General features: G+C 71.7%; 35 protein-coding genes, 1 tRNA gene and 1 pseudogene. 9 read left to right on the top strand and 28 right to left on the bottom strand.

Annotated features, from left to right (window positions below; translation table 11 throughout):
- Window positions 1-61 precede the first annotated feature (61 nt).
- Together ACFXGX_RS15615 and ACFXGX_RS15610 are read right to left on the bottom strand one after the other, a co-directional pair.
- Window positions 62-135, bottom strand: a tRNA-Met gene (locus ACFXGX_RS15615).
- A 42-nt stretch (window positions 136-177) separates the two neighbouring features.
- Window positions 178-3153: a UPF0182 family protein gene (locus ACFXGX_RS15610; RefSeq protein ID WP_384790459.1), complete on the bottom strand. Its 2976-nt coding sequence runs from the start codon at window positions 3151-3153 to the stop codon at window positions 178-180.
- 164 nt (window positions 3154-3317) lie between these two features.
- On the opposite strand from ACFXGX_RS15610, the gene ACFXGX_RS15605 reads away from it, so the two are divergent.
- Window positions 3318-3860, top strand: a complete 543-nt coding sequence (locus tag ACFXGX_RS15605; protein ID WP_384790365.1) for a PPA1309 family protein — start codon at window positions 3318-3320, stop codon at window positions 3858-3860.
- A gap of 24 nt (window positions 3861-3884) precedes the next feature.
- On the opposite strand, the gene ACFXGX_RS15600 is transcribed toward ACFXGX_RS15605, so the two are convergent.
- From ACFXGX_RS15600 to ACFXGX_RS15585, 4 genes are all read right to left on the bottom strand, one after another.
- A complete protein-coding gene (locus ACFXGX_RS15600; RefSeq protein ID WP_384790362.1) occupies window positions 3885-4982 on the bottom strand; it encodes a PDZ domain-containing protein in 1098 nt (365 codons plus the stop codon).
- A 240-nt stretch (window positions 4983-5222) separates the two neighbouring features.
- A complete protein-coding gene (locus ACFXGX_RS15595; protein WP_384790359.1) occupies window positions 5223-5408 on the bottom strand; it encodes a hypothetical protein in 186 nt (61 codons plus the stop codon).
- Between the two features lie 161 nt (window positions 5409-5569).
- Window positions 5570-6031, bottom strand: a complete 462-nt coding sequence (locus ACFXGX_RS15590; protein ID WP_384790356.1) for a molybdenum cofactor biosynthesis protein MoaE — start codon at window positions 6029-6031, stop codon at window positions 5570-5572.
- 552 nt (window positions 6032-6583) lie between these two features.
- Window positions 6584-7699, bottom strand: a complete 1116-nt coding sequence (locus ACFXGX_RS15585; RefSeq protein WP_384790353.1) for an SDR family oxidoreductase — start codon at window positions 7697-7699, stop codon at window positions 6584-6586.
- 190 nt (window positions 7700-7889) lie between these two features.
- Between ACFXGX_RS15585 and ACFXGX_RS15580 the strand changes: the two genes are divergently transcribed.
- Both ACFXGX_RS15580 and ACFXGX_RS15575 read left to right on the top strand, forming a co-directional pair.
- Complete coding sequence (locus tag ACFXGX_RS15580; protein WP_384790350.1) at window positions 7890-9356, top strand: zinc-dependent metalloprotease; 1467 nt, start codon at window positions 7890-7892, stop codon at window positions 9354-9356.
- The gene (locus ACFXGX_RS15575) at window positions 9353-9874 is read left to right on the top strand and encodes an NUDIX hydrolase (RefSeq protein ID WP_384790347.1); all 522 of its coding nucleotides are present in this window, start codon (window positions 9353-9355) and stop codon (window positions 9872-9874) included. The genes ACFXGX_RS15580 and ACFXGX_RS15575 overlap by 4 nt, the downstream gene beginning before the upstream one ends.
- 186 nt (window positions 9875-10060) lie before the next feature.
- On the opposite strand, the gene ACFXGX_RS15570 is transcribed toward ACFXGX_RS15575, so the two are convergent.
- The 4 genes from ACFXGX_RS15570 to ACFXGX_RS15555 form a co-directional block, all read right to left on the bottom strand.
- Complete coding sequence (locus tag ACFXGX_RS15570; RefSeq protein WP_384790344.1) at window positions 10061-10816, bottom strand: AIM24 family protein; 756 nt, start codon at window positions 10814-10816, stop codon at window positions 10061-10063.
- A 16-nt stretch (window positions 10817-10832) separates the two neighbouring features.
- Window positions 10833-11513: an AIM24 family protein gene (locus tag ACFXGX_RS15565; protein ID WP_103548048.1), complete on the bottom strand. Its 681-nt coding sequence runs from the start codon at window positions 11511-11513 to the stop codon at window positions 10833-10835.
- An 11-nt stretch (window positions 11514-11524) separates the two neighbouring features.
- Complete coding sequence (locus tag ACFXGX_RS15560) at window positions 11525-13228, bottom strand: TerD family protein (protein ID WP_384790341.1); 1704 nt, start codon at window positions 13226-13228, stop codon at window positions 11525-11527.
- A 126-nt stretch (window positions 13229-13354) separates the two neighbouring features.
- Window positions 13355-13951 carry a M48 family metallopeptidase gene (locus ACFXGX_RS15555; RefSeq protein ID WP_355763887.1) on the bottom strand — a complete coding sequence of 199 codons (597 nt, stop codon included), beginning with the start codon at window positions 13949-13951 and terminating at the stop codon, window positions 13355-13357.
- A 217-nt stretch (window positions 13952-14168) separates the two neighbouring features.
- Between ACFXGX_RS15555 and ACFXGX_RS15550 the strand changes: the two genes are divergently transcribed.
- The gene (locus tag ACFXGX_RS15550) at window positions 14169-15359 is read left to right on the top strand and encodes a ThiF family adenylyltransferase (RefSeq protein ID WP_384790338.1); all 1191 of its coding nucleotides are present in this window, start codon (window positions 14169-14171) and stop codon (window positions 15357-15359) included.
- The gene (locus ACFXGX_RS15545) at window positions 15352-16728 is read left to right on the top strand and encodes an ABC1 kinase family protein (protein WP_384790336.1); all 1377 of its coding nucleotides are present in this window, start codon (window positions 15352-15354) and stop codon (window positions 16726-16728) included. Before ACFXGX_RS15550 ends, ACFXGX_RS15545 begins: the two co-directional genes overlap by 8 nt.
- A gap of 49 nt (window positions 16729-16777) precedes the next feature.
- Here ACFXGX_RS15545 and ACFXGX_RS15540 read toward each other — a convergent pair whose 3' ends face one another.
- From ACFXGX_RS15540 to ACFXGX_RS15520, 5 genes are all read right to left on the bottom strand, one after another.
- Window positions 16778-17002 carry a hypothetical protein gene (locus ACFXGX_RS15540; RefSeq protein WP_384790333.1) on the bottom strand — a complete coding sequence of 75 codons (225 nt, stop codon included), beginning with the start codon at window positions 17000-17002 and terminating at the stop codon, window positions 16778-16780.
- 138 nt (window positions 17003-17140) lie between these two features.
- On the bottom strand, window positions 17141-17464 hold the full coding sequence (locus ACFXGX_RS15535; RefSeq protein ID WP_384790330.1) for a hypothetical protein: 324 nt from the start codon (window positions 17462-17464) through the stop codon (window positions 17141-17143).
- Window positions 17461-17829, bottom strand: coding sequence for a WhiB family transcriptional regulator (locus tag ACFXGX_RS15530; RefSeq protein WP_028802016.1), 369 nt, complete (start codon window positions 17827-17829; stop codon window positions 17461-17463). Before ACFXGX_RS15530 ends, ACFXGX_RS15535 begins: the two co-directional genes overlap by 4 nt.
- Before the next feature lie 176 nt (window positions 17830-18005).
- Window positions 18006-18332 carry a hypothetical protein gene (locus ACFXGX_RS15525; protein WP_384790327.1) on the bottom strand — a complete coding sequence of 109 codons (327 nt, stop codon included), beginning with the start codon at window positions 18330-18332 and terminating at the stop codon, window positions 18006-18008.
- 164 nt (window positions 18333-18496) lie between these two features.
- Window positions 18497-20803 carry an ATP-dependent DNA helicase UvrD2 gene (locus ACFXGX_RS15520; RefSeq protein ID WP_384790324.1) on the bottom strand — a complete coding sequence of 769 codons (2307 nt, stop codon included), beginning with the start codon at window positions 20801-20803 and terminating at the stop codon, window positions 18497-18499.
- Between the two features lie 189 nt (window positions 20804-20992).
- Here ACFXGX_RS15520 and ACFXGX_RS15515 point away from each other — a divergent pair, with 189 nt between their 5' ends.
- Window positions 20993-21247 (top strand): mycoredoxin, encoded by a 255-nt coding sequence (locus tag ACFXGX_RS15515; RefSeq protein ID WP_384790321.1) that lies wholly within the window; start codon window positions 20993-20995, stop codon window positions 21245-21247.
- Window positions 21248-21316: 69 nt separating this feature from the next.
- Here ACFXGX_RS15515 and nudC read toward each other — a convergent pair whose 3' ends face one another.
- The 5 genes from nudC to ACFXGX_RS15490 all read right to left on the bottom strand — a co-directional run bounded on the left by nudC (window position 21317) and on the right by ACFXGX_RS15490 (window position 31740).
- Window positions 21317-22261 (bottom strand): NAD(+) diphosphatase, encoded by a 945-nt coding sequence (nudC, locus tag ACFXGX_RS15510; protein WP_384790318.1) that lies wholly within the window; start codon window positions 22259-22261, stop codon window positions 21317-21319.
- Window positions 22262-22359: 98 nt separating this feature from the next.
- Entirely contained in the window at window positions 22360-23772 is a 1413-nt protein-coding gene (locus ACFXGX_RS15505; protein ID WP_384790315.1) for a dipeptidase, read from the bottom strand.
- A 10-nt stretch (window positions 23773-23782) separates the two neighbouring features.
- Entirely contained in the window at window positions 23783-27439 is a 3657-nt protein-coding gene (locus ACFXGX_RS15500; protein ID WP_384790312.1) for an ATP-dependent helicase, read from the bottom strand.
- A gap of 200 nt (window positions 27440-27639) precedes the next feature.
- On the bottom strand, window positions 27640-31107 hold the full coding sequence (locus ACFXGX_RS15495) for an ATP-dependent helicase (RefSeq protein ID WP_384790309.1): 3468 nt from the start codon (window positions 31105-31107) through the stop codon (window positions 27640-27642).
- Between the two features lie 267 nt (window positions 31108-31374).
- The gene (locus ACFXGX_RS15490) at window positions 31375-31740 is read right to left on the bottom strand and encodes an MGMT family protein (protein ID WP_384790306.1); all 366 of its coding nucleotides are present in this window, start codon (window positions 31738-31740) and stop codon (window positions 31375-31377) included.
- A gap of 161 nt (window positions 31741-31901) precedes the next feature.
- On the opposite strand from ACFXGX_RS15490, the gene ACFXGX_RS15485 reads away from it, so the two are divergent.
- From ACFXGX_RS15485 to ACFXGX_RS15475, 3 genes are all read left to right on the top strand, one after another.
- Window positions 31902-34721, top strand: a complete 2820-nt coding sequence (locus tag ACFXGX_RS15485) for a lysylphosphatidylglycerol synthase domain-containing protein (protein ID WP_384790302.1) — start codon at window positions 31902-31904, stop codon at window positions 34719-34721.
- Between the two features lie 178 nt (window positions 34722-34899).
- On the top strand, window positions 34900-36444 hold the full coding sequence (locus ACFXGX_RS15480; protein WP_384790299.1) for an alpha/beta hydrolase: 1545 nt from the start codon (window positions 34900-34902) through the stop codon (window positions 36442-36444).
- A 115-nt stretch (window positions 36445-36559) separates the two neighbouring features.
- Window positions 36560-38113 carry an alpha/beta hydrolase gene (locus tag ACFXGX_RS15475; RefSeq protein ID WP_384790296.1) on the top strand — a complete coding sequence of 518 codons (1554 nt, stop codon included), beginning with the start codon at window positions 36560-36562 and terminating at the stop codon, window positions 38111-38113.
- A gap of 71 nt (window positions 38114-38184) precedes the next feature.
- Here the strand turns inward: ACFXGX_RS15475 and moeZ are convergent, their stop codons facing one another.
- From moeZ to ACFXGX_RS15435, 8 genes and pseudogenes are all read right to left on the bottom strand, one after another.
- Window positions 38185-39363, bottom strand: coding sequence for an adenylyltransferase/sulfurtransferase MoeZ (gene moeZ / locus ACFXGX_RS15470; RefSeq protein WP_384790293.1), 1179 nt, complete (start codon window positions 39361-39363; stop codon window positions 38185-38187).
- 63 nt (window positions 39364-39426) lie between these two features.
- Entirely contained in the window at window positions 39427-40176 is a 750-nt protein-coding gene (locus ACFXGX_RS15465) for a spherulation-specific family 4 protein (protein ID WP_384790290.1), read from the bottom strand.
- Complete coding sequence (locus ACFXGX_RS15460) at window positions 40164-41126, bottom strand: NAD-dependent epimerase/dehydratase family protein (RefSeq protein ID WP_384790287.1); 963 nt, start codon at window positions 41124-41126, stop codon at window positions 40164-40166. Before ACFXGX_RS15460 ends, ACFXGX_RS15465 begins: the two co-directional genes overlap by 13 nt.
- A gap of 162 nt (window positions 41127-41288) precedes the next feature.
- The gene (locus ACFXGX_RS15455) at window positions 41289-42446 is read right to left on the bottom strand and encodes a hypothetical protein (protein WP_384790284.1); all 1158 of its coding nucleotides are present in this window, start codon (window positions 42444-42446) and stop codon (window positions 41289-41291) included.
- Window positions 42443-44185 (bottom strand): DUF3492 domain-containing protein, encoded by a 1743-nt coding sequence (locus ACFXGX_RS15450; RefSeq protein ID WP_384790281.1) that lies wholly within the window; start codon window positions 44183-44185, stop codon window positions 42443-42445. Before ACFXGX_RS15450 ends, ACFXGX_RS15455 begins: the two co-directional genes overlap by 4 nt.
- 210 nt (window positions 44186-44395) lie before the next feature.
- Window positions 44396-46159 (bottom strand): dipeptide ABC transporter ATP-binding protein, encoded by a 1764-nt coding sequence (locus ACFXGX_RS15445; RefSeq protein WP_384790278.1) that lies wholly within the window; start codon window positions 46157-46159, stop codon window positions 44396-44398.
- Entirely contained in the window at window positions 46156-47154 is a 999-nt protein-coding gene (locus ACFXGX_RS15440) for an ABC transporter permease (protein ID WP_384790275.1), read from the bottom strand. The genes ACFXGX_RS15445 and ACFXGX_RS15440 overlap by 4 nt, the downstream gene beginning before the upstream one ends.
- A gap of 260 nt (window positions 47155-47414) precedes the next feature.
- Window positions 47415-48449: pseudogene (locus tag ACFXGX_RS15435) on the bottom strand (ABC transporter permease); the annotation flags it as partial.
- Window positions 48450-48457 lie beyond the last annotated feature (8 nt).

The following is a 48457-nucleotide window of genomic DNA, read 5'->3' as shown; positions in this document are numbered from 1 at the left end:
GGGGCGCCCCCCCCCCGCGCCCCCCCTCATCTTTAAGCGCCCCGCCCCCATACGACTTGAGTAGCGGGGACAGGATTTGAACCTGCGACCTCTGGGTTATGAGCCCAGCGAGCTACCGAGCTGCTCCACCCCGCGCCGTTGTGACTCAACCGTACCACGGCGCGGGACGGCCTCTGATCAGCCGCTTCCCGAGCTCTTCTCACTGCTCGGGCTGCCGCTCGGACTGGGGCTGGCGCTGGGACTGCCGCCCTTGTCCGTGCTCTTGTCGGCCGACTTGTCCGCACCGGAACCGCCGGCGGTCTTGTCCGCCTTGGCCTGTGCGTCCTCGGCCCGCTTCAGCGCGTCCTCGAGGTCCTTCTGCGCCTCGCCGTACGCCTTCCAGTCGCCCTTCTTGAGGGCTTCCTGGCCCTGGTCGAAGGCCTTCTGGGCGTCGTTGAGCGCGGCCTGGACCGTCGGGTTGCTCGACGTGGGCGGTTTCGTGGTGCTCTCTTCCGGTGGCGCGGTCGAACTCTCCGCCCCGAACACCTTGTTGAGCGCCTGGCCCAGGGTGTTCTCGAAGGCGGTGCTGCCTCCGTAGGTCACCAACACCTTGCGCAGCAGCGGGTACTTGAGGTCGCCGCCACGGACGTAGACCGGTTCCACGTAGAGCAGTCCGCCGTCGAGCGGCACGGTCAGCAGGTTGCCGTACTCGACTTCCGAGTCGCCACCTCTGAGGAGCCTGATGGACTCGGCGATGGACGGTTCGGAGTTGAACTGGCTCTGTACCCGCTTGGGTCCGTCGACCGTTCTGCCGGTCGGCAGTTTCAGAACGCTGATCTTGCCGTAACCGGGTGTCCCCGCCTCGGCGTTGACCGACACGAACGCGCTCAGGTTGTCCCGGCCGTTCGGTGTCATCGTCGTCGTCAGCGAGAACGCCTGGGACGACTGTCCCGGCAGCTTCATGCTCAGGTAGTACGGAGGCACCGCGCTGCCCGACTTGTTGGTCGGGTCGTCCGGGACCTGCCACACCTCGCTGCCGCTCAGGAACGTCTGGGCGTCCTTCACGTGGTAGCGGGTGAGGAGTTCGCGCTGGACCTTGAACAGGTCCTGCGGGTACCGCAGATGGGCCATCAGCTCCGGCGAGATCGACTCCCTCGACTTCACCGTGTCCGGGAACGCCTTCATCCAGGTCTTCAGGACCGGGTCCTCGGTGTCCCACTGGTAGAGCTTGACCGCGCCGGTGTACGCGTCGACGGTCGCCTTCACCGAGTTGCGGATGTAGTTGACCTGGTTCTGCTGGGCCACCACCGCGCGCTGGTCGTTGGCCGCCGTCAGCGAGTCCGCCGTGGTGTCGCCGAGCGTGGTGCGCGAGGCGTACGGATAGCCGTTGGTGGTGGTGTACGCGTCGACGATCCACTGGATCTTCCCGTCGACGACCGCCGGGTAGGCGTCGCCGTCGATGGTCAGCCAGGGGGCGACCGCCTCGACCCGCTCCTTGGGCGTGCGGTTGTAGAGGATCCGCGAACCCTCGCCGATCGCGCCCGAGTACAGGATCTGCGGCTCGCCGAACGCCACCGCGTAGGCGGCCCGGTTGACCGGGCTCGCCAGGCTGACCCCGCTCTTGCCCTTGTAGCTGGTGGTCTTCTCACCGTTGTCGTCGGAGTAGTCGATCTCCTTCTGGGGACCGCCGACGATCGAGTACTGGGTGGTCTTCTCGCCGTAGTAGACCTGCTGCTCGTACGAGCCGAGGTCGCCCTTGGACGGCAGGTTGTACTCGGTGAAGACCGGGCGGCCCTCGCTGTCGGCCGTGGTGCCCTTGGCCGCGACGACGCCGTATCCGTGCGTGTAACGGAAGTGGTCGTTGATCCAGTTGTTCTTCGGGATACCCGCGAGGTTCAGCTCGCGCAGACCGAGGACGGTGTCCTGCTCCTTGCCGTCCGTGCTGTACCGGTCGACGTCCAGGTTCGACGGGAAGGCGTAGTAGTTCCGCACCTGCTGGAGCTGCTGGAAGGTCGGCGACACGATGTTCGGGTCCATCAGGCGGATGCTCGCGACGGTGTCGGCGTCGTCACGGAGTTCGGCCTTGTCCTTGGTGTCGCTCGCCCCGGCGTAGTCCTGCACGTCGGTGCCGGCGATCCCGTACGCGTCGCGGGTCGCCTTGAGGTTCTTCTCGACGTACGGCGCTTCCTTGGCCTGCTCGTTGGGCTCGACCTGGAACTTCTGGACTATCGCGGGGTACAGGCCGCCGATGAGGACGGCGGACAGCACCATGAGGCCGAAGCCGATCACCGGGAGCTGCCAGGTGCGCCGCCACAGCGTCGCGAAGAAGAGCAGCGCGCAGATGACGGCGATGCAGAACAGGATCGTCTTGGCGGGCAGATACGCGTTCGCGTCGACGTATCGCAGACCCGTCCAGTTGCCGGTCGCCTTGAAGTCGCTGGACTTCACGGCGAGCCCGTACCGGTCGAGCCAGTAGGCGACCGCCTTCAGGGCGACGAAGACACCGAGGAGCACCGAGAGGTGTCCGGTGGCCGCGGCCGTGGCACGCGCTCCGGGGCTGGTGATCCGCAGACCGCCGTACAGGTAGTGCGTGAGCGCGGCGGCGATCAGCGAGAGCACGGCGGCGGCGAAGCCGAAACCGAGCAGGAAGCGGTACCAGGGCAGGTCGAAGGCGTAGAACGAGACGTCGAGGTGGAACTGGGGGTCCTTCTGGTGGAAGGGGACTCCGTTCACCCACATCAGCCACGTGCGCCACTGGCCCGAGGCGGACGCGCCGGCGATCAGCCCCACCAGGGACGTGATCGCGAGCAGCAGCCAGCGCTTGTAGGGCGCGATGCCCATGCGGTACCGGTCGAGGCTCTGCTGCTCCATCGACATGGCGCTCAGCGGCGGGCGCAGCCTGTGCGCCAGCCAGATGTTGAACCCCACCGCGGCCGCCATCAGCAGACCGAAGACGAAGAAGAGCCCGATCTTGGTCCACAGTGTGGTGGTGAAGACCGACGAATAGTGGACCGAGCGGTACCACAGCCAGTCGGTCCAGAACCCCGCGAACATGACGAAGGCCATGGCCAGCACAGCCAGCACGCCCAGTGTCATGAGCAGGGTCCGGACACGCCGGGACGGCCGGCCCACTCTGATCCGCGGCCCCGTCGGGCCTCCGCCGCGGTCCGGCATCTGGAAAGCCAAGGTGCGCACCTCGAAGTCGCTGTCGAATCCGTCAGGCCCCCATGTCGGTGGACCGTCAGCAAGGCTCCGTGATCGAGGAGCCTCATCTATGCAACTTACTCACGCTTTACTCGGTTCCCGATTCAGGTCACGAACGAGGCAGGATTGTGACCATGTCCAACACACCCATGGCAGCGAGCCCCCTGACCCGGGCCGTACTCGAGATCGACGAGTACACCTCCGGCCTCGGCTGGGACCAGCCCGCCCGCCTCTTCGCCCTCGTAGACACCGCACGGCTGCGGTCCCAGGAACCCGGCCTCGCCGCTCAGCTCGGCCTGGAGCAGGAGCAGGAGACCACCGGTCTCACCCCCGTCGAGCAGGAGGAGATCCCTGCCGGCAAGCCGCTGGACGAGTTCCTCGGCACCATCGCCTGGCCCGACGCCGTCGTCGGCTGCGCCCTCACCGTCGAGCGGCTGATGCTGCCGCCGTCCGCGGAGGGTTCGGTCCCGGAGGGTCTGAGCGGCAAGAAGCTCACCCAGTGGGTCGCCGCGCACCCGGACCGCCAGGAGGTGCGCATGACGGTCGGTGTCCTGCGCGACGGCACCCGCGACTCGGCACTGCGGCTGCGCGAGAAGGACGCGGCGACCGAGGTGCTCACGGGCGCGGGCCTCGTACCGGGCCTCGCGGAGGCGCTGTCGGCGACGTTCGCGGACTGACCGGCCACGGAGGAGCGGTGTCCCTCAGCCCTTGGTGGAGCACTTGGGCAGGTCGGAGGTCCGGCCCGCGCCGATGTCCTTGAGGGCCTTCATCGCGTCGTCGATGGTGTCGACCTTGACGAGCCTGAGCCCGTCGGGGGTGTCCTTGGCGGCCTCGGCGCAGTTGTCCTTGGGCGTCAGGAAGTACTGGGCACCCTTGTTGCGGGCGCCGACCGTCTTCATGTCGATGCCGCCGATCGGGCCGACCTTGCCGTTGTCGTCGATGGTGCCCGTGCCGGCCACGAACCTGCCTCCGGTGAGGTTCCCCGGGGTGAGCTTGTCCACGATGCCGAGGGAGAACATCAGACCCGCGCTCGGACCGCCGACGTCGGCGAGCTTGATGTCGATCGTGAACGGGAACGTGTGGTCGGTCCCGGCCGAGATCCCGACGACGGCACGGTCGGTGCCGTCGTCGTCGGACTTGACCGTGGTGATCGTCACATTCTTGGTCGCCGTCGCCGTCGTGTGCTCCTTCGTGGCGGCGGCCTGCTCCTTGGCGGGCACGATCGTGAACACGACCTTCTCGCCCGGCTTGTGCTTGGTGACGAGCTTCGCGACGTCGTCCGGCGCCTTCACGGCCGCACCGTCGACGGCCTTGATGACGTCACCGGCGTGGAGCCGTCCCTCGGCCGGAGAGTCCTTGACGACGGTGGAGACGATCACCCAGGACTTCACGGGGATGCCCAGCTCCTTCAGGGCGGACACCTTGGCGCTCTCCTGGGACTGGCTGAACTCCTCGGCGTTCTCCTGCGTCGACTCCTGCTCGGTCTTGCCGTCCGGGTAGAGCGTGTCGTGCGGCACGATCTTGCTGTCGTGCGCCAGCCATCCGTACACGGCCTCGACGAGGTTCATGTTGTAGTCGGCGCTCGTGACCCGGACCGTGGTCATGTTCAGGTTCCCGGTCGTCGGGTACGTCTTGCGGCCGGAGATCTGCAGCACCGGCTCGCCGTCGTGGTCACCCAGTGTGTTCACCGTGGGACCCGGTGACATCTCCGAGTACGGCACTTTGATGAACACTCCCGCGCACAGGAGCGCGATCAGGATCAGAGTGGAGGCGAGCATCGTCGCGGTGCGGCGTGGCATGGAACGACAGTACGGGACGGTGGTGTAAGCGCACCGTCCGGGCCGTCCGTACGTGGTGGCCCCGAAACACGCCCGAACGGCGCGAATACCGTGTTCCGGGCGTTGCCGCGCCATGTTCCGCACGGCTCCGGACCGCCCGGGCGGGCTCCCTACGGACGGGGCCCGCGGCCCGGTGCCTCGAACGGATCCCTCGAACGCCCGGACGTGTCGCCTCCGCGCGCGCGGTACGGACCGTGGACCTCAGACCGCGTCGGAGTGGGACTTCTCCCGTACGCCGGTCCGCTCCATGGCCTCACGGAAGCGCGTGTATCCGGCGAGCTCGACACCGTCTCCCGCGGCTTTGCGATTCCGGCCGGCCCAACTGCCCCACAGACCGGCACCGATCGCGGCCATCAGCGGAATCAGCAACCAGGCAAGCGCCGCCATGTCGACCTCCCAACCCCATGAGCGACCGCAACTGACTGATCAGCAGATTAACCATCCGCAGTGTCAACGCTCACGGCAGGGCCCCGGTTACGCAACCGGACGGCGGTATCGGGTCGACCCCGGCCCCATGGGTGCCGGGTGCCCGGAGAATCCGGCCGGTCTCAGCAGGCGCCGACCCATTCCTGGGTGCCGTCGGAGAACCTCTGGTGCTTCCAGATCGGCACCTCGTGCTTGAGGTCGTCGATGAGCATGCGGCAGGCCTCGAAGGCCTCGCTCCGGTGCGGGCACGACACGGCGACGATCACGGCCAGGTCCCCGACACGCAGGTCGCCCACCCGGTGAACGGCGGCCAACGCCCGCACCGGATGGGCGGCGGCCACCTTCTCCGCCACGCGGCGCATCTCCGCCTCGGCGGTGGGGTGGGACGAGTACCCGAGCTCGTCGACGTCGGCGCCCCCGTCGTGATTCCGCACGGTCCCCACGAACAACGCGGTCCCCCCGGCGGCGTCGTCCCCGACCGCCTTGAAGACCTCGTCCAGGGAGAGCGGTTCGTCGCGGATCGCGAGCAGCCGGATCGGGTCCTGCGCGGCCCGCTCACCGGGGTGGTCATAGGTAGGTGCCATACCCCCATCGTGCCGCACCCCGCCGGCCCCGAGGAATACACCTTTCCCCCGGCACGCACGCGCCCCACTCGGAGCCTCGTCCAGTACGCCTTCGGCCATCCGGGCCCGGGGAACGGCTGTACGGGACGGCGGGACGGGCGGGAACGGGCGAGGCCTGCGCTCCGGCCTCGGGTCACACCAAGGCTTGGCGATGCGCGGCGCGGCCCGGGGCCGCACAGCGCGGCCCGGTTCGGCGCGGCCTCGGTTCGGCACGGCCCGGTTCAACGCGGCGGCGCACGGCGCGGCACGGCACGGTTCGGCACGGCACGGTTCGGCACGGCACGGCGCGGTTCAGCGCGGCGGCGCCCGGCACGGCCCGGTTCGGCGCGGCGCGGCGGCGCACGGCACGGCATGGTTCAGCGCGGCGGCGCACGGCGTGGGTTCAGCGCGGCACGGCCCGGTTCGACAAGGCGGCGGCCGGCCCGGCGCCCGGTCGGCCGGCCCGGTACTCCCCCGCCGGGATCGTCGCCCCGGCGCCGTTCACTCCGTCGGCGCAGTGGTGCGGCGCCGGTGTCAGAACCTGCGCCGGGCCTTCCGGGCCCGGCGGACCACCGCGGCCGCGCCCAGCAGGGCCACCGTCGCGCCCGCCGCGCCCGCCGCGGTCGCGTCCTTGCGGCCGAGCCGCCGGCCGGCCACCGTGTGCCGCCCCGCGACCTCCTCCAGCAGCTCCGCCAGGACCTCCTCGTTGGTCCAGCGCGGCCGCCATCCGGCATCGTGCAAGCGGCTCCCGCTCACCACCCAGGGGTACATCGTGTAGGCGAGGTCCCCGGCGGGCGACGGGGTGAGCCCGATCCGGTGGAGCCGCGCGGCGGCGCCCAGCGCGACCGCGGACGGCAGTTCCATCCGCCGGATCCCACTCAGCTCCTCCACCTCCTCCTGCTCCAGCCACCCGTCGCACCCGACGGCCAGCTCGCCCTCGACCTTCTCGACGACGGCGTACTCCAGCGCGGCGCACAGGTCCTCGACGTGACAGAACTGCCAGGCGGGCCTCGACCCCGCCACCACGAGCAGTCGGGGAGACTCGAAATACCTGGTCAGGGCGGTGTCCGTGCCGCCGCCGACGAGTACCGCGGGCCGCACGACGGTCACGTTCAGCCCGGGGTGCGCCCGCGGCGCGCGGCGCGCGAGCCGCTCGATCTCCAGCAGGTCGCCGACGCCCGTCGCCTCGGCCGTCGCCCGCAGCTCGGCGTCCTCGGACAGGGGCAGCTCGTTGTCGGGCAGCGCCCCGTAGACCATCGCGGACGTGCACAGCACGACCCGGTGGACCCCGGCCGCCGCGGCGGCGGTGAGCACGGTCTGCGTCCCGCGGACGTTGTACGCCGTCCGGGCCGCCGCGTCCGTCTCCAGGTCGAGGTCGAGCGCCAGATGGACCACGACGTCCGCTCCGCGCAGCTTCTCGGCGATCGCCGGGTCCCGGACGTCCAGGATGTGCCACTGGGCGTCGGCGCAGTCGCCGCGCCGCTCGTCGATGGCGACGACCTGCCGGATCTCCTCGCTGGCGGCCAGCCGCTCGGTGAGCAGCGCGCCCACACCGGCCGCCGCGCCGGTGACCGCGACGACGGGGCCGCGCGAAGCTGGGCTGGTTGAGTGGTTTCGCGCTGCGCGAACCTGAGGATCTGGGGAACTCACCGGGCGTCTCCAGCGGTTGTCTTCAGTAATGGACGCGTGTGACGCGTCCCTACCAGGTGGCATCCATCCTGCCGCAGGCGACGAGTCGGCGAAGCACCGAGGCCCGATCGGGTTCAGGTGTCTACGCTGGGTGGTGTTGTGGGCAGCCGCCGTCGGCACGAACCGGCGGCCTTACCAGCCGAGGAATCCCGTGAGTGACACCCCATTCGGATTCGGCCTTCCGCCGGAGGAGCCGGACAACGGCGACGAGGGCAAGAAGAAGGACCAGCAGAGCGGCGGTGGTCAGGGACCGTTCGGTTTCGGGCCGCCCGGAGCCGGCGGCCCCGGAGCCGACAATCCGCTCGCAGCGATGTTCGGTTCGATGAACCCCAACGACCTGGGCGCCGCGTTCCAGCAACTGGGCCAGATGCTCTCGTACGAGGGCGGCCCGGTGAATTGGGACATGGCCAAGCAGATCGCCCGGCAGACGGTCGCCCAGGGCACCTCGGACGGCACCAAGGACGCGAGCGTCGGACAGTCCGAGCGGCTCGCGGTCGAGGAGGCCGTCCGGCTGGCCGATCTGTGGCTCGACGACGCGACGTCCCTGCCGTCCGGTGCCGCCTCCGCGCTGGCCTGGAGCCGGGCGGAGTGGGTCGAGGCGACCCTGCCGGTGTGGAAGGAACTCGTCGACCCGGTCGCCGAGCGGGTCGGCGCGGCCATGGGCGATGTGCTGCCCGAGGAGATGCAGGCCATGGCGGGCCCGCTGATCGGCATGATGCGCTCCATGGGCGGCGCCATGTTCGGTACGCAGATCGGCCAGGCCGTCGGTGTGCTCGCGGGCGAGGTCGTCGGCTCGACCGACATCGGTCTGCCGCTCGGCCCGGTCGGCAAGGCCGCGCTGCTGCCGCTGAACATCGAGTCGTTCGGCAAGGACCTGAGCGTCCCCCAGGAGGAGGTGCGGCTCTACCTCGCGCTGCGCGAGGCCGCCCACCAGCGCCTCTTCGCGCACGTGCCGTGGCTGCGCTCTCACCTGTTCGGCGCTGTCGAGGGATACGCGCGCGGGATCAAGGTCGACACCGCGAAGCTGGAGGACGTGGTCGGCCAGTTCGACCCGCAGAACCCCGAGGAACTGCAGCAGGCGCTCCAGCAGGGCATGTTCCAGCCGGAGGACACGCCGGAGCAGAAGGCGGCGCTGGCCCGCCTGGAGACGGCGCTCGCGCTGGTCGAGGGATGGGTGGACGCGGTCGTCCACTCGGCGGCCAAGCCGCGGCTCTCGTCGGCCGACGCGCTGCGCGAGACGCTGCGCCGCCGCCGCGCCACGGGCGGTCCCGCCGAGCAGACGTTCGCCACGCTGATCGGTCTCCAGCTGCGCCCCCGCCGGCTCCGCGACGCCTCGCGCCTGTGGGCCTCGCTCACCGACGCGCGCGGTGTGGACGGCCGGGACGGCCTGTGGGCCCACCCGGACATGCTGCCGACGGCGTCCGACCTGGACGACCCGGACGGCTTCGTGCACCGCGAGCACATGGACTTCTCGGAGCTCGACAAGATGCTCGGCGAGGCCGCGAGCGGCACCGCCGAGAAGCCGGACCTGAAGAAGCACGACGCCTCTGACGCCTCCGACGACTCCAAGGACTCCAAGGACTCCAGGGACTCCGACAAGGGCGACGGCGCCGAGTGAGCCTGCACGACGACGCGGTCCTCGTGCTGAAGAGCCACGAGGACCAGGACGAGCTGCGCCAGGTCTATCTGGACCATCTGTCCGAGCATGCGGACGGGATGTGGAAGGCTTGCGACGCCGGGCACATCACGGCGAGCGCCCTGGTGATCGATCCGTCGCGCGGCCGCGTCCTGCTGACGCTGCACCGCAAGCTCCGGATGTGGCTGCAGATGGGCGGGCACTGCGAGCCGGGCGACGCGACCCTGGCCGAGGCCGCCCTGCGCGAGGCGGCCGAGGAGTCGGGCATCACGGGCCTGACCCTGCTGCCGGGCGGTCCCGTGATGCTGGACCGGCACGCCATCCCGGCGCCGTGCCACTGGCACCTGGACGTCCAGTACGCGGCCCTCGCCCCGGCCGACGCCGTCGAGGCGATCAGCGACGAGTCCATCGACCTGCGGTGGTTCGCGTACGACGAGGTCGCCGAGGCGGCCGACGAATCGGTCGTACGACTCCTGGAGGCGACCCGCGCCCGGCTGTGACCGGCGCGAGGACCACCGAGGTGAAGAAGGCCGGCGACGTGCGAGAGGCCAGTGACAGGTAAGGGGCGACCGCCAATGGCGACCGCCCCTTACCGCTGCTCACCGAACCGTCGAAGCCCGTAGGGCGAAACGGTCCGCCCCGACGTCGTGGCGGAACGGTCCGCCCCAGATGTCAGGGCGGAAGGGTCAGCTCCAGGCGTTGCCCTGGTTCTGCGCCTGGACGCCCTGCTGCCCCATGCCGTACTGGGCACGCAGCCCCTGGCCGATCACCGCGTTCTGCGGCGGCAGCAGTTCACTGGGCTGCACGAGCGCGTAACCGCTGCCCATGAAACTGAGCTCCCAGCCCTCACCGGTGTTGCCCCGGCGCCGCCACACACCCGAGGAGTGCGTCTGGGCCTGCATCTGCACCCTCAGGCCGGTCGACCACGCGACGATCGCGTCGGCGTCGCAGTTGACGTACTTGTCCGGGGTGACCTGCATCATCAGCGGCACTCCGGAGGTCACCAGCGCGACCTTGCCGCGGCCGGTGATGTTGAGCTGGTACTTGCCGGAACCGGAGATGCCGTACTGGCTGTCCACGGCGATGACCTCGTGGTGCAGCCCGGAGTCCATCGCCAGCACATAGCTGCTGTCGACGGTCAGGCCGTCCTGGTCGACGTCGAGGATGTGCACGTGCTGGCCGAGGTTGGCGAGGTAGACCGTGCCCTGCCCGTGGCAGCGCATCAGGTCGAGGCCCTCACCGGTGTACGCACGCGCGCGGTGCTGGCTGTTGTTCTGGTACTCGGCGTCGAACTCGACGAGACCCTGGTACGCGACCATGGTGCCCTTGCGGGCGAGGATGTCGTCGTGACCCTCCAGGACGATGCGCAGCATCTGCGAGTTCTGCAGGCTGTAGCGGTCCTGGGTCTGCTGCTCGTTGTAGCCGAAAAGCGGGCTCTGCATGATGTCCTGCTCCCCCTCAGCCCCGGACTCGGAGGCGGTCGGTGCTGTCCTCGCTGGGCTGGACGACGACGATGCCCTGCCCGGAGAACGCCATCTGGAACGCCTCGCCGCTGCCGCGTCCGATGAGCGACTGTGCCTTGAAGCTGCGCTTGCCCTTCACCTTGAGGTTCGGGGACCAGGCGACGAGCGCGTCCGGGTCGACGTACGTCTCGTCCTCACCGCCGCCGCAGTCGACGACGATCGGCTTGCCGCGGGAGGTCAGCGCCACCCAGCCCTGGCCGGAGATCTTGGTGTTCCACAGACCCTGTCCGGCGAACTTGGCGAGCCCCTTGACCCGCTCGACCCCCCAGGTGAGGTGGGCGTCGAAGGCGAGCAGATTGGTCGCGTTGACGGAGATCGCGTCACCGTTGAGGTTGATGACGACGACGTTCGCCCCGTAGTCGGCGAGGTAGAGCAGCCCGTCGCCGGAGCACTTCATGAGGGGCGCGCCCTCGCCGGTCATCCAGTCACGGGCGATCTGGCGCACGGCGGGCGGGTTGGGCTCGTACTGGACGAACCCTTCGTAGGCGACCATCGACCCCACGCGCGCGAGGAGGTCGTTTCCGGTCTGCATGGCGACCTTCAGCATGTGATTGCCGTGGTTCTCCATGCGCGCGGTGACGGGTGCAGGGGCGAAGCCCGCGAGTGGCTGGTTCATGACGGGCTCCCTCAGACCTCGTACGGCTGGACGACGACGAAATTGCCGGGCGCGGCACGGAACTGGAGGTTCACGCTCTCGCCCGTGTCACCGGCGTAGGCGTTCCGGCGCATCCTCACCTGGCTGGAGACGATGACCTGCGCGGCGGCGGACCAGGCGACGACGGCGTTGCAGTCGGCGAATGTCGTGGGCGTCACCGGCAGGACGACGGGCGCGCCGTGCGTCTTGACGACGATGGTGCCCGTGCCCTGGAACTGCATCGTGAACAGCGCGCCCCCGGGGATGCCGTGCCCCTCGATGCGACGGACCTCGTACTGGAGGGACTCGTCGAAGGCGAGGACGTTCTCCGCGGAGACGCAGATCGCGTCTCCCTGGAGCTCGATGGGGTGCACATGGGTGGCGTTCTCGGCGAAGAACACCTGGCCCTGGCCGGTGCAGCGCATGAGCTGCATCTCCTGGCCGGTGGCGTTGCCCACGAGCCGGCCGGCGAACCCGGCGCCCTTGTAGCTGAAGTCGACCTTGCCCTGGTACAGCACCATGCTGCCCTGACGGGCCAGTACGGGCTGGCCGCCGATACCGAGGTCGACGCGGATGAGCTTCTTGTTCTGCGGAGTCCACCGCTGGCCGGTGGGCGTCTCCTTGAAGGCACTCAGCGCGGCGGTCACACCAGCCCCGCCCTGCGGAGCGCCCTGGGGTGCGCCGTAGGGGGACGGGGCGCCGGGCTGGCCCGGGTACTGCCCGGGTGCCTGGCCCGGGATCTGGCCGTAGGGCGGCTGCTGGCCGTAGCCGGGGGGCGCCGTCGGGGGCTGCTGACCGTATCCGGGAGGAGCGGTCGGTGCCTGCTGGCCGTAGCCGGGGGGCATCTGGGCCGTCTGGCCGGGCGGCTGCTGGCCGTAGCCGGGCGGCGGACCGGGCGGCTGCCCGTAGGGCGCGGGGCCCGGCGGCGGAACGGTGCCGCCCGGCGGGGTGTGCAGCGGCGCCACGATCGTCGGCGCGCCGTGCATCGAGGGCGCGGGGGCGGGCGTGGGAGGGTGCGGCGCGCCACCGGGGGGCGGCGCGAAGCCCTGCGCGGGCGCCGGAGCAGGAGGCGCGGGAGCGGGCGCCGGCGGCGCGCCGAACGTGGGCGGGGCGAACGACGGAGCCGCGCCGGGCTGCGGCTGCGACTGCGGGGCGGCGGCCGGCTCCTCCTCGGCGACCTCGCCGCCGAAGTTCTTCAGCAGCGCGTCGAGGCCGCCGTCGAAGCCCTGTCCCACCGCCGCGAAGCGCCAGACGTCCTTGAGGTAGAAGTCGCCCAGCATCACGGCGCGTTCGGTGGAGAACTCGGCACCGCTGAACGCGTACCGGGCCACCTCCTCGCCGCCTGCGACGACGCGCACGTATCCGGGTGCGATCTGCGACATCTGTCCGGCGCCGTCGATCGTCGCCGTGAACGACAGCTTCTGGATCTGTGCGGGAATCCGGTCGAGGGTGACCCGGAAGGACTCCGTGTCACCCGACTGCGCGCCGAGGAGCTGAATGGACTCCTCGGGGGACTTCGGCTGGTTGAAGAAGATGAAGTACCGGTCGTCCGACAGCCGCTCGTCGGCGTCCAGGCCGAAGCAGCTGATGTCGAAGGTGAGTCCGGGGCCGGTGATCTGCACACCTACGTACAGATCCGTGCCCGCGGTGAGGTCACTGATCTTGGCCTTGTGGCCGCGTTGGAATTCCCTGGCCATGCGTAACGACCGTCCCCCATCCCGAATACGAGTGCGTCGCGTCAGGCTAACGGCAAAGTCCGGAAGTGGACGAAGCCGGTGCAGACCCGGTACACAATCGCACTCCCGGCGGGACGATTCGCCCCGCTACTCGTCGCGTGCCGCCGGGAGGTGGGGCAGCCGGTCCGCGGCGACGACGCCTTCGAGGTAGCCGCGGGCACGCTCGGTGCGCGGATAGGCCTCCAGAAGCCGCCAGAAACGGGGCCCGTGGCCGGGCACCAGCAGATGGGCGAGCTCGTGGAGGAGGACGTAGTCGACGACGTACTCGGGCATGCCCTGCAGCCGGTGCGACAGACGGATGCTGCCCTCGGCGGGGGTGCAGGAGCCCCAGCGGGTGTTCTGGTTGGTGACCCAGCGCACCGACGACGGCCGCGCCCGACCGTCGAAATAGTGGGCCGACAGCCGCTCGGCGCGTTCGGCCAGCTCGCTGTCGCCGAGCACACGCCTGCTCTCCTGGGCCGCCAGTTTGTCGAGCATGACGGTCACCCAGCGCTTCTCCTCCGCCTCGGACATCCGGGCGGGGATGAGTACGACGGTGCGGTCGCCCTCGCGGTATGCGGAGACCGTTCTGCGCCGTCGGGCACTCCTGCGGACCTCGATCGCGCTCGCCCCCGAACCGCTCGGCGGCGGGCTCGTCGTGCTGCGCTGAGATGTCGCGACGCTGTGCGGTGGGTCGGCGGGCACGCCCCGACGTTACCTGCTGCGCATGGCGAAAGTCCCGCCCCCGGGACGGTTCGATGCCGATCCGCGCCCTGCCCGATTGATTCGTACGACGAACGGTGCCATCTGTGGACAACTTTCGGCGGGGTCCGGCGGGCACGGGCATGCTGGCACTCGGTCCGCGCTGCGGGAGTGCGCCGCGGACATACGGGGACGTACTACAGGTCTACGGGGGTAGGTCATGCATCCGATCGTGAAGCCGGCTCTGCGGCGCGGCTGGCGGGATCTCAACACCGTGCAGTTCGGGATGACACCGGCGCACGCGATGGTGCTGGGCCCGATGGACACGGCGACCGGCAGCTTCCTCGAACTGCTCGACGGGACACGCGGAATGCCGCTGTTGCGTGAGCAGGCACGTGGGATGGGGCTGCCCGACGGCCATGTGGACGGCCTGGTGGACCGGCTGGCCGGGTCCGGTCTCCTGGACGACTCGACCGGAGGCGGCCCGGCCGCGGACGCGCTGCGCGAGAAGAAGGAGGTCATGGACCGGCTGCGGTCGGACCTCGCCTCCCTCTCCCTCCTCGCCCGCGAGCCCGGCGGCGCCGCCGGGCGTCTGGCCGCCCGCCGCCGGCTGCGCGTACGGGTGCTGGGCGCCGGCCGGGTGGGAGTCGTACTGGCCGCGCTGCTCGCGGGCGCCGGCGTGGGCGAGGTCGACGTGCGTGACCTCGGCCGCGTGGAGCCGTGGGACGTGGCGCCGGGCGGGCTTCCCGTCGAGTCCGTCGGCGAGCGCCGGGAGGACGCGGCCCGGCGGGCGGTGCGCCGGGCCGCCCCGGACCGACCGCCCCGCACTGTCACCAGGGAAGGGAAGGGGGAGGAGACGCGCGGACTGTCCCTCGTCATCCTCGCTCCCCGGGACGGTCTCGCCGTCCACGCGCCGGACCCCGCGCAGACCGAGGGTCTGATCGCCTCGGGGACACCCCATCTCTACGCGGGGGTCGTCGAGGCGACCGGAGTAGTGGGTCCTCTGGTCCTGCCCGGCGACACCGGCTGCGCGGGCTGCCTGGACCGGCGGCGCGCCGACATGGATCCGACCTGGCCGCGCCTGGTCGCGCAGTGGCGCTCCGGGCGGCAGCGGCGGGTGGGCGCGTGCGATCTCGCCCTGGCCGCCGCGGTCGCCGGACTCGCGGCGAGCCACGCGCTCGCCTTCCTGGACGGGGATCCGCCCGGCTGCGCGGGGGCCCGCTGGGAGGCGTCACTGCCCGGCTGCGCGTGGCGGGCGACGCCGGTCGCGGCACACGCCGCCTGCTCCTGCGGCACCGTGAGGAAAACAAATGGTGAGCGAACCCCCGAGGACGGCGAAGCACACGAGAGAATGGCGGGGCGACAGCCGAACGCGGCACAGCTTGCTGGGACCTGGAGGGCGCATGTCTGATCTTCCCCGGAAGGCAGTCACCCGGACTGCCAAACTGGCCGCTCTGCCCATCGGCTTCGCCGGGCGGGCGACCTGGGGGCTCGGGAAGCGGATCGGCGGGAAGTCGGCGGAGATCGTGGGCCGCGAGCTCCAGCAGCGCACGGCCGAGCAGCTCTTCAAGGTCCTCGGGGAGCTGAAGGGCGGTGCGATGAAGTTCGGGCAGGCACTGTCCGTGTTCGAGTCGGCACTGCCGGAGGAGATCGCGGGCCCCTATCGGGCGGCGCTGACGAAACTCCAGGACGCGGCGCCTCCCATGCCGACGCGCACGGTCCACTCCGTGCTGGAGAAGCGGCTCGGCGCCGACTGGGCCGACCTGTTCGTGGAGTTCGAGGACAAGCCGTCGGCGGCGGCCTCGATCGGCCAGGTGCACCGGGCGGTGTGGCACGACGGCCGGGAAGTCGCCGTCAAGGTGCAGTATCCGGGGGCGGGCGAGGCTCTGCTGTCCGACCTGACCCAACTCAGCCGCTTCGCCCGGCTTCTGGGGCCCTTGATCCCCGGAATGGACATCAAGCCGCTCATCGCGGAGCTGCGCGACCGGGTCTCCGAGGAGCTCGACTACGGCTTGGAGGCGCAGGCCCAGGCGACGCACGCCGAGGAGTTCGCAGGCGACCCCGACGTGCTGGTGCCGGCTGTGGTCCACCAGTGCGATCAGGTCCTCGTGACGGAATGGATCGACGGGGTGCCTCTGTCGGAGGTGATCAACGACGGCACGCCGGAGCAGCGGGACCGTGCCGGCCAGTTGCTGGCCCGCTTCCTCTTCTCGGGCCCCGCCCGCACCGGTCTGCTGCACGCCGATCCGCACCCCGGCAACTTCCGTCTCCTGCCGGACGAGGACGGCGGCTGGCGCCTGGGTGTCCTGGACTTCGGCACGGTGGACCGGCTTCCCGGCGGTCTGCCCCAGCCGATCGGTGATTCCCTGCGGATGACCCTGGACGGCGACGCCGAGTCGGTCTACGAACTGCTCTGCGAGGAAGGCTTCGTCAAGGAGTCGATAGACCTCGAACCCGACGCGGTCCTGGACTACCTCCTGCCGATCATCGAACCGGCCGAGGCGGACGAGTTCACCTTCACCCGGGGCTGGATGCGCAACCAGGCCGCCCGTATCGCCGACCCGCGCTCCCCCGCCCATCAGTTGGGCCGGCAGTTGAACCTGCCGCCCGCCTATCTCCTCATACACCGGGTGACCCTCAGCACCATAGGGGTCCTGTGCCAGCTCGGCGCGACGGTCCGGCTGCGCGACGAACTGGAGCAGTGGCTGCCGGGGTTCGTGCCCGAGGAGGAGCTGGAGGACGAGGAGTTGGGCGAAGAGGTGTCGGCCGCCGAGGCGTGAGTCCGCGCCCCGGGCCCGGCCGGCGGGGCGGGGCACTCGTCGGGCGTTACTACCACCAGGCCGAGTCGAGGCGGCCCTCGATCGCTCTGAGGTTGCTGCGGGCGCAGGTGTCGCAGAAGTAGTGGCGGGTGCCGTTCTCGACGGAGCAGGTCCACGTCGGCCGGGGGCCCGCAGCCGTGGTGCCGCACTGGGCGCACACGATCTTCTCGGCTGCGTCCGCGTCGGGCTCCGGTGCGGGGCCGGTGCTGTCACTGTCTTCGGGAAGACTCGTCACCCGGGCGACGATATCGCCGTGGCCCGCGGTTCGCGCGGCGTACGCACCGCGGGGGCCGGTCCGTTCGGACCGCCCCCCGCGACTTCCTGCCTGTGTGTGTGCTGCGACTGCAACGGCTGCTACGACGCTGGGCGTCGATTACTGCATGACCGCCATGGCCAGCGCGCGCCGGGCTCGCATCGAAGCGCGCTCGGCCCGGCGCTGCATGCGGCGAGCGGCGGCCAGGCGCACGGCCTGACGTTCCCGCTCGGCCTGGTGCAGTCGCTCGTGCATATGCGCACGAGCCAGGGCTTCTGGGATGAGTTGCATCTCTCGGGTCCTGTTCTGACGCGAGTCGTTCGCGCCGGTGGTGGCGAAGTCTGTGGTGGCGGAGCCTGCGGGCTCGCTCGTGGACGGCTTCATCGGGGCCTGTTTCTTGGGGTCGTGCGTCAGGGGGCGGTCGATCGTTCCTCGGATGCTCATGCGGCAACCGGGTTCTTGCGCGGGCGGCCACGCGGCCGCTTGCGTGCCACGACGACACCCTGGACGAAGAGCTCGCCACCCCAGACGCCCCAGGGCTCACGCCGCTCCTTGGCGCCGGCGAGGCAGGCCTCCATCAGCGGGCAGGTGCGGCAGAGAGACTTGGCGTACTCGACGTCGGCCGGCGACTCGGCGAAGAAGACCTCCGGGTCGTAGGAACGGCAGGGGACGGGTACGCCGAGGTTCTCGATGGCGTCGTCGAGCGCGGTGAGCGCGGTGAGGGGGATCAAGGTGGAGTCCTCCGTGAGGCCGGGCGGGGGGATCGTTTCGGAAGGCGGTACGGACGGGGCGTGCGCTTCGAGTTGCACGGTTCGTCTTCCTCGTCTGGTCGTGCCGGCCGGGGTCGGCCGGTTGGCGGCTGGTACCGGGTTCTTTTCTTGTCCCGAGGCCCCTTCGCTCTGCCGTCCCCGGTCGGGGACAAACAGAAGGGCCGCGGATCCCGGGTGGGGTTCCGCGGCCCTGAAGGCGCCGGCCTGATGGTGAATCAGGCTGGATCACTCCAGGGTTCAGGCCCACGGAAGGCCCACATCGTGTGGTGCTGCTGCGTCTGCTTCAGGGATCCGGCACCGGCTGCCGCAAAGGCATAGGCATGCGCCTCTGTCACTACTGCCGCTTCCAGTGCCTGCGTCGGTCGCTCATTGCGCTCACGAATGGGAAGACCCACGAGAGACACGGAGGACGCCGGCCGGACGGCGCTGATGCCGAACAGACCGGTGCCCAGGTTCGAGACGCCGAGCGAGCACATGGAGACGACGACCGAGGGATCGGTCATTTTCACGGTGTTGATGGAACTGGTGTCGATGCTGATCACTGGAATCGCCTCCTCTCGGCGTCTTGGGGGACCGGTGCGAACCGGTCCGACGGTTATTAAGTACAGCACGGAACCAGGGCCTTCGAGAAGGCCGCTGCTGCCGTGGTTAAGAACCTATGGGGATTGCTGGGGCATGCGCAAACTATTTTCTCGACGAGTTTGAATCAGTTGCCCTCGCCGTGCTCCCCTGCCTCACGACCTGCGCAGATGGCCAGAACGTCGGCTCCGAAGCGGTTGAGTTTGCGGACACCGACCCCGGGGATCCGGGCGAGTTCGCCCTCCTCGTCCGGCGCGGTCTCCGCGATCGCCATCAACGTCCTGTCGGTGAAGACGCAGAACGCGGGCTGCCCGCTGCGCTCCGCCTGCACCGCGCGCCACTCGCGCAGCCGCTCGTAGAGACCCTCGTCCATGTCGGAGGGGCAGTCGTCGCAGCGCATCAGCTTCATCTCACCGGCGTCGGTGAGGGTGCGGCCGCAGACCCGACAGCGCGCCGGGCTGCGGCTCGTACGCCGTTCGGCGGTGACGCCGGATCTCGCGGCACCGCGCTCGATGCCGCCCGGGGCCGCGCCGGCGCGACCGCCCGCGGTGGCGACGGAACCGGGACGCAGCCCGTCGAGGAACCGGCTGGGGCGCCGACCCGCGCGGCCTCCGGGCGAGCGGGCGAGCGCCCAGGAGACGAACAGGCGCTCCCTGGCACGGGTGACACCGACATAGAGCAGGCGACGCTCCTCCTCGATCTGCTCGTCGGTCTTTGCGTAGGTGATCGGCATCATGCCCTCGGCGACCCCCACCAGGAAGACGGCGTCCCACTCCAGTCCCTTGGCGGAGTGCAGGGAGGCGAGGGTGACGCCCTGGACGGTCGGGGCGTGCTGGGCGCTCGCGCGTTCGTCGAGCTCGGCCACCATGTCGCCGAGCGTCGCGCCGGGCTTGGCGGCCGCGAAGTCCTGCGCCAGGTTCACCAGGGCGGCCAGCGACTCCCAGCGCTCTCTGACCGCGCCGGATCCCGCCGGGGGAATACTCGTCCAGCCCTCGCCCGACAGCACCGCCCGGACCTGCGAGGGCAGATCGACGACGTCGTCGAGCAGCGAGTCGTTGCCGCCGAAACGGGCCGCCGCGCGCAACGCCGCACCTGCCTTGCGCACTTCGGGGCGGTCGAAGAACCGCTCGGCGCCACGGAGCTGATAGGGCACACCGGCGTCGGCGAGGGCCTGCTCGTAGGTCTCGGACTGGGAGTTCGTACGGAACAGGATCGCGATCTCGCCGGCGGGGACGCCCGAGGCGATGAGGTCGCGGATGCGGTGGGCGGCACCCTCGGCCTCGGCGGGCTCGTCCGTGTACTCGGCGTAGACGGGCTCGGCGCCCGGGGGCCGCTGGGAGATCAGTTCGAGACGGTGCTCGGCGGCCCTGCCGCGGGCCTGGGACAGCAGTCCGTTGGCCAGGTGGACGACCTGGGGCGAGGAGCGGTAGTCACGGACGAGCTTGACGACGGTGGCTCCGGGATGGCGGGTGCGGAAGTCGAGCAGGTGGTCCGGGGTTGCACCGGTGAACGAGTAGATCGTCTGGCTGGCGTCGCCCACCACGCAGAGACTGTCCCGCTCGCCGAGCCACAGCTCCAGGAGGCGCTGCTGGAGCGGGCTGACGTCCTGGTACTCGTCGACCACGAAGTGCTGGTACTGGGAGCGGACCTGCTCGGCGATGTCGTGCCGGTCCTGCAGGATGGCGACCGTGAGCAGCAGGACGTCCTCGAAGTCGATGACCGCGCGGTCGCGCTTGAGGTCCTCGTACGCCGCGTAGATCTTGGCGGTCTCGGCCGGATCCCGGGGCGCTTCGCGGCCGGCCCGGGCGGCGGCTGCGGCGTAGTCGGCGGGGATGGTCTGGGTGACCTTGCACCATTCGATCTCGCCGGTGACGTCCCGCAGCTCTCCCCGGTCGAGGCGGATATGGCAGGCGGCCGCCGCGTCCACGACGAGCTGGATCTTGCGGTCCACCAGCCGGGGCAGTTGGCCACCGACGGCTTTCGGCCAGAAATACTGGAGCTGGCGCAGCGCGGCGGAGTGGAAGGTGCGGGCCTGGACGCCTCCCGCGCCGAGCTGGCGCAACCGTCCGCGCATCTCTCCCGCGGCCCGGTTGGTGAAGGTCACCGCGAGCACGCTCGAGGGCTGGAGGATCCCCGCCCGTACCCCGTAGGCGATGCGGTGGGTGATCGCCCGCGTCTTGCCCGTGCCGGCTCCCGCCAGCACGCACACCGGACCGTGCAGGGCGGTGGCGACCGCGCGCTGCTCGGGGTCGAGCCCGTCGAGCACCGCGTCGGCCGTGTCCGGAACCTGCGGGAAGAGGGTGGAGTGCGTTGCTGCTGTCACACAGCCATGCTGCCAGGTCGGCGGAGACGGGTGAGCCGGTTGTCCACAGGGAGACGGCTGCGGTCGTACGAATGCGGCGAGTGTCACCTCGGGCGCGTGTGCCGAGGTCATGTTTCGGCCATGCCGCCGGCGTCACATCCGTCCCCCGTCCCAGCCCTCTCACCTGCGGTGCGGCGGGGGTGCGGCGAGCATCACGTCCCGGTGGGCGTCCCCGATACCCCCTACGGGAATGGTGGCCGGGTGACCAGCGTTCCACTTGCAGCGACCACGCACCCTAAGCCGTGAAGGAGCGCATGAGACATGCAGGGCACTGTGACGATGTACAGCACCACGTGGTGCGGCTACTGCCGTCGGCTCAAGAGCCAGATGGACCGTGAGGGCATCGCGTACACCGAGATCAACATCGAGCAGGACCCGCAGTCCGCGGCGTTCGTCGAGAAGGCGAACGGCGGCAACCAGACCGTTCCGACGGTCCTGGTGGTCGCCGCCGGTGGCGCCGAGGCCGTCATGACGAACCCGAGTCTCGCCCAGGTGAAGCAGGCCCTCACCGCCTGACCTCACGCGCGCACGGCAATGCCCCTCCGGCGAGCTCGCCGGAGGGGCAGCGTCATGTCCGGGGCACGCTCAGGGGGCGTTCCGGGTCGGCAGGGGCTTGCCGTACCAGAGCTCGATCAGGCGCGCCGCGATCGAGATCCCGTAGGGAGGCATGACCTCTCCGGACTCGAAGGCGGCCCGCAGGTCGTCCCGGGAGAACCAGCGGGCTTCCTCGATCTCCTCGCCGTCGACGTCGATCTCCGACGAGGTGGCGCGGGCACGGAAGCCCAGCATGAGGCTGGAGGGGAACGGCCAGGGCTGACTGGCCACGTACTCGACCTCGCCGACCGTGACCCCGGCCTCCTCGAAGACCTCGCGGCGCACCGACTGCTCGATCGACTCGCCGGGCTCGACGAAGCCCGCGAGCGTGGAGAAGCGGCCTTCGGGCCAGTGCACCTGCCGGCCGAGCAGGATGCGGTCGTCGTCGTCCGTCACGGCCATGATCACGGCCGGGTCGGTGCGCGGGTAGTGCTCGGCACCGCACGCGGGGCAGCGGCGGATGTGCCCTGCGGCGGCGATGACGGTGCGCTCGCCGCAGCGGGAGCAGAAGCGGTGGGTGCGCTGCCAGTTCTCCAGGCCGACCGCGTGCACCATCAGAGCCGCGTCACGCGGCGACAGCAGCAGTCCCGCCTCACGCAGGCCGGCCGGCCGGGCGGACTGGTCGATCCGGCCGGGAAGCGCGTCCTTCTGGAGCGCGAAGTAGCTCACCCCGTCGTCGTCCGTGCCCAGGAAGTAGCGGTGCGCCTCGGTGAGCGGGGCCTCGAAGGAGGGCGTCATCAGCAGTTCGGTGGTGCCGTCGGCCATCTCGTCGATGAGCACCTGACCGCCGGAGACCACGAAGACGCGGGTCGTCGGGTGGCTCCAGGCGGCCGCGAGCCAGGCCTCGTCGAGCCGGTGATGGGCCGCCCGGTCGATGCCGCTCGGAGCGGTGAGCGAGATGGGACGGTCGGCGCTGTGGTCGGTCCAGGTGGTCACGGATGCTTCCAACTCCCCCGGTGGAACGGTTGTTTCGACGGGCGGTTCAGCAGGACGGGCGTGCGGTGGTGCGCTGTCGGGGCTGCGGTTCGGCTTGTTCAGTTTGTCTCGCGCCAGTTCTCGGCCAGGTCGCCCCACAGGTAGGCGGCCGTCTCGACGCCCTTCATGAGGAGGTCGATCTCGACCTTCTCGTTGGGGGCGTGCCAGCCGTCGGACGGAACGGAGATGCCCAGGAAGAGCACCGGGGCGCCGAGGACTTCCTGAAGGTCGGCCGCCGGTCCCGAGCCGCCCTCGCGGGTGTAGCGGACCGGCTGCTCGAACGCCCGGCCCATGGCGCGCACGACGGACCGCAGGGCGGGGTGGTCGAGCGGGGTCAGGCAAGGGCGGGTGGACGGGCTGAACGTGATCTCGTGCCGGATGCCGTCGGGCACCTGCTCGGCCGCCCAGGCGCGCACGGCCTTCTCGATGTCGTCCGGGTCCTGCCCGGCGACGAGCCGGAAGGAGAGCTTCACCAGCGCCGAGGACGGGATGATCGTCTTGCTGCCCGCGCCCTGGTAGCCGCCGCCGATGCCGTTGACCTCGGCGGTCGGGCGGGCCCAGACGCGCTCCAGGGTGGTGTGACCGGCCTCTCCGTAGGCGGCCGTCGACCTGGCGGTGCGCAGCCATCGTTCCTCGTCGAAGGGCAGTTCGGCGAAGAGTTCACGCTCGCGGTCGGTGAGTTCGGTGACCCCGTCGTAGAAGCCGGGCACGGCCACGCGCGCGTGCTCGTCGTGCAGGGCCGCGACCAGGCGGGCGACCGCGGTGGCGGGGTTGGGCACGGCGCCGCCGAAGGATCCGGAGTGGATGTCCTGCCCGGGTCCGTAGAGGACGATCTCGCACTCGGCGAGCCCCCGCATGCCCGTGCAGACGGTGGGGGTGTCCTCGGACCACATACCGGTGTCGGAGACGATCACGGCGTCGGCGGCGAGCCGCTCCGCGTGCTTCTCGACGAGCTCGCGGAAGTGCGGGGATCCGGACTCCTCCTCGCCCTCGATCAGCAGCTTGAGGTGCACGGCGGGGGTGGTGCGCCCGGTGGCGGCGAGGTGGGCCCGGACGCCGAGTGTGTGGAAGAACACCTGGCCCTTGTCGTCGGCGGCCCCGCGCGCGTGGAGGCGGTTGCCCCGGATCACCGGCTCGAAGGGGTCGGTGTCCCAGCCGTCCTCGCGGGCGGCGGGCTGCACGTCGTGGTGTCCGTAGACGAGGACCGTGGGTGCGTCGGGGTCCTCGGAGGGCCATTCGGCGAAGACGGCCGGGGCGCCCGCGGTCGGCCAGACCTCGCAGGTCGGGAAGCCGGTCCTCAGGAGTTCGGCGGCGAGCCAGTCGGCGCTGCGTGCCACGTCCGCGGCGTGCTCGGGCTGAGCCGAGACCGAGGGGATGCGCAGCCACCGACCGAGGTCTTCGAGGAAGGCGGCGCGGTTCGTCTCGATGTACGTACGGACGGTGCTGACGGCGTTGTCAACGGGCTTGCTCATGTTCCTGAGCCTATCCGCCCACGGAGGCGTGTTCGTCCGGCGGTTCCCCGGGGACGTGGTCCCGTGCGCCCGCCGGGTCCTCGGTGAGCAGCCGCTCCAGCGCGGCACGGTCCGGAAGGCCCTCCGGTCGTACGACCTCGCCGTCGCGGACGTACAGGAACGTGGCCGTGACGGATTCCAGGGGCACTCCCTGCCGCTCGGCCCAGCCCAGGCGGTACAGCGCGAGCTGGAGCGGGTCGGCCGTGCGGCTGTGGCCGGTCTTCCAGTCGACGATCTCGTACGTCGTCTCCTCGCCCTCGCCGATCCTGTAGACGGCGTCGATCCGGCCGCGGACGACCCGGCCGGCGATCGCGAGCTGGAAGGGCACCTCTACGCGGTACGGGGTGCGGTGCGCGTAGGGACTGCGTTCGAAGGCGTCCTTCAGGGCTTCCAGGTCGTGCTCGTCGGCGATCTCCGCCTCGCTGCCGGGCAGGTCCTCGGGGTCGAGCATCGGAAGCCGCAGTTCCTCGAAGCGGGACTCCATCCAGGCGTGGAAGCGCGTGCCCCGGCGCGCGGCGGGCTGCGGGGGGCGCGGCATGGGGCGGGCGAGCTCCTGTGCGAAGCCGTCCGGGTCGGCGGCCAGACGCACGAGCTGCGAGGCGGTGAGCGAGGCCGGCAGGGGGACGTGGGTGACGGTCGCGCGGGCGCGCAGGAGCTCTCCGGTGAGCGCGTCCAGGTCGCGGTCCCAGGACGCGAGGGTGCGGGCCTCCTCGGGCGTGAGGCGCTCACTCCCGGTCTCCCGGGGGTGCGGGCGGGCGGCGGGGCCCTGGGTCTGGTGCGGCACCGTGGGACGTTCGATCCCGCGGCCGGGCGGGCGGTCTCCCGGCCGTTCCGCCGTCCAGGAGTCCCAGTCCGAGTCGTCTCCCTCGGACAGAGCGCTCTCGGCGGAACGGCCGTGCGGGAAGCGGTCCTCGGGCGGGCCGCCTTGGGGGTAGCCGCTTTCGGCGAAGTCGTCTTCGGAGAGGCCGTCCTCGCCGTACCCGTCGTATTCCTCGTACTCGTCGTAGGGCGGGATGCCGTCCTCGGGCGGGGGCGGCCATTCCGGATCGTCGTACGAGCCGGGGTCGTGGGCGGCGGCGGGGTACGGGTGTGCGTCGGCGCCCGGGTGGGTCTCGGCATGGGACGCGACCCGCTCCAGGTGGTCGAGTACGGTCTGCGCCGCCGCGCGACGGCGGGCGAGGGCCGCGTCGTCGAGCGGGAGCGGCCAGGCGTGGTCGGCGGCCGCCTCGCGCAGGGCCGGGTTCTCCTCGCCCTCGGCCGGTTCGGCCGCCCAGACCTCGATCTCGCCGTGTCCGGCGACGCAGTGTTCGTAGAGGGCGTTCAGGAAGTCCGAGGGGCCGCGCGTCCGCTTCTGGGAGGGCCCCCACCAGTGGCCCGAGCCGAGCAGGAGCGAACGGGGTCGGGTGAACGTGACATAGCCGAGGCGCAGTTCCTCGGTGTGCTGGTGGGCCTTCATGGCGTCGTGGAAGGCCTTGATGCCCTTGGCGTCCCAGGTGTCGACGTCGGGCAGCGTGTCGGCGTCGCCGCGCAGCCGGTGGGGCAGGACCTTGCCCTGGGCGGTCCACTTCTCACGGCCCTGGCCGCTGGGGAAGGTGCCGTCGACGAGGCCGGGAACGGCCACCACGTCCCACTCCAGACCCTTGGACTTGTGCGCGGTGAGCACCTTGACGGTGTTCTCGCCGCCGGGCAGCGCGTTGTCCAGACCCTTCTCGTACTGCGCGGCGGTGCGCAGGAAGCCGAGGAAGGCCAGCAGGCTCGCCTCGCCGTCGCCGGACGCGAAGGACGCGGCGATGTCCAGGAAGTTGGACAGGGTCTCGCGGCGGCGGGCTGCCAGGGCGTGCGGGGACGCGGAGAGCTCGACCTCCAGACCTGTGACGGCGAGGACCCGGTGCAGGACGTCCATGAGGGGGTCGGCCAGCGAGCGGCGCAGATCGCGCAGTTCGGCGGCGAGCCGTGCGAAGCGCACACGGGCGTCCGGCGAGAAGGGCAGCCCGTCGTCGTCCCCCGCGGTCTCGATCGGCGTCTCCAGGAACGTGTCGAGGGCGTCGGCGAGCGATATCACCTCGGCCGGGTCGACCCCCTCGACCGCCGCGGCGAGCCTGCGGTCCGGATCGTCGTCGGCCCCCACGCGCGCGTGGGACACGAGCAGACGGGCCCGGCGCCCCAGGAGGGCGAGGTCGCGCGGGCCGATCCGCCAGCGCGGACCGGTGAGCAGCCGGACGAGGGAGGCGTTCGCCCCCGGGTCCTGGAGGACTTCGCAGACGGCCACGAGGTCGGCCACCTCGGGAAGGTGCAGCAGACCGGAGAGGCCCACCACCTCGACGGGGATGTCACGGGCGACGAGCGCGCCCTGGATCTCGGCGAAGTCGGTGGCGGTGCGGCACAGGACGGCGATCTCGGCGGGTGCCTTCCCGGTGCGCACGAGATGGGCGATCGAGTCGGCGAGCCAGCCGATCTCCTCGGCGTGGGTGGGCAGCAGCGCGCAGCGCACGAGGCCGTCCCGCTCGGCTCCCGGGGCGGGCCGCAGTGCCTCCACGCCCGCGTGCATGGCGCGCAGCGGCTCGGCGAGGCCGTTGGCGAGGTCGAGGAGGCGGCCGCCGCTGCGGCGGTTCTCGCTGAGCGACTGGCGGGTGGCGGGGCGGCCGTCGGGGCGGGCGAAGTGCTCGGGGAAGTCGTCGAGGTTGGCTACGGAGGCGCCGCGCCAGCCGTAGATCGCCTGGCAGGGGTCGCCGACCGCGGTCACGGGGTGTCCGGTGCCGCCGCCGAACAGGCCGGCGAGCAGGACGCGCTGGGCCACCGACGTGTCCTGGTACTCGTCCAGCAGGACGACGCGGAACTCGTCCCGCAGGATCTCCCCGACCTCGGGGCGGGTGCGGGCCAGGGTGGCCGAGAGGGCGATCTGATCGCCGAAGTCGAGGAGGTCGCGCTCTCGTTTCGCCGCTCGGTAGCGGCCCACCAGCTCGGCGAGTTCGCGCCGGGCCGCGGCGGTCTCGGGGACCTTGCGCAGATCCGCGTTCGTGAGTCGCGCGCTCTCCAGGGTGCGCAGCAGCTCGGCGTCGTGGGCGCGCAGGTCGTCGGCCGTCACGAGGTGTTCGGCGAGCTCGGAGTCGAGGGTCAGGAGGTCGCCGACCAGGTCCGGGAACGAGCGGGTCAGCGCCGGATACGGGCCCGGCGCCTCGCGCAGCACGCGCGCGGCGAGCTGGTAGCGGGTGGCGTCGGCGAGGAGCCGGGACGTCGGTTCGAGCCCGATGCGCAGTCCGTGGTCGGTCAGCAGCCGGCCCGCGAAGGCGTGGTACGTGGAGATGACCGGCTCGCCCGGCGGGTTGTCGGGGTCGATGACGTCGGGGTCGGTGACTCCCGCCTTGACGAGCGCCTTGCGGACCCGCTCGGCGAGTTCGCCCGCCGCCTTGTTGGTGAACGTCAGGCCGAGGACCTGCTCGGGGGCCACCTGCCCGGTGCCGACCAGCCACACCACGCGGGCCGCCATCACCGTGGTCTTGCCCGAACCGGCTCCGGCCACGATCACCTGGGGGGCCGGCTCCGCGGTGATGCAGGCCGTCTGTTCCGGGGTGAACGGAATACCGAGGAGCTCGTTGAGCTGTTCGGGGTCGGTGATACGGGCGGGCATGTCGCAGAGGCTAGCGGCGTCCACTGACAGCGGTGGCCACATCGACGCCAGGGACGAAAGAACCGCAGGTCAGCACATGTGGTGCTATACGTCACTCGCTGACGCGGCGTCCCCGGTACGGCCCGGAACGGAGGCCTGCCATGTGCCGGTCCGGGACCCGCTCGGACCGGCGGCGGGCCCGGTACCGGTGCGGGACCCGCTCACTCGACGACCTGACGGCCCTCCGGCCGGGCGCTGCAGGATGCCCGGAACGAGCAGTGGGTGCAGTGCTGTCCCGTCGTCGGCGAGAACCGTTCGTCGAGGACCTTGCCGGCGGCGTTCGCCAGCAGGTCGCCGACCCACTCGCCCTCCAGCGGCTCCTGCGCCTGCACCTTGGGGAGGGTCTCGCCGCCGTTCTTCTTGGCGGCGCCCTGGCGGAGCTGGACGAGTTCGGCACCGCCCGCCTCGGGGCGTACGCCGTCGAAGACGTCGTCCACCGCGCCCTCGCCGACGGCGAGCTGGTAGACGGCGAGCTGGGGGTGGTGGGTCACCTCCGCGGCGGTCGGCGCCTGCTTGCCGGTCTTGAAGTCGACCACGTAGGCGCGGCCCTCGGTGTCGGCCTCGACGCGGTCCATGGAGCCGCGGATGCGTACTTCGTAGGAGCCCGCTTCGAGCGTCACGTCGAAGTCGTGCTCGCTGGCCACCGGTGTACGGCCCGTGCGGTCCATGACATGCCACTTCAGGAAGCGTTCGAGCGCCACGCGCGCGTGCTCCTTCTCCTGCGCGGACTTCCAGGGCGCGTCGAAGGCGAGCGCGTTCCACACGGAGTCGAGGCGCTCCATGAGCACGTCGAGGTCCGCGGGAGTGCGTCCGGACGCGACCTCGTCGGCGAGGACGTGCACCACGTTGCCGAAGCCCTGGGCGGCCGTCGCGGGAGCGTCGGCCTTCACCTCCCGCCCGAGGAACCACTGCAGGGCACAGGTGTTGGCGAGCTGGTCGAGCGCGCTGCCGGAGAGCACGACGGGCTGGTCGCGGTCGCGCAGCGGCACCTTGCTCTCCGTCGGCTCGTACATGCCCCACCAGCGGTAGGGGTGCGCGGAGGGCACCAGCGGGCGGCCGTCCTCGTCGGCGAGCGCGGCGAGCCTGGCGAGGCGGCGGGCCGCGGCCTGCCTGAGGTTCTCCGAGACACGCGGGTCGACCGTCGTGGCGCGCAGCTCGGCGACCAGCGGGGCGACGGCCAGCGGGCGGCGCGGGCGGCCGGTCACGTCCTTGGGTTCGACGCCGAGCTCGGTCAGGAAGCGGGAGGGCTGGTCGCCGTCGTCGGCCGGTGCCTTCACCGCCGTCACGACGAGCCGTTCACGCGCGCGCGTGGCGGCGACGTAGAACAGCCGGCGTTCCTCGGAGAGGAGCGCCCCGGGGGTGAGGGGTTCGGCGAGTCCGTCCCGCCCGATGCGGTCGGCCTCCAGCAGGGAGCCGCGGCGGCGCAGATCCGGCCACAGGCCTTCCTGGACGCCCGCGACGACGACGAGGCGCCACTCCAGGCCCTTGGAGCGGTGCGCGGTCATCAGGCGTACGGCATCGGGGCGGACGGCCCTGCGGGTGAGCGTGTCGGCCGCGATGTCCTCGGCGTCGATCTGCTCCAGGAAGTTCAGGGCGCCACGGCCGCCGGTGCGCTCCTCCGCGCGTTCGGCGGTCGCGAACAGCGCGCACACGGCGTCGAGGTCCCGGTCGGCGTTGCGTCCGGCCGCGCCGCCGCGCCGGGCGGCCCGCTCCAGGCGCTGCGGCCAGGGTGTGCCGTCCCACAGGTCCCAGAGGGCCTCCTCGGCCGTTCCGCCGCCGGCGAGACGCTCACGCGCCCTGCGCAGCAGCGCGCCGAGGCGCTGGGCCCCTCGGGCGTACGCGGGATCGTGCGCGACGAGCCGCTCCGGCTCGGCCAGCGCGCGGGCCAGCAGGACGTCGGACGGCGGCGGTACGAGGTTTCCGCCGGCCCGCTCCTCCTCGCGCAGGGCACGCCCCAGGCGCCGCAGGTCGGCGGCGTCCATGCTCGCGAGAGGCGAGGCGAGGAGCGTGAGCGCGGTCTCGGTGTCGAGCCAGGACGCGACGCGGACACCGGCCGCGTCCTCCCCCGGTTCGGCGACGCCGGCGGGCACCCCGTCCGCATCGGGCATCCCCTCCTCGTCCGGCGCCACACCCTCACCGGGCGCCACATCCGCGCTGGACATCCCGTCCGCACCGGGCGACGCGTCCGCACCGGACGCCAGATCCGCACCGGACGACCCGTCCGTACTTGTCTCCGACTCCGCGCGGGCCACCGCCCGCAGTGCCGTCAGCAGGGGCGCGACCGCGGGTTCGTGCCGCAGGGGCAGATCGTCGCCGTCGATGTCGAGGGGCACGCCCGCGGAGGTGAGCGCCCGCCGGATCGTGGGGATCGTGCGGGAACCGGCGCGCACGAGGACGGCCATCTCTCCCCAGGGGACGCCGTCCTCCAGGTGGGCACGGCGCAGGATGTCCGCGATGTTGTCGAGTTCCGTGCCGGCCGTCGGGTACGTGTAGACCTCGACGTGCCCCCCGTCCCGCACCGCGGACAGCTCACGGTGGGCGCGCACCTTCTGCGCGGGCAGCCGGGTCAGCGGCATGCGCTGAGTGAGCCGGCGGGTGGCGGCCAGCAGACCGGCGCCCGAGCGGCGGGAGGTTCCGAGGACCTCGACGGGAGCCGGGCGGCCGTCCACGCGCGGGAATGCCTCGGCGAAGTCGAGGATGCCGTTCACGTCGGCGCCGCGGAAGGCGTAGATCGACTGGTCGGGGTCGCCGAAGGCGACGAGGGTGCGCCCGCCGCCCGCGAGGCCGCGCAGCAGCCGCACCTGTGCGGGGTCGGTGTCCTGGTACTCGTCCACGTAGACGGCGTCGTACTGCGCCGCGAGCCGCTCGGCGACCTCGGGGCGGCGGACCAGTAGCACCGCGCGGTGGACCAGTTCCGCGTAGTCGAGGACCCCCTGCATGTCGAGGACGTCGAGGTACTCGGCGAGGAAGGCGGCCGCCGCGCCCCAGTCCGGGCGGCCGATGCGCCGCGCGAAGGCTTCCAGGGCGTCGGGTCCGAGACCGAGTTCCCGGCTGCGGGCGAGGACCGCGCGGACCTCGTCCGCGAAGCCGCGCGTGGTCAGGCAGGCGCGCAGTTCGTCCGGCCAGCGCACATGGGCGAGCCCCAGCCGCTCCAGGTCGGGCTGGCCCGCGAGCAGCTCGCGCACGGCCACGTCCTGCTCGGGGCCGGACAGCAGCCGCAGGGGTTCCACGAACAGGTCGCTGTCCTGGTGGGCCCGGATCAGGGCGTAGCAGAAGGAGTGGAACGTGGTGGCCCGGGGTGCGCGGGCGGCTCCTATGCGCAGTGCCATGCGGTCGCGGAGCTCGACGGCCGCCTTGCGGCTGAACGTGAGCACCAGGATCCGTTCCGGGTCGCCGCCACGTTCGATCCGGGCGGCCACGGATTCGACGAGCGTGGTCGTCTTGCCCGTACCGGGACCGGCGAGGACGAGCAGCGGTCCGCTCCCGTGGTCAACCACCGCGCGCTGTCCCGCGTCAAGACGAGGGGGGTCCACCCGGGCCGGGGAGGTCCGCACCAGCCGGTACGCACCGCGGGTCCCCTGGCGCACGGAGGGGTGCGTCGGGCGCCTGGTGGAGGAAGTGGAGCTCACGTGGTTCGCCGGTCCTGGTGGTCGTACGGGTGGGCGGACTGCCGCGTGGAGGGCGGTGACCGCGGGGTGAGAGGGACACGTGCCGACGACGCTACGCCGGTGCCGTTCGCGGAAGGGGGGCTTCCGATTCTTCCCTCACGCCCCACGCGTCCCGTGCGTCCCGTGCTGCGTCCCGTGCCCTACGAACGTACGGCATGTCACGGATGTGCCTCGTTTCCCTCGTACGGGCCTCAGTGTCCCCTTCGGCCCCGTGAATGCCCGAAGCTGTCAGGTGTGACCTTCCGCGCGTTCGCCGCCGTCCCACCGGGCCCGTCTCATGTCGACGCGTGGCAGATGCCCCGCGGAGGCCCGGCTCGCCTCCTTCAGAGGCGTCCCCTCGGCGCGGTAGTGGGCCAGCGCGTCCAGTTCGTGGCCGGGCAGCAGCACACCGTCGGCGCGCGTCACGCGCCACCACGGAACCGCGCCGCCGTACAGGGCCAGCACCCGGCCCACCTGGCGCGGGCCACCCTCCTCCAGCCATTCGGCGATGTCGCCGTACGTCATGACGCGGCCGGGCGGGATCAGCTCGGCGACGTCGAGGACCCGCTCCGCGTACTCCGGCAGCGCGTCCGCCGGAAGGCTCTCCTCGCTCATCCGCCCCATCCTGCCCCACCCCACCGACAACGTGACCCGGCGGCGACTGTGCATATTCCTTCCCGCCGGGTGACGCTTGTAGCAGATTGCGCGCCCCGCATTTGCACCCTGATGCCCCCGTGTGTCGGTCGGGCATGCCACCATCGTGCGGGCGGTGACTGGTGATACGAGATCAAGAAGAGACCATGAGGCAGCAGGGCGTGCACCCCGAAGACGCGGAGGGCACCTCCGCCGCCTCGTCACGCCCTGAGAGCGACGGCGTCGACGAGAAGGCCGCGGAGCCGTCTCCTGAGGCCGGGGCGGCGTCGTCCGAGAACCCCGGAGACGAGCAGCGGCAGGCAGAGCGCGGCACCGGCTGCGAGGACGAGGTCCACGCCGACGAGGTCGAGGGCGACGAACCGCTGCTTCCCGCGCGCGTGCACCGCCCCTCGGATCTGATGCGGCTCCTGGTCGGCGTTCTCGCGATCGTGGTGCTGCTCGCCATCGCCGCGTTCGCGCACGGCACCACCTCGGGCCTCGAACAGGACATCAACAAGGGCACCGGACAGGCACCCGATCTGCTGATCAAGATCGCGGGGCTGGCGTCCAGCATCGCGATCCTGCTCGTGCCGGTCGCCTTCGCCATCGAGCGGCTGATCAAACGGGACGGGCTGCGCATCGCCGACGGCGTCCTCGCCGCGGTCCTCGCCCACGGAGTGACACTCGCCACGGACCTGTGGGTCGCCAAGGGCGCCCCGCACTCCATCCAGGAGGCGCTCACCCAGCCCTCTCCGGGTGACATCCACGCCCTCACCGACCCGGTGCACGGCTATCTCGCACCGGTCATCGCCTACATGACCGCCGTCGGCATGTCCCGCAGACCCCGCTGGCGCGGGGTGCTCTGGGTCGTACTGCTCCTCGACGCCTTCTCCATGCTGGTCACCGGCTACACGACCCCGTTCTCGATCATCCTGACGGTGCTGATCGGCTGGACCGTCGCCTACGGAACGCTGTACGCGGTCGGTTCCCCGAACGTACGGCCGACCGGTCGGACACTGATGGCGGGCCTTCGGCACGTCGGCTTCCACCCGGTCAGCGCGGCCCGCGAGGAGATGCCGGAGACCACGGAGAGCGGCGACCGCGGCCGGCGCTACTTCGTCACCCTGGAGGACGGCCCACCGCTCGACGTCACGGTCGTCGACCGCGAACAGCAGGCCCAGGGCTTCTTCTACCGCGTCTGGCGCCGGCTGACGCTGCGCGGCATCACCACGCGCCGCAGCCTCCAGTCACTGCGCCAGGCCCTGGAGCAGGAAGCCCTCCTCGCGTACGCGGCCATCGCGGCCGGCGCCAACGCGCCCAAGCTGATCGCGACCTCCGAGCTGGGCCCCGACGCCGTGATGCTCGTCTACGAGCACACCGGCGCGCACACCCTGGACTCCCTGCCCGACGAACAGATCACCGACGAACTGCTGCGGGACACCTGGCACCAGGTACAGGCGCTGCAGTCACGGCGCATCGCGCACCGCCGGCTCGCGGGCGACGCGATTCTGGTGGATCGTTCCGGCACCGTGATCCTCACGGATCTGCGCGGCGGCGAGATCGCGGCCGGCGATCTGGTGCTGCGCATGGACATCGCCCAGCTCGTGACCACCCTCGCGCTGCGCGTGGGCGCCGAGCGCGCGGTGGCGTCGGCTGTGGGCGTGCTCGGCCCGGACGTCGTCGCGGACTGTCTGCCCATGCTGCAGCCGATCGCGCTGACGCGCTCCACGCGCGCGACACTGCGCAGACTCGGCCGGGAGCGCGCGCAGCGCGAACGCGATGCGGTCCTGGAGGCCTCGAAGCAGGCCAAACTCGCCCGCGCCGCGGAAGCGGCCGAGGAGGGCGGGGAAGCGGCCCCGCCCGTAACGGAGAAGGCCGGGAAGAAGGCCGTACGCGCCGAGCAGCGCGCCGAGAAACGGGCGATCGACGAGGCCCTGGACGAGGCGCGCGAGGAGGACCTGCTCACCCAGATCCGCCATCAGGTACTGCTGATCAGGCCCCAGGCGCCCGTGGAGCCGGCCCGGCTGGAGCGGGTCAAGCCCCGCACGCTGATCAGTGTCTTCGCCGGGGCGATCGGCGCGTACTTCCTGCTCACGCAGCTCACCCACATCGAGTTCGGGACCCTCTTCGACAACGCCGAATGGGGCTGGGTCGCGGCGGCCGCGCTGTTCTCCGCCCTCAGCTACTTCGCGGCGGCGATGAGCCTCCTCGGCTTCGTGCCGGAGCGGGTGCCGTTCCTGCGGACCGCGGCGGCCCAGGTCGCCGGCTCGTTCGTGAAGATCGTGGCGCCCGCCGCGGTCGGCGGCGTCGCCCTGAACACACGCTTCCTCCAGCGTGCCGGGGTACGGCCGGGGCTCGCGGTGGCGAGTGTCGGCGCGTCACAGCTGTTCGGGCTCGGCTGCCACATCCTGATGCTGCTGTCCTTCGGCTATCTGACCGGTACGGAGAAGACACCGTCCCTGTCACCGTCCCGCACGGTCATCGCGGGCCTGCTGACGGTCGCTGTGTTCATCCTCGTGGTGACATCGGTCCCGCTGCTGCGCAAGTTCGTCTCCACGCGCGTGAGGTCGCTCTTCGCGGGTGTCGTACCGCGCATGCTGGACGTGCTGCAGCGGCCGCAGAAGCTCGTCACCGGCATCGGCGGCATGCTGCTGCTGACGGCCTGCTTCGTGATGTGCCTGGACGCGTCGATCCGCGCGTTCGGCCACGAGGAGACGACCACGCTCAGCCTCGCCAGTGTCGCCGTCGTCTTCCTCGCCGGTAACGCGCTGGGCTCGGCGGCCCCGACCCCGGGCGGTGTCGGCGCGGTCGAGGCGACCCTCACCGTCGGCCTGATCGCCGTCGGCCTCCCCAAGGAGGTCGCTGCGCCCGCGGTGCTGCTGTACCGGCTGCTGACCCTGTGGATCCCGGTGCTGCCCGGCTGGCTGTTCTTCAACCACCTGACCCGCAAGGGCGCGCTCTAGCCCTATTGACCCGCAGGGTTGTCGACGCGGCTGATGGATGGCTGGCCGCTCAGCCACTCGACCGTGCGCCTGAGCGCCTGAGCGCCCGGCCGGCCCGACCGCGGGCTCCCGGCCGTGCCCTCACCCGCACGGCTCGTGCCCCGAGCGCCCCGCCCCGCCCGCCCGCAGGATGGGAAGCATGCCGAACCCGTCCCCGCCGCGCGCCGTCGTCGCGGCCGTCGCCGTCGTCCTGCTGACCTCGTGGGTGTCCGGCTGCGGCGACGACTCCAAGGACGAGGACCTGACGGCGCAGAAGCTGGACTGGAAGGCGTGCCCGGCACCGTCCGAGGCCCAGGGTGGCGGCACCGCCCCCTCGCCGCTGCCGGGTGGCGCGGAGTGGCAGTGCGCCACCTTGAAGGTGCCCCTCGACTGGTCCGACCCCAAGGGCGACACGATCGGGATCGCGCTGATCCGGGCGAAGGCGAGCGGTGACCCCGGCAAGCGCATCGGCTCGCTCGTCTTCAACTTCGGCGGCCCCGGCGGCTCGGGCGTCGCCACTCTGCCCGCCTTCGGAGAGGACTACGCCGCCCTGCGCACCCGCTACGACCTGGTGAGCTTCGACCCGCGCGGTGTCGGTCGCAGCGCCGGCGTGAAGTGCGAGAACGACCAGCAGCTCGACAAGTTCTTCCAGCAGGACGCCACTCCGGAGGACACCGCCGAGCAGCAGGCGCTCCTGCGGAACACGAAGTCGTTCAACGCGGCGTGCGAGAAGAACTCCGGGAAGGTCCTCCCCCACGTGCGCACGACGGACGCCGCTCGCGACATGGATCTGATGCGCCAGGTGCTCGGCGACGACAAGCTGCACTACTTCGGCATCTCGTACGGCACCGAACTGGGCGGCGTCTACGCCCACTTGTTCCCCAAGAACGTGGGCCGAGCCGTCTTCGACGGGGTCGTCGACCCCACCCAGAACGTGGAACAGAGCTCCCTCGGCCAGGCCAAGGGCTTCCAGCTCGCGCTGGACAACTTCGCGAAGGACTGCACCTCGAAGGTCGAGGACTGCCCCATCGGCGACACCCCGCAGGACGTCAAGGACCGTATCGCCCGGCTGCTGAAGGACCTCGACACCAAGCCGATTCCCGGTGTCTTCCCGCGCCGGCTCACCCAGACCGCCGCGACCAGCGGCATCGCGCAGTCGCTGTACTCCAAGGACTTCTGGGAATACCTGACGGAGGGGCTCGAGCAGGCCTACGACGGCGACGGCAAGGTGCTGATGCTGCTGTCGGACTCGATGAACGGACGCAGCGAGAACGGCCAGTACAGCAACATCACCCCGGCGAACATCTCCATCAACTGCGCCGACGACAAGCCGCGTTACACCGCGGACCATGTGAACTCGAAGGTTCCGGAGTTCCGGGCCGCCTCGCCGCTGTTCGGCGACTATCTCGCCTGGGGCATGGTCAGTTGCACCGACTGGGCCGTGCCGGGAGCCGCCGAGCACCCGGACGTCAGCGCCCCCGGCGCGGCACCGATCCTCGTGGTCGGAAACACCGGCGACCCCGCGACACCGTACGAGGGCGCCCGGGCGATGGTGAAGGCGCTCGGCAAGGGCGTCGGGGTGGAGCTGACGTACCAGGGCCAGGGGCACGGGGCGTACGACAGCAAGAACAAGTGCGTGCAGGGCGCGGTGAACGGCTATCTGCTGCAGGGCACCGTGCCACGGACCGGCACCGTCTGTTCCTAGAAAACCGCAGGTCAGAGCGTTATCCACAGGCCTCGACGGCGAACGGCGGCCGCCGCCTACTATGGCCTGCATGTGATCCGCGAACTCGTGCGGACCACAGGCGAGGGGGACACTCATGACACGTTTCGCACGGTGGACGGCCGCTGCCGCCGCCACGTTGCTGCTGGCCGGCTGCGGCGGGGGCTCGTCGACCGACAGCAAGGAGGAGGGGAAGAACGGCGACAACGCGCCGACCACCGCACCGCCCTCCGGCGGGTCGCCGGGGCTGCCCTCCTCTCTCGTCTCGCAGAGGCTCGACTGGGGCCGCTGCAAAGGCACTTCGGACTCACCCGCGCCCGGGAGCGGCTGGCAGTGCGCCACGCTCAAGGCGCCGCTGGACTACGCGAAGCCGGGCGGCGAGACGATCGGTCTGGCGCTCATCCGCTCCAAGGCGACCGGTGACCGGAGCAAGCGCATCGGCTCACTCCTGTTCAACTTCGGCGGCCCCGGCGGCTCGGGCGTCTCCACGATGCCGTGGTACGAGACCGTCGTCGGCCCGCTGCACGAGCGCTACGACCTGGTGAGCTGGGACCCGCGCGGGGTGGCCGCAAGCGAAGGGGTGCGGTGCCGCGGGGACAAGGCGATCCAGGCCTCCGAGTCGGTGGACGCGACACCGGACGACGCGGCCGAGGAAGCGGCGTACCTCAAGGACGCCGAGGACTTCGGAAAGGGCTGCGCGAAGGCCGCGGGAAGGCTGCTGTCCCATGTCTCGACGACGGACACGGCCCGCGACATGGACCTGATGCGCCAGGTCCTGGGCGACCGCCGGATGCACTACTTCGGTATCTCGTACGGGACCGAACTGGGCGGCGTGTACGCCCACTTGTTCCCGAAGAACGTGGGACGCCTGGTGCTGGACGCGGTCGTCGACCCGAGCGCCGACACCGTGGGCCACGCCAAGAACCAGACGCTGGGCTTCCAGCGCGCCCTGGACGACTACCTCAAGTCCACCGGGCAGGACCCGAAGCAGGGCTCCCGGAAGATCGCAAACCTGCTGCAGCGGATCGACGCGAACCCGCTGCCCACTTCCGGCGGGCGCGAGCTCGGCCAGACGTCGGCTCTCACCGGCATCGTGCTGCCGCTCTACAGCAAGGCGGGCTGGCCGCGTCTGACGAAGGCTCTGAAGGACGCCGAGGGCGGGGACGGTTCGGCCCTGCTGGCACTCGCCGACGACTACAACGACCGCGACGCCTCGGGGCACTACGGCACGACGACCCATTCCCAGCGGGTCATATCGTGCTTGGACGACAAGGAGCGGCCGACTCCCGAGGAGACGAAGAAGCGGCTGCCCGAGTTCGAGAAGATATCGCCCGTCTTCGGGGACTTCATGGGCTGGGACACGGCGGGCTGGTGTCACGACTGGCCGGTGGCCGGACAGTACGACAGTCCCGAGGTCAGCGCGCCGGGAGCCGCACCCGTGCTGATCGTCGGCAACACCGGGGACCCCGCGACACCGTACGAGGGCGCGCGCAGGATGGCGGACGAGCTCGGCAAGGACGTCGGCGTGGAGCTCACCTGGAAGGGCGAGGGCCATGGCGCCTACGGGAGCGGGAGCGAGTGTGTCGACTCGACCGTGAACAGCTATCTGCAGAACGGAACGGTGCCGAAGGACGGCAAGGTCTGCTCATGACGACGGCGGGGGACTCACGGACACCCGGTCCGCGAAACCCCCGCCGCCGAAAGAGCGGGCCGGTCCGCCGGTCAGTACACCGGCTTCTCGGGCTCGATCTGGTTGACCCAGCCGATCACGCCGCCGCCGACGTGCACCGCGTCGGAGAAACCGGCGGACTTCAGGACGGCGAGGACCTCCGCACTGCGGACACCCGTCTTGCAGTGCAGGACGATCTTCTTGTCCTGCGGCAGGGTCTCCAGGGCGGTGCCCATGAGGAACTCGTTCTTCGGGATCAGCTTGGCGCCGGGGATCGAGACGATCTCGTACTCGTTGACCTCGCGGACGTCGATGATCTCGATGTTCTCGCCGTCGTCGATCCACTCCTTGAGCTGCTTGGGAGTGATCGTCGAGCCGGCGGCCGCCTCCTGGGCCTCCTCGGACACGACGCCGCAGAAGGCCTCGTAGTCGATGAGCTCGGTGACGGTGGGGTTCTCGCCGCAGACCGCGCAGTTCGGGTCCTTGCGGACCTTGACCTGGCGGTACTGCATCTCCAGGGCGTCGTAGATCATCAGGCGGCCCAGGAGCGGCTCACCGATGCCGGCGAGCAGCTTGATCGCTTCGTTGACCTGGATGGAGCCGATGGACGCGCACAGCACGCCGAGGACGCCGCCCTCGGCGCAGGAGGGGACCATGCCCGGCGGCGGGGGCTCCGGGTAGAGGCAGCGGTAGCAGGGGCCGTGCTCGGACCAGAAGACGGAGGCCTGGCCGTCGAAGCGGTAGATCGAGCCCCACACGTACGGCTTGTTGAGCAGCACGCAGGCGTCGTTGACGAGGTACCGGGTCGCGAAGTTGTCGGTGCCGTCGACGATCAGGTCGTACTGGCTGAAGATGTCCATCACGTTCTCGGCCTCGAGCCGCTCTTCGTGAAGGACCACGTTCACGTACGGGTTGATGCCCAGTACGGAATCGCGCGCGGACGCGGCCTTGGAACGGCCGATGTCCGCCTGGCTGTGGATGATCTGGCGCTGCAGGTTCGACTCGTCGACCTCGTCGAACTCCACGATGCCGAGCGTGCCGACGCCCGCCGCGGCCAGGTACATCAGCGCCGGCGATCCGAGGCCGCCGGCGCCCACACAGAGCACCTTGGCGTTCTTCAGCCGCTTCTGCCCGTCCATGCCCACATCGGGGATGATCAGGTGGCGGGAGTACCTGCGGACCTCGTCTACGGTGAGCTCAGAGGCTGGCTCGACCAGGGGTGGCAGCGACACGGGGACTCCGTTGGTCGGTCTATCACTACGGTTGTTCTCCCCGTAACACTGCCACGCCCTTCTTCATTCCGAGACACCCGTTCCGATCCGCGAGACGATCTCGTCCCAGTAGCCGGGCATCGCCTCCCAGGGGTCGGCCGTTCCGCCGTGATCGGAGCGGTCGGTGAAGTAGATCGTCGAGGCGCCCTGCCAGCGGGCGATGCGCAGTGCCTCCTCCAGATGGCCCCGCGGCACGCCGTGCACGATGTGGCAGAAGCGCTCGGCGGGATAGTCGGCGGTCCACTCGGCGACCTGCGACCAGCGGTAGTCGGTCCAGGGGCCCGAGAAGGTGACGAGTTGGTCGGCGCTCTCGGCATAGCCCGGGTGCGGGTGGGTGCCGTGGCCGAACACGATGTGGGCGCCGTCCCTCAGCCGGCGCAGTTCGTCGGCCGTCCGGCGGGTGTCGGGCAGCGCGGCGCGTTCGGTGGGGCAGCGGTCGAGGATGAATCCGTCGGCCTGGTACCAGTCGAGATGGCGGCGCGCGTCGGCGATCAGTTCGCCGAAGGGGCGTACTCCATGGGCGGCGTCGAGGAGTCCCAGTACCCGGACCCCCGCGTTGCGCAGCCGTCCCGTGGCCTCCAGACAGCGTGGGTCGGGCCGCTCGCCGGGGCCGTCGTCCACGTTCAGGACGACCCAGTGCAAGGGGGTGCCGGGGCGGGTGAGTTCGTCCCATTCCTGGGGAGCGACGAGGGGGTGCGCATAGCCGGGGACGCCGAAGCCGAGTCCGAGGCCGGTGCTCGCGCTGCCGGTCGCGGTCCTGGTCAGATACGACATGCCGCCTCCATCCAGATGTCGGCCAGGGATTCCTCGAGGTTGATCCGGGGCCGCCAGCCGAGCCGGTCGCGCGCGGTGCGCACGTCGGCCTGCTGCCAGCTCCCGCAGCCGTCCGGGTAGGGGTACGACACCGGGGCCACGTGGTCGGGTTCGGGGCGGGGGTGGCCGATGGACGGCCTCATGGACGGGCCGGACGGGCCGTCGAGTTCGTGCAGGCTGCCGCTGTAGCCGGCGACGCGCGCGAGGACGGCGGCGGCGTCGCGGAGACGCACGGCGCGGCCCGAGCCGATGTTGATCACGCCTTGCGCGGCGGACAGGGAGGCGGCGTGGACGGCGCGGGCGACATCGCGGACGTCGATGAAGTCGCGCTGGACACCGAGGCCGCCGAGCTTGAGTTCGCCGTCGCTGGCCTGCATGGCGCGGCGCAGGGCTTCGGCCAGCCGGCCGAGCGGGGATCCGGCGGGCGTGCCGGGTCCTGCGGGGGAGAAGACACGAAGCACCACGGCGTCCAGGCCGGAGCCGAGGACGAGTTCCGTAGCGGCGAGTTTGCTCACTCCGTACGGCCCGCCCGGGCGCGGCACGGCGTCCTCCGCGGTGGAGGAGCCGGGCTGGCTGGGCCCGTACTCGGCTCCGCAGCCGATCTGAACCAGCCGGGCCCCGCAACCGCTGCGGCGCAGGGCCTCGCACACGGTGGCGACGGCGACGGTGTTGTGCCGGGTCAGTTCGCGGGCGCCGCCGCGGGTGGCGCCCGCGCAGTTGATGACGACTCCGGGATGCACCGCGTCCAGGAAGCGGGTGAGTGCGCCGGGGCTGCCCGAGGCGAGGTCGAACCGTACGTCGGCGTCGTCGCCCCGGCCGAGCGCGGTGAGCTGTACGGCCGGGTCGGCGAGCAGTCTGTCGGCGACGAATCGGCCGAGGTAGCCATTGGCTCCGATCAGCAGGACCCTCATCGGGCGGCTCCCGGGGCGGATTCTCCGGTTCGGGAGGTGATCATCTGGCTGTCTCCTTCAAGGTGATGCCGTAGGTCGGGGAGAGGGCCCGCGGTGTCGGCCCCGCGGGAGTAGGGGGCCCGGATCCCGGAAGCCGCGAGGCTGCCCGGGTCCGGGGAGGGCTCACGGCGGCGGGGAGGGCTGGGCGTGGGCCGAGGCACGGGTGAGCGTGCGGGTCGCCTGGACGAGGAGGACGAGGGCGCCCGCCCCGCAGGCCAGGGCCGGCACGGTCCCGGCGCCCGCCGCGTCGACCAGGCCGTCGACGGGGGCGGCCAGGAACGAGCAGCCGGGCAGCCGCGCGGCGAAGACCGAGGCGAGGGCGGTGGCCTCCACCGCACCCGCGCCGGCGAGCGCGCGGCCCGGGACGTGGGAGAAGCCGCGTGCCGTGAGCAGCCGCGCGAGGAGGAGCAGCGCGCCGAGGGCACCGGCTCCGGCGAAGGCGGGGGGCTCGTCCAGTGCCGTCCCGCAGAGGGCGAGCAGCCCGCACAGCGCGGACATGAACAGGGCGAGTGCCCCGAGGAGCAGGGGGCGTACGGAGGCGGCGAACTCCTCCAGGCCGCGGCTCGCGCTGAGCCGGCGGCGGGCGCGGTCGGCGAAGAGGTGGGCGCACCAGGCCGCCGGGGCGCAGGCCAGGCAGAGGGCCAGCACGGGTGCGGTGGCCAGGGGCCAGGATCCGTGCGGGCCGCCGTCCCGGGCGGCGCTCAGCAGTCCGTCTCCGACGAGGGCGTACGCGACGAGCCAGCAGGTCCACGCCCGTGCGGCGCCCGTCGTGCGGTGCGGGGTGCTCAGGGGGCCGCGCCGGAAGGCGAGGTACGGGCCCGAGGCGATGACCAGGGCGCCGAACGCGGCGACGGCCAGACGCGGTTGCCCCTCGGTGAGCCGCAGTCCGACGACGACGGCCGCGCCGAGGGTGCCTGGCACGAGGGCGAGCGCCGCCCAGGAGGAGCGCGGGCCGGAGGGTCCAGGTGTGCCGGTGCGGGGGGCCGCCTCCCCGTCGCGGGCCGCGCGGGCGTACATCTCCTCGGCGAGCGAGAAGACGTCCCGGTGCCGCAGACGTGCGGCGGTCCGGTCGGTGACCCCGTGCGCCTCCAGACCCGCCGCGATCTCCAGCGGGTCCACCGCGCGCTCGCACAGCTCGCGATGCCGGTGCATGAGCGCCTTCACGGGGTCCACCGCGCCGCGGCGCCCGGCGGGCCCGTGCGTGCCGTGCAGGCCGTCACGGGCGGAATCGCCGTCGCGGAGGGGGGCGGCGGTGCCGCGTCCCGCGCTGTCGATGGTCACGCGCCCTCCCCGACGGAAACGGGTACCGGAGGGGGCACGGTGGCTCGGACCGGTGCCCCCTCCGCCCAGCGCGGCCGGCGTTCGGTCGTGAAGCGGGTCTCGGTCCAGCAGCCGGGCACATGGGCCTCGGCGGGGACGCTGAAGGGCAGCGGCTCCCCCTCGTCGTCCACGACGACCCGGCGCACCGGGGAGTGCGAGACGATCTCCAGGTAAATGCCGTGAAATGCCGTGATGTTCTGCTCGACGGTGAAGAGTTCGAGGGCACGTGCGCGGGCGGCCGCGCCGAGCCGCTCACGGCGCTCGGGGTCGCGCAGCAGTGCGACGCACGCCTCCGCGAGCGCCCGCGGATTGCGCGGCGGAACCCCCAGACCCGTACCGCCGATGACCTCGACGACCGCGCCCACGTCCGTGGAGACGGTGGCCCGGCCGCAGAGCATGGCCTCGACGAGGCTCACCGGGAAGCCCTCGACGACGCTGGACAGGACGACCACGGCGCCGCAGGCGTAGGCCTCCGCGAGGCTCGGGATCTCGGGGCCCCCGATCTCCTCGAAGGAGACGGGGTTGTCGCCGACGGCGTGCACGCCCTCCGCCTCGTCGGGGAAGAGCTGCGCGGCCAGCGCCTTGCAGTGGGTCAGATAGGTGGCGGCGTCCGCGTCCTCCGCGGGGGCGCCGACGATCCGGAGCCGGGTCCCCGGCTCGGCCTTGCGGATCTCGGCGAAGGAGTGCAGCAGGGAGATCAGGTCCTTGGCCGGTTCGATGCGGCCGACCCAGACCAGCGTCCCGGGGTCCGCGGAGCGGCTGCCCCGCACTCCCTCCCCGACGTCCGCGAAGCGCGCGGCCTCCATGCCGGGGTGGACGGTGCGCAGTTTGGCGCGGTCGGCGCCGCAACGCTCCTGCCAGCGACGGGCATGCGCGTTGCCGGGCGTGATGAGCGCGGCCGCGCGGTAGACCTCGGTGGCCAGTCGGCCGTGGAACGCGGCGAGCAGCGCCCGGACCACGGGGCCCTCTTCGAGCGTCGCGGCGGCCAGGTAGTGCGCCCGCAGGTGCACGCCGTACTCGGTGACCAGCAGCGGGACGCCGAGGAAGTGCCGGGCGAGGAGGCCGGGCAGTGCCGCCGCCCCGCCGGCCGCGGCGTGGCAGAGGTCCGCCGAGCCGAGCGCGTCGTCCGCGTACCAGTCCAGCGAGAGGGGGCGCAGCGTGCGCTCGACGTGCGCGGCGACGGTGAGCAGGTCGGGGACGCGCGCGGTGCGGGCCGTACGGAGTGCGCCGGGTGCGCGACAGGCCTGTTCGAGGACGCGCACCGCGTCCTCGGAGCGCAGGGCGCCGGCCAGCCCGCCCTCGTCCCGGGCGAGTTCGGCCAGCCCGTACAGGGCGCTGGCGAAACGGTCCGCCTCGGCGGCGGCGTGAGCCGCCGGGTCCCCGGGGGCTTCGGTGCTCGCGTCTCGGGGTCCCCCGCACACCGCGGCCACCAGCTCGCCGTACGTCTCGGCGAACCGGCGCCGGACCCGGCGCCCGTACACCACGCCGTCGTCGTGCGTCGTCCACAGCGGTGCCGTGCGGACGCGGCCGACCTGGGGCGGCAGCCGGACCCAGCCCTGGTCCTCCTGGCGCTCGGTGCGGCTGAGCGCGTAGAGGTCGAACTCGTGCTGCCCGAGCCCGCGCACGAGCCGGTCGCACCAGAGTCCGGCGTCACCGCTCACATACGGATAGCCACCCTCCGTAAGCAGTCCGATGCGCACGAGCACACCCCCGATCTCCCGTATGAGGAGCCGTCGTTGACCCGGCGGCTCGCAGCGGGACGAAGGTATGCGGACAAGGCGGTGGTGCGACGGACGGTTGTCCATCGCACCACCAAAAGGGGTGAACGGTCGTAACTTTCCCGCGCAGGTCGCGTTTCGTAGCGCTACGCGTTCACGCGGGCACGTTCCCGCGGACCCCGGGCGTGTGGATCACGCCGGGGACAGTTCCTCGCGCTCCGCGCGGCGCCGTGCCGCGATCTCCGGGTCGAGCGCCGGTACGGCGGCCAGCAGCTGCCGGGTGTACGGGTCGCGGGGACTCTCGTAGACCTCGTCGGCGGGACCGTGCTCGACGATCCGGCCGCGCCGCATCACCGCCACATGGTCGCTGACCTGGCGTACGACCGCGAGGTCGTGCGCCACGAACACCAACGCGAGCCCGAGCTCCCGCTGCAGCTCACCGAGCAGGGCGACCACCTGGGCCTGTGTGGTGACGTCGAGCGCGGAGACCGGTTCGTCGCACACGATGACGTGCGGTTCCGCGGCCAGTGCCCGTGCGATGCCCACACGCTGACGCTGTCCGCCGCTGAACTCGTGCGGGTAGCGGTCGTAGTGCGATCCGTCGAGCCCCACGCGCTCCAGCAGTTCCCGTACGCGCCCTCGGACACGCCCCTCGTCCCGGTCTCCGCGCGCCCGCAACGGGTCGGCGATGGACTCGCCCACGCTGCGCCGGGGGTTGAGGGACGACACCGGGTCCTGGAAGACCATCTGCACCGAGGGGCGGACGCCGGACTGTTCGCGCCCTTCGTGACGGACCACGCCGGCGGTGGGTTCCAGGAGCCCGACCAGCATCCTTCCCAGGGTCGTCTTCCCGCTGCCGCTCTCACCGACGATGCCGAGGGTCTCGCCCCGGCGGACGCTCAGCGACACGTCGTCGACGGCCGTGAACCTCCGCTTCCCGCGCCCGAACTCCCGCCGGAGCCCGGCCGCTTCGAGGACGACGTCGCCCGGCCCGGTGACCGCGTCCGGCCCGGTGACCGCGTCCGGCCCAATGACGTCGTCCGGTCCGCCGATGTCCTTCGGCCGGACGACGTCGGCGGCCCGGGGTGTGTCCACGCGCGGGACGGCGCCGAGGAGTTCGCGGGTGTACGGCTCCCGGGGCGCGCCGAGGACGTCACGCACCGGCCCGTGCTCGACCGCGCGTCCGTGCCGCATGACCAGGATCTCGTCGACGCTCTCGGCCGCGACCCCGACGTCATGGGTGACCAGCAGCAGTCCTGTCCCGGTCTCGTGGCGCAGGGTGTGCAGGAGGTCGAGGATCTGCGCCTGGACGGTCACGTCGAGCGCCGTGGTGGGCTCGTCGGCGATCAGGAGCTCGGGTTCGCAGGCCAGCGCCATGGCGATGAGGGCGCGCTGGCGCATACCGCCGCTGAACTCGTGCGGGCGCGAGCGGGACCGGCGGGCCGCGTCGGGGATGCCGACGCGGTCCAGCACACGCACCGTACGCGCGCGTGCCGCCCGCCGGGACGCCTTGGCGTGCACCCGGTACACCTCGGCGATCTGGTCGCCGACCGCGTAGTACGGGTCGAGGGAGGACAGCGGGTCCTGGAAGACCATGGCCGCCTTCCCGCCGCGCAGCCCGCGCAGTTCGTCGTCGGACGCCCGCTGGACGTCGACGCCGGCCACACGGACCGTGCCGTCGACGCGCGCTCCGGTGCCCCGGTGCAGGGCCAGCAGGGCCGACGCCACGGTGGACTTGCCCGAGCCGGACTCGCCGACCAGGCCGAGAGCGGCGCCCTTCTCCAGCCGGAAGGAGATCCCGTCGACGGCGCGCAGACCCCCGAAGTCGACGACGAGGTCGCGCACTTCGACCAGCGGGGCGGCGGAAGCGGCCGGGGCGGAGTCCGCGGAGGAGCGGGGAGAGGAGTCCGCCCCCGCCTGATCGACCGTGGACAGGGTCGGGGAAGAGTCGCTCATGCCAGCACCACCCGTCGGTCGGCCACCGCGTAGAGCACGTCCGCGACGGCGTTGGCGATGACCACGAAGAAGCCGATGACCAGGACCATGCCGACGACCACGGGAAGGTCGACGACGTTCACCGCGTGCACCAGTTCCTGGCCGATGCCGGGCAGTCCGAAGAGCGTCTCGGTGAGCACCGCGCCGCCGACCGCAGACCCGAAGGTGTTGGCGTTCAGCGCGATGATCGAGGCGAGCGCTCCCCGGACGGCGTGCCGCCCGATGATCGACCGCTCCCCCACGCCGTACGCGCGGAAGGTCCGGATGTGGTCCTCGGCCAGCGTCTCCAGCATCGAGGCCCTGGTCAGCCGGGCGAACGCGGCGGCTTCGACGAGGGCGAGCGAGAGCCAGGGGAGCACCAGGTTCCACGCCCACTGTTCGGGGTCGTCGGAGAAGTTCACGTACTGCGGGAAGGGCAGCAGTTCGAGCTGGCCGCAGACGACGATCATCAGGATCAGACCGATGACGAAGACGGGCGTCGCCGTGCCGGCGAGGGTGAGCCCGGTGAGCACCCGCTCGCTGAGCCGGCCGCGCCGCCAGGCGGAGAGCACGCCGGTGCCGACACCGAGCACGAGCCATACGACCATGGCGCCGAACACCAGCGACAGGCTGACCGGCAGCTTCGTCAGGATCAGCCGGGTGACCTGCTGGTCCGTCCGGTAGGACAGCCCGAGGCAGGGCGCCGGGCAGTGCTGGACCGAGGTGCCGGTCGAGTAGTCCTGGCCGGCGAGGATGCCTTCGAGGAAGTGCCAGTAGCGCACGTACAGCGGGTCGTCGAGGTGCAACTGCTGGGCGACCTGGTGCACTTGGAGGGGTGAGCAGCGCGGGCCGCAGGTGATCTGGGCGACGTTGCCCGGTGTCGCGTAGAAGACGACGTAGACAATCACCGAGATGGCGAGGAGGGTGACCGCGGTGGCGAGGGTCCGGCGCAGGACGAACCCGGTGAAGCCGTTCATGCCGTGGCCTCCTTCGTCCCGTCGGCGGGCACACCGGACCGGGACCGATCCGCGCCGGGGGCGTCGGACCGGGTCAGATCCGCGCCGGGGGCGTCGGACCGGGTCAGATCGGCGCTTGACGCGCCGGCCAGAGGCAGATCCACGCCGGGCGCGTCGCCCAGCGGCAGATCCGCGCCAGGCGCGCCGGCCGGGGGCAGCTCCGTGCCGGACGCGTCGGCGGGCGGCAGATCCGTGCCGGACGTGTCCTGTCGGGGCACGGTCGCGTCGCCGCCGGCCCGCGTGGTCCCGTTCGCCTCGGCCCTGGCCTCTCCCTTGCGGCCCGTGCCGACGCGCAGGCGGGAGGCCGCGCGGGGGTCGAGGGCCGTGCGCACGCCGTCGCCGAGGACGGTCAGGGCCAGGACGGTGAGGAAGAGCGCGCCCGCGGGCAGCAGCAGGTACTGGGGCGCCGCCTGGTACCAGACGTCGGCGGAGGTCAGCATCTGTCCCCAGGACGGAGTCGGCGGCTTCACGCCGACGCCGAGGAAGGACAGGGCGGCCTCGACGCCGATGTTCATCGGCACGAGGAGCGCGGAGTAGGTGATGAGCGGGGCGGCGAGGCCCGGCAGCAGGTCGCGGCGGGCGATCCGCCAGGTGCCCCAGCCGCTGAGCCGGGCGGCGGCGACGTAGTCGAGCTGCTTGAGGGTGAGCGTCTGCGCGCGCACGATCTTCGCGAGCGTGCCCCAGGCGATCAGCCCGATGACGAGGGCGACCAGGACGGGTCGCGGGAAACTGCCGGGCACGACGGCCAGCAGCGCCAACGACATGATCATCAGCGGCAGCGCGACGATGATCTCGGTGATCCGGCTCAGCACTTGATCGACCCATCGGTTCCCGAGGGCCGCCGAGACGCCGACGAGGACGGCGATGAGGACCTGCACCACGGTCGCGGCGAGCGCGACGCCGAGGGAGACCCTGGCGCCGTAGACGAGGCGTGCGAACAGGTCGCGGCCGGTCTGGGGTTCGACGCCGAGCCAGTGGTCGGCGCCGATGCCGCCGAGCGGGCCGACGGGGACGCCGCCGCGCGCGGAGTCCACCAGCGAGGGGTGGTAGGTGGTGGGGTCCTGGCCCTCGATCGCCGTGAGCAGCGGTGCGGCGAGCGCGATCAGGACGAGCAGCGCCACAACGGCCGCCGCGACCAGGGCGGCGCGCTGCGCACGCAGCCGCCGCCAGAACTGACGGGCCCCCGAGGCCCCCGGGGGGGGGGGGGGCGCGCCCCTCGGGGGGGGGGGGGGCGCCTCTAGCGACCGGCGCCACACTCGCACAC

It is taken from the genome of Streptomyces sp. NPDC059371, from assembly GCF_042751995.1.
Classification (GTDB): domain Bacteria; phylum Actinomycetota; class Actinomycetes; order Streptomycetales; family Streptomycetaceae; genus Streptomyces.
The sequence above is the reverse complement of the archived record's forward strand: the minus strand, read 5'-3'. Positions and strand labels throughout refer to the sequence as shown.

Excerpts from the sequence above, each read along its gene's own strand:
- ACFXGX_RS15570 (WP_384790344.1), bottom strand. The coding sequence starts at position 10,816 with ATGCAGAGCCCGCTTTTCGGCTACAACGAGCAGCAGACCCAGGACCGC.
- ACFXGX_RS15515 (WP_384790321.1), top strand. The coding sequence starts at position 20,993 with ATGCAGGGCACTGTGACGATGTACAGCACCACGTGGTGCGGCTACTGC.
- ACFXGX_RS15545 (WP_384790336.1), top strand. The coding sequence starts at position 15,352 with ATGTCTGATCTTCCCCGGAAGGCAGTCACCCGGACTGCCAAACTGGCC.
- ACFXGX_RS15500 (WP_384790312.1), bottom strand. The coding sequence starts at position 27,439 with ATGCCCGCCCGTATCACCGACCCCGAACAGCTCAACGAGCTCCTCGGT.
- ACFXGX_RS15595 (WP_384790359.1), bottom strand. The coding sequence starts at position 5,408 with ATGGCGGCGCTTGCCTGGTTGCTGATTCCGCTGATGGCCGCGATCGGT.
- ACFXGX_RS15590 (WP_384790356.1), bottom strand. The coding sequence starts at position 6,031 with ATGGCACCTACCTATGACCACCCCGGTGAGCGGGCCGCGCAGGACCCG.
- ACFXGX_RS15550 (WP_384790338.1), top strand. The coding sequence starts at position 14,169 with ATGCATCCGATCGTGAAGCCGGCTCTGCGGCGCGGCTGGCGGGATCTC.
- ACFXGX_RS15520 (WP_384790324.1), bottom strand. The coding sequence starts at position 20,803 with ATGACCTCGGCACACGCGCCCGAGGTGACACTCGCCGCATTCGTACGA.
- ACFXGX_RS15610 (WP_384790459.1), bottom strand. The coding sequence starts at position 3,153 with ATGCCGGACCGCGGCGGAGGCCCGACGGGGCCGCGGATCAGAGTGGGC.
- ACFXGX_RS15505 (WP_384790315.1), bottom strand. The coding sequence starts at position 23,772 with ATGAGCAAGCCCGTTGACAACGCCGTCAGCACCGTCCGTACGTACATC.
- ACFXGX_RS15475 (WP_384790296.1), top strand. The coding sequence starts at position 36,560 with ATGACACGTTTCGCACGGTGGACGGCCGCTGCCGCCGCCACGTTGCTG.
- ACFXGX_RS15440 (WP_384790275.1), bottom strand. The coding sequence starts at position 47,154 with ATGAACGGCTTCACCGGGTTCGTCCTGCGCCGGACCCTCGCCACCGCG.
- ACFXGX_RS15465 (WP_384790290.1), bottom strand. The coding sequence starts at position 40,176 with ATGTCGTATCTGACCAGGACCGCGACCGGCAGCGCGAGCACCGGCCTC.
- ACFXGX_RS15445 (WP_384790278.1), bottom strand. The coding sequence starts at position 46,159 with ATGAGCGACTCTTCCCCGACCCTGTCCACGGTCGATCAGGCGGGGGCG.
- ACFXGX_RS15460 (WP_384790287.1), bottom strand. The coding sequence starts at position 41,126 with ATGAGGGTCCTGCTGATCGGAGCCAATGGCTACCTCGGCCGATTCGTC.
- ACFXGX_RS15490 (WP_384790306.1), bottom strand. The coding sequence starts at position 31,740 with ATGAGCGAGGAGAGCCTTCCGGCGGACGCGCTGCCGGAGTACGCGGAG.
- ACFXGX_RS15560 (WP_384790341.1), bottom strand. The coding sequence starts at position 13,228 with ATGGCCAGGGAATTCCAACGCGGCCACAAGGCCAAGATCAGTGACCTC.
- ACFXGX_RS15480 (WP_384790299.1), top strand. The coding sequence starts at position 34,900 with ATGCCGAACCCGTCCCCGCCGCGCGCCGTCGTCGCGGCCGTCGCCGTC.
- ACFXGX_RS15565 (WP_103548048.1), bottom strand. The coding sequence starts at position 11,513 with ATGAACCAGCCACTCGCGGGCTTCGCCCCTGCACCCGTCACCGCGCGC.
- ACFXGX_RS15605 (WP_384790365.1), top strand. The coding sequence starts at position 3,318 with ATGTCCAACACACCCATGGCAGCGAGCCCCCTGACCCGGGCCGTACTC.
- ACFXGX_RS15535 (WP_384790330.1), bottom strand. The coding sequence starts at position 17,464 with ATGAGCATCCGAGGAACGATCGACCGCCCCCTGACGCACGACCCCAAG.
- ACFXGX_RS15600 (WP_384790362.1), bottom strand. The coding sequence starts at position 4,982 with ATGCCACGCCGCACCGCGACGATGCTCGCCTCCACTCTGATCCTGATC.